Annotated in this window: 56 protein-coding genes and 1 other annotated feature (2 of these 57 cut by a window edge); of the genes, 46 read left to right on the top strand and 10 right to left on the bottom strand. The window is 34.9% G+C overall.

Annotation, left to right across the window (positions count from 1 at the left end; translation table 11 throughout):
• The 4 genes from ATZ35_RS00525 to ATZ35_RS00510 form a co-directional block, all read right to left on the bottom strand.
• Positions 1 to 1436, bottom strand: the 5' portion of a protein-coding gene (locus tag ATZ35_RS00525; RefSeq protein ID WP_208928409.1) for an ATP-dependent Clp protease ATP-binding subunit. Its footprint begins 820 nt before the window's first position; only the first 1436 of its 2256 coding nucleotides appear in the window; the start codon lies at positions 1434 to 1436; its stop codon lies off the left edge, out of view.
• 291 nt (positions 1437 to 1727) lie between these two features.
• Entirely contained in the window at positions 1728 to 2483 is a 756-nt protein-coding gene (locus ATZ35_RS00520) for a formate/nitrite transporter family protein (protein ID WP_208928406.1), read from the bottom strand.
• Positions 2484 to 2502: 19 nt separating this feature from the next.
• The gene (locus tag ATZ35_RS00515) at positions 2503 to 3921 is read right to left on the bottom strand and encodes a 6-phospho-beta-glucosidase (RefSeq protein WP_208928404.1); all 1419 of its coding nucleotides are present in this window, start codon (positions 3919 to 3921) and stop codon (positions 2503 to 2505) included.
• 20 nt (positions 3922 to 3941) lie between these two features.
• Complete coding sequence (locus ATZ35_RS00510) at positions 3942 to 5759, bottom strand: beta-glucoside-specific PTS transporter subunit IIABC (protein WP_208928401.1); 1818 nt, start codon at positions 5757 to 5759, stop codon at positions 3942 to 3944.
• Positions 5760 to 5922: 163 nt separating this feature from the next.
• On the opposite strand from ATZ35_RS00510, the gene ATZ35_RS00505 reads away from it, so the two are divergent.
• The 4 genes from ATZ35_RS00505 to ptsP all read left to right on the top strand — a co-directional run bounded on the left by ATZ35_RS00505 (position 5923) and on the right by ptsP (position 9348).
• On the top strand, positions 5923 to 6795 hold the full coding sequence (locus ATZ35_RS00505) for a MurR/RpiR family transcriptional regulator (RefSeq protein WP_208928398.1): 873 nt from the start codon (positions 5923 to 5925) through the stop codon (positions 6793 to 6795).
• 194 nt (positions 6796 to 6989) lie between these two features.
• Positions 6990 to 7181 carry a protein YkzS gene (gene ykzS, locus ATZ35_RS00500; protein WP_208928395.1) on the top strand — a complete coding sequence of 64 codons (192 nt, stop codon included), beginning with the start codon at positions 6990 to 6992 and terminating at the stop codon, positions 7179 to 7181.
• A 173-nt stretch (positions 7182 to 7354) separates the two neighbouring features.
• Positions 7355 to 7621 carry a phosphocarrier protein HPr gene (locus ATZ35_RS00495; protein ID WP_010765749.1) on the top strand — a complete coding sequence of 89 codons (267 nt, stop codon included), beginning with the start codon at positions 7355 to 7357 and terminating at the stop codon, positions 7619 to 7621.
• Entirely contained in the window at positions 7621 to 9348 is a 1728-nt protein-coding gene (ptsP, locus tag ATZ35_RS00490; protein WP_208928392.1) for a phosphoenolpyruvate--protein phosphotransferase, read from the top strand. Before ATZ35_RS00495 ends, ptsP begins: the two co-directional genes overlap by 1 nt.
• A gap of 316 nt (positions 9349 to 9664) precedes the next feature.
• On the opposite strand, the gene ATZ35_RS00485 is transcribed toward ptsP, so the two are convergent.
• From ATZ35_RS00485 to ATZ35_RS00475, 3 genes are read right to left on the bottom strand one after another with little or no spacing between them, the layout of a single operon-like run.
• The gene (locus ATZ35_RS00485; RefSeq protein WP_208928390.1) at positions 9665 to 10423 is read right to left on the bottom strand and encodes a nucleotidyltransferase domain-containing protein; all 759 of its coding nucleotides are present in this window, start codon (positions 10421 to 10423) and stop codon (positions 9665 to 9667) included.
• A 23-nt stretch (positions 10424 to 10446) separates the two neighbouring features.
• Complete coding sequence (locus ATZ35_RS00480; protein ID WP_208928387.1) at positions 10447 to 12990, bottom strand: metallophosphoesterase; 2544 nt, start codon at positions 12988 to 12990, stop codon at positions 10447 to 10449.
• On the bottom strand, positions 12990 to 14264 hold the full coding sequence (locus ATZ35_RS00475; RefSeq protein WP_208928384.1) for a class I SAM-dependent methyltransferase: 1275 nt from the start codon (positions 14262 to 14264) through the stop codon (positions 12990 to 12992). Before ATZ35_RS00475 ends, ATZ35_RS00480 begins: the two co-directional genes overlap by 1 nt.
• A 244-nt stretch (positions 14265 to 14508) precedes the next feature.
• Between ATZ35_RS00475 and ATZ35_RS00470 the strand changes: the two genes are divergently transcribed.
• The 5 genes from ATZ35_RS00470 (at position 14509) to ATZ35_RS00450 (ending at position 18547) form a co-directional block, all read left to right on the top strand.
• Entirely contained in the window at positions 14509 to 15654 is a 1146-nt protein-coding gene (locus tag ATZ35_RS00470) for a hypothetical protein (protein ID WP_208928381.1), read from the top strand.
• The gene (locus ATZ35_RS00465) at positions 15654 to 16625 is read left to right on the top strand and encodes a WYL domain-containing protein (RefSeq protein ID WP_208928378.1); all 972 of its coding nucleotides are present in this window, start codon (positions 15654 to 15656) and stop codon (positions 16623 to 16625) included. Before ATZ35_RS00470 ends, ATZ35_RS00465 begins: the two co-directional genes overlap by 1 nt.
• Positions 16626 to 16741: 116 nt before the next feature.
• A complete protein-coding gene (locus ATZ35_RS00460; RefSeq protein ID WP_208928369.1) occupies positions 16742 to 17698 on the top strand; it encodes a DUF1002 domain-containing protein in 957 nt (318 codons plus the stop codon).
• Positions 17699 to 17835: 137 nt separating this feature from the next.
• Positions 17836 to 18255, top strand: a complete 420-nt coding sequence (locus tag ATZ35_RS00455) for a GNAT family N-acetyltransferase (protein ID WP_208928367.1) — start codon at positions 17836 to 17838, stop codon at positions 18253 to 18255.
• A gap of 31 nt (positions 18256 to 18286) precedes the next feature.
• Positions 18287 to 18547 carry an AbrB/MazE/SpoVT family DNA-binding domain-containing protein gene (locus ATZ35_RS00450; RefSeq protein ID WP_208928365.1) on the top strand — a complete coding sequence of 87 codons (261 nt, stop codon included), beginning with the start codon at positions 18287 to 18289 and terminating at the stop codon, positions 18545 to 18547.
• Positions 18548 to 18597: 50 nt separating this feature from the next.
• On the opposite strand, the gene ATZ35_RS00445 is transcribed toward ATZ35_RS00450, so the two are convergent.
• Positions 18598 to 18870: a hypothetical protein gene (locus ATZ35_RS00445; protein ID WP_208928363.1), complete on the bottom strand. Its 273-nt coding sequence runs from the start codon at positions 18868 to 18870 to the stop codon at positions 18598 to 18600.
• Between the two features lie 946 nt (positions 18871 to 19816).
• Here ATZ35_RS00445 and ATZ35_RS00440 point away from each other — a divergent pair.
• The 25 genes from ATZ35_RS00440 (at position 19817) to tig (ending at position 40157) form a co-directional block, all read left to right on the top strand.
• Complete coding sequence (locus tag ATZ35_RS00440; protein ID WP_208928361.1) at positions 19817 to 20098, top strand: TIGR04197 family type VII secretion effector; 282 nt, start codon at positions 19817 to 19819, stop codon at positions 20096 to 20098.
• Positions 20095 to 20469, top strand: a complete 375-nt coding sequence (locus tag ATZ35_RS00435) for a DUF3958 family protein (protein WP_208928359.1) — start codon at positions 20095 to 20097, stop codon at positions 20467 to 20469. The genes ATZ35_RS00440 and ATZ35_RS00435 overlap by 4 nt, the downstream gene beginning before the upstream one ends.
• Complete coding sequence (locus ATZ35_RS00430; protein WP_208928357.1) at positions 20459 to 22231, top strand: polymorphic toxin-type HINT domain-containing protein; 1773 nt, start codon at positions 20459 to 20461, stop codon at positions 22229 to 22231. Before ATZ35_RS00435 ends, ATZ35_RS00430 begins: the two co-directional genes overlap by 11 nt.
• Before the next feature lie 15 nt (positions 22232 to 22246).
• The gene (locus ATZ35_RS00425) at positions 22247 to 22588 is read left to right on the top strand and encodes a hypothetical protein (RefSeq protein ID WP_208928355.1); all 342 of its coding nucleotides are present in this window, start codon (positions 22247 to 22249) and stop codon (positions 22586 to 22588) included.
• A gap of 116 nt (positions 22589 to 22704) precedes the next feature.
• Positions 22705 to 23415 (top strand): barstar family protein, encoded by a 711-nt coding sequence (locus ATZ35_RS16740; protein ID WP_244148190.1) that lies wholly within the window; start codon positions 22705 to 22707, stop codon positions 23413 to 23415.
• Between the two features lie 198 nt (positions 23416 to 23613).
• Positions 23614 to 24525: a hypothetical protein gene (locus ATZ35_RS00415; RefSeq protein ID WP_208928353.1), complete on the top strand. Its 912-nt coding sequence runs from the start codon at positions 23614 to 23616 to the stop codon at positions 24523 to 24525.
• Positions 24526 to 24529: 4 nt separating this feature from the next.
• Positions 24530 to 24979 carry a hypothetical protein gene (locus tag ATZ35_RS00410; protein WP_206835618.1) on the top strand — a complete coding sequence of 150 codons (450 nt, stop codon included), beginning with the start codon at positions 24530 to 24532 and terminating at the stop codon, positions 24977 to 24979.
• Positions 24980 to 25391: 412 nt separating this feature from the next.
• On the top strand, positions 25392 to 25925 hold the full coding sequence (locus ATZ35_RS00405) for an HNH/ENDO VII family nuclease (RefSeq protein ID WP_208928351.1): 534 nt from the start codon (positions 25392 to 25394) through the stop codon (positions 25923 to 25925).
• Positions 25926 to 25938: 13 nt separating this feature from the next.
• Positions 25939 to 26412: an SMI1/KNR4 family protein gene (locus tag ATZ35_RS00400; protein ID WP_208928349.1), complete on the top strand. Its 474-nt coding sequence runs from the start codon at positions 25939 to 25941 to the stop codon at positions 26410 to 26412.
• 165 nt (positions 26413 to 26577) lie between these two features.
• Positions 26578 to 27264, top strand: coding sequence for a hypothetical protein (locus ATZ35_RS00395; protein ID WP_208928347.1), 687 nt, complete (start codon positions 26578 to 26580; stop codon positions 27262 to 27264).
• 19 nt (positions 27265 to 27283) lie between these two features.
• On the top strand, positions 27284 to 27643 hold the full coding sequence (locus ATZ35_RS00390; protein ID WP_010769429.1) for a hypothetical protein: 360 nt from the start codon (positions 27284 to 27286) through the stop codon (positions 27641 to 27643).
• Positions 27644 to 27662: 19 nt separating this feature from the next.
• Positions 27663 to 28193 carry an RNA 2'-phosphotransferase gene (locus ATZ35_RS00385; RefSeq protein WP_341843828.1) on the top strand — a complete coding sequence of 177 codons (531 nt, stop codon included), beginning with the start codon at positions 27663 to 27665 and terminating at the stop codon, positions 28191 to 28193.
• Positions 28194 to 28452: 259 nt separating this feature from the next.
• Positions 28453 to 29130 carry an EndoU domain-containing protein gene (locus ATZ35_RS00380; protein ID WP_244148189.1) on the top strand — a complete coding sequence of 226 codons (678 nt, stop codon included), beginning with the start codon at positions 28453 to 28455 and terminating at the stop codon, positions 29128 to 29130.
• A gap of 25 nt (positions 29131 to 29155) precedes the next feature.
• Complete coding sequence (locus ATZ35_RS00375; RefSeq protein WP_208928339.1) at positions 29156 to 29467, top strand: hypothetical protein; 312 nt, start codon at positions 29156 to 29158, stop codon at positions 29465 to 29467.
• A 218-nt stretch (positions 29468 to 29685) separates the two neighbouring features.
• Positions 29686 to 29941, top strand: a binding site (T-box leader).
• A 64-nt stretch (positions 29942 to 30005) separates the two neighbouring features.
• Positions 30006 to 31121 (top strand): 5-methyltetrahydropteroyltriglutamate--homocysteine S-methyltransferase, encoded by a 1116-nt coding sequence (locus ATZ35_RS00370; protein WP_208928337.1) that lies wholly within the window; start codon positions 30006 to 30008, stop codon positions 31119 to 31121.
• 25 nt (positions 31122 to 31146) lie between these two features.
• Positions 31147 to 31620: an S-ribosylhomocysteine lyase gene (locus ATZ35_RS00365; RefSeq protein ID WP_208928335.1), complete on the top strand. Its 474-nt coding sequence runs from the start codon at positions 31147 to 31149 to the stop codon at positions 31618 to 31620.
• 34 nt (positions 31621 to 31654) lie between these two features.
• On the top strand, positions 31655 to 32521 hold the full coding sequence (locus tag ATZ35_RS00360; RefSeq protein ID WP_208928332.1) for a MetQ/NlpA family ABC transporter substrate-binding protein: 867 nt from the start codon (positions 31655 to 31657) through the stop codon (positions 32519 to 32521).
• Positions 32518 to 33222 carry a 5'-methylthioadenosine/adenosylhomocysteine nucleosidase gene (locus tag ATZ35_RS00355; RefSeq protein WP_208928330.1) on the top strand — a complete coding sequence of 235 codons (705 nt, stop codon included), beginning with the start codon at positions 32518 to 32520 and terminating at the stop codon, positions 33220 to 33222. Before ATZ35_RS00360 ends, ATZ35_RS00355 begins: the two co-directional genes overlap by 4 nt.
• 367 nt (positions 33223 to 33589) lie before the next feature.
• Positions 33590 to 34321: a LytR/AlgR family response regulator transcription factor gene (locus ATZ35_RS00350; RefSeq protein ID WP_208928328.1), complete on the top strand. Its 732-nt coding sequence runs from the start codon at positions 33590 to 33592 to the stop codon at positions 34319 to 34321.
• Between the two features lie 310 nt (positions 34322 to 34631).
• Complete coding sequence (locus ATZ35_RS00345; RefSeq protein WP_208928326.1) at positions 34632 to 35582, top strand: GHKL domain-containing protein; 951 nt, start codon at positions 34632 to 34634, stop codon at positions 35580 to 35582.
• Positions 35583 to 35780: 198 nt separating this feature from the next.
• Entirely contained in the window at positions 35781 to 36380 is a 600-nt protein-coding gene (locus tag ATZ35_RS00340; protein WP_208928324.1) for a CPBP family intramembrane glutamic endopeptidase, read from the top strand.
• Positions 36381 to 36396: 16 nt separating this feature from the next.
• Entirely contained in the window at positions 36397 to 36858 is a 462-nt protein-coding gene (locus ATZ35_RS00335) for a hypothetical protein (protein WP_208928322.1), read from the top strand.
• Positions 36859 to 36912: 54 nt separating this feature from the next.
• Complete coding sequence (locus ATZ35_RS00330; RefSeq protein WP_208928320.1) at positions 36913 to 37791, top strand: ABC transporter ATP-binding protein; 879 nt, start codon at positions 36913 to 36915, stop codon at positions 37789 to 37791.
• Positions 37792 to 38544, top strand: coding sequence for a hypothetical protein (locus ATZ35_RS00325; protein WP_208928318.1), 753 nt, complete (start codon positions 37792 to 37794; stop codon positions 38542 to 38544).
• A 329-nt stretch (positions 38545 to 38873) separates the two neighbouring features.
• Positions 38874 to 40157 carry a trigger factor gene (gene tig / locus ATZ35_RS00320; RefSeq protein WP_208928316.1) on the top strand — a complete coding sequence of 428 codons (1284 nt, stop codon included), beginning with the start codon at positions 38874 to 38876 and terminating at the stop codon, positions 40155 to 40157.
• Between the two features lie 79 nt (positions 40158 to 40236).
• Here tig and ATZ35_RS00315 read toward each other — a convergent pair whose 3' ends face one another.
• A complete protein-coding gene (locus ATZ35_RS00315) occupies positions 40237 to 41100 on the bottom strand; it encodes an alpha/beta hydrolase (protein ID WP_208928314.1) in 864 nt (287 codons plus the stop codon).
• A gap of 377 nt (positions 41101 to 41477) precedes the next feature.
• Here ATZ35_RS00315 and allC point away from each other — a divergent pair, with 377 nt between their 5' ends.
• The 8 genes from allC to arcC all read left to right on the top strand — a co-directional run bounded on the left by allC (position 41478) and on the right by arcC (position 50624).
• Entirely contained in the window at positions 41478 to 42704 is a 1227-nt protein-coding gene (allC, locus tag ATZ35_RS00310) for an allantoate deiminase (RefSeq protein WP_208928312.1), read from the top strand.
• 21 nt (positions 42705 to 42725) lie between these two features.
• Complete coding sequence (allE, locus tag ATZ35_RS00305) at positions 42726 to 43511, top strand: (S)-ureidoglycine aminohydrolase (protein ID WP_208928310.1); 786 nt, start codon at positions 42726 to 42728, stop codon at positions 43509 to 43511.
• Between the two features lie 24 nt (positions 43512 to 43535).
• On the top strand, positions 43536 to 44603 hold the full coding sequence (gene allD, locus ATZ35_RS00300; protein WP_208928308.1) for an ureidoglycolate dehydrogenase: 1068 nt from the start codon (positions 43536 to 43538) through the stop codon (positions 44601 to 44603).
• Positions 44604 to 44689: 86 nt separating this feature from the next.
• A complete protein-coding gene (gene allD, locus ATZ35_RS00295; RefSeq protein WP_208928305.1) occupies positions 44690 to 45739 on the top strand; it encodes an ureidoglycolate dehydrogenase in 1050 nt (349 codons plus the stop codon).
• Between the two features lie 37 nt (positions 45740 to 45776).
• Positions 45777 to 47534, top strand: a complete 1758-nt coding sequence (gene fdrA / locus ATZ35_RS00290; RefSeq protein ID WP_208928303.1) for an acyl-CoA synthetase FdrA — start codon at positions 45777 to 45779, stop codon at positions 47532 to 47534.
• Positions 47535 to 47549: 15 nt separating this feature from the next.
• Positions 47550 to 48818, top strand: coding sequence for a YlbE family protein (locus tag ATZ35_RS00285; protein ID WP_208928301.1), 1269 nt, complete (start codon positions 47550 to 47552; stop codon positions 48816 to 48818).
• Positions 48819 to 48821: 3 nt separating this feature from the next.
• Positions 48822 to 49673 (top strand): oxamate carbamoyltransferase subunit AllH family protein, encoded by an 852-nt coding sequence (locus tag ATZ35_RS00280; protein WP_244148188.1) that lies wholly within the window; start codon positions 48822 to 48824, stop codon positions 49671 to 49673.
• Between the two features lie 12 nt (positions 49674 to 49685).
• Entirely contained in the window at positions 49686 to 50624 is a 939-nt protein-coding gene (arcC, locus tag ATZ35_RS00275; RefSeq protein WP_208928299.1) for a carbamate kinase, read from the top strand.
• A gap of 76 nt (positions 50625 to 50700) precedes the next feature.
• On the opposite strand, the gene ATZ35_RS00270 is transcribed toward arcC, so the two are convergent.
• Entirely contained in the window at positions 50701 to 52341 is a 1641-nt protein-coding gene (locus ATZ35_RS00270; RefSeq protein WP_208928297.1) for a PucR family transcriptional regulator, read from the bottom strand.
• Positions 52342 to 53100: 759 nt separating this feature from the next.
• Between ATZ35_RS00270 and ATZ35_RS00265 the strand changes: the two genes are divergently transcribed.
• The 4 genes from ATZ35_RS00265 to allW all read left to right on the top strand — a co-directional run.
• Positions 53101 to 54309, top strand: coding sequence for a pyridoxal-phosphate-dependent aminotransferase family protein (locus ATZ35_RS00265; RefSeq protein ID WP_208928295.1), 1209 nt, complete (start codon positions 53101 to 53103; stop codon positions 54307 to 54309).
• A 213-nt stretch (positions 54310 to 54522) separates the two neighbouring features.
• Positions 54523 to 55797, top strand: coding sequence for an MFS transporter (locus tag ATZ35_RS00260; RefSeq protein ID WP_208928293.1), 1275 nt, complete (start codon positions 54523 to 54525; stop codon positions 55795 to 55797).
• Positions 55798 to 55870: 73 nt separating this feature from the next.
• A complete protein-coding gene (locus ATZ35_RS00255; RefSeq protein WP_208928291.1) occupies positions 55871 to 57091 on the top strand; it encodes a dicarboxylate/amino acid:cation symporter in 1221 nt (406 codons plus the stop codon).
• A gap of 177 nt (positions 57092 to 57268) precedes the next feature.
• Positions 57269 to 57671, top strand: the beginning of a protein-coding gene (gene allW / locus ATZ35_RS00250) for an allantoin permease (protein ID WP_208928289.1). Its footprint extends 1058 nt past the window's final position; the window shows 403 of its 1461 coding nt (coding positions 1–403); its start codon is at positions 57269 to 57271; its stop codon lies off the right edge, out of view.

Below are 57671 nucleotides of genomic sequence, written 5' to 3'. Positions count from 1 at the left end.
AGGAACGAACCGATCGGACGATTTTGTTTTCCTAAACCAACACGATTTCGACGAATGGCTTTGGATACTTTATCAACTGCATCGTCTTGTCCAACGACATGAGCTTTTAGGTCGACAGCTAGGTTTTTCAGTTGTGTTTGTTCTTTTTCTTTCAAATCACCGACAGGAATTCCTGTTTTTTGTTCAACGATGGCTTCGATATTTTTCTCACCAATTACTGGCGTTTCTTCGTCGCTGATTTGTTTTTCTTTCATTGCTTGTAATTTGTTGATTTGATCACGATAATAAGCTGCTTTTTCGAAGTCTTCTTCAGCAGATGCTTGTTGTTTTTGCGCTTCTGCATCTACGAGTTTCTTTTCGATTGTTTTAGGATCAACGATTTGAATCGTCAAGTTCATTTTAGAACCAGATTCATCTAATAAATCGATGGCTTTATCTGGTAAGAAACGATCTTGAATATAACGATTTGATAGCGTTGCAGCAGCTTTGATGGCTTCATCTGTATATTTTACATGATGGTAATCTTCATAGCGTTTTTGCAAGCCTTTAAGGATCGCAATCGTTTCGTCCACCGTTGGCTCATCCACACGGACAGGCTGCATCCGACGTTCTAGGGCAGCATCTTTTTCGATAATCCGATATTCATTTAAAGTTGTGGCGCCTACCATTTGTAGCTCACCGCGAGCGAGTGCTGGCTTTAAAATATTACCAGCATCCATGTTTCCGTCACCTGCAGCACCTGCGCCAACGATTTCATGAACTTCGTCAATGAATAAAATGACATTTTCAGCTTGTTTGATTTCTTCGATTAATTTTTGCATCCGTTCTTCAAACTGTCCGCGAATACCTGTACCTTGAACTAAAGAGACGACATCTAAACGAATGACTTCTTTGTCCAATAATTTTTGCGGTACATCGCCATCCACGATTTTTTGTGCTAAACCTTCGACAACGGCTGTTTTACCAACACCAGGTTCGCCGATCAAAACTGGGTTATTTTTGGTACGGCGATTTAAAATTTCAATCACACGTTTGATTTCTTCATCACGACCGACAACTGGGTCAACATCTCCATTTCTGGCAGCTTGGGTGATATTGATACCATACTCACCAAGTAAGCCGTTCGATTGACCAGCACCACCTCTTGGAGGCTGACCGCCGTTAAAGCCATTGCCGTCACCAAATTGGGTAGGTGGGGTTTGACCATTAGGATTCCCTTGTTGTTCCTGCATTTGACGAGATAAAGAGCGATATAGATCATCTAAGCTTCCAAAACCAAATGGATCTTGTTGAGACATTGTTGGTTGATTATCGTTTGCTTGTGCTTTTAATTTTTGATAGCAACTTTGGCAATAGTCTAATTGCTTTCTTTGACCATTAACATTTGCATATAAGTGGATCGTTGCTGGATTTTGTTGACAATTTTGACAAACCATAGGATAAAACACGTCCTTTCAAAATAAGACTAATGATAGTTCAAAGTCATTTAAATAGGTCGAATAGTCTGCTGACCATTTTTGACCTTTGAGATTATTATAGCATCTTTTGGACAAGAATCAAGCAATTGAACTCGTTTTAAAATGTTATAATTTAGTTTTATAAATAAAGTGACTTAAAAAAATCCTGGGTTCAAAAGACAAAAAAATAACCGTCAGCTATAGCTAGTTCGGTTATTTTTTGATAATTGAAATGTGACATCGTCTTAGAGGCTAAATTATTCTCAAACATCATTTCTTTTTTAGAATCAAGTAGAGTGGAATGCCTAACATTAGGGAACCACCAATAATATTTCCTACGATCGATATAAAAATATTATTTAACATTAATAGAGAAATATCTACTTGTCCTAATGTTATTCCCATCACATATAAACCAATGTTTGCAATACAGTGATCGAAACCTGCAATTACAAATGTTGAAATTACCAAGAGCATGATACTAGTTTTTGCCATTTCGTTGTCTATTTTTAAAGCAATGTAGGTGGCAATGCACACTATAAAGTTACAGAGAATTGAACGAATAAACAGCGTATCAAAACTAAAATTCAATTTTGTTTCTAGCAGTGTATTTATATATGGATTCACTATATGAGTGAAAGATTGGCTTTTAACAAACAACCACAAAAACCATGAAACTCCTACAATATTACCAATTAAGCAGATAAACCACATTTTCCCCATCTCTGTAATGCTTCTTGTTCTATTGAAAATCGGAAAACTAGTTGTTAAACAATTACCAGTAAACAGTTCTCCATTTAAAAAAACAATTAAAACGAAGGTTAAACCGAAAAACATAGAGTAACCTATTTTCGCTATATTTGCATCAAAAGTATTTAATATACTTCCTAAAAAAAGCGATAAAACCATTGCAATGCCTAAATAGCAACCTGCCATAAATGATTTTAAAAAGAACTTAAAGCTATTTTCAAAAAAATAAGTAAACTTTTTTTCCCCGGATTCTAAAATTAAATCAAAATCTTCCATAAGGAAGGGCTCCTTTCAATTATTTTACATAATTCCCGTTGGTTTCAATGACCTTTTTATACCAATCAAATGATTTTTTCTTAGAGCGATTTAGCGTTCCGTGTCCTTGGTCATCTTTATCAACATAGATAAAGCCGTAGCGCTTTCTCATTTCGCCAGTTCCTGCTGAAACAATATCGATGGGCCCCCACACTGTATAACCAATTAAATCGACGAAATCTTTTTCTACTGCGTCAACCATCGCAGAAATATGTTGTCTTAGATAATCGATTCGATAATCGTCTTCGATTGAACCATCATTTTTCACTTCGTCAAGTGCACCAATGCCATTTTCGACAATAAATAAGGGGACTTGGTAACGATCATACAAACTATTTAAAGAATTGCGTAGACCGATTGGATCGATTTGCCAACCCCATTCTGTCATATCAAGGTAAGGGTTTTTACCTCCACTAGACAGATTTCCTTCAGCCATCTCAATATCTTCTCCAACCCCTTCGATCCCTGAAAAGTAATAACTAAATGAGATGTAATCAACAGTCCCTTTAGCCAGAATTGCCTCATCACCGAGTTCAAAATCGATAGATCCGTCTAAAGAGTCAATATAGGATGAGCAAGTATTTGTATACTTTCCTCTGACTTGGACATCACCAAAATAATAAGTTGATAGGAGCTTATTGCGAACTGTAATTTGATCTTCTGGATTACATGTTGCGGCATAGGTACAAGGGTATAGCAGCATACATCCAAACTGAAAATCAGGATTAATTTTTTTCCCTTCTATCACGGTTAAAGCACTAGCAATTAATTGATGGTGAGCGGCTTGTAACATTGTATTATGTCTATTTTCGTCTTCCTTATATAAAATTCCAGCCATATGCCAAGGAGCTGATGAAATAAATAGTGCATTGATTTCATTAAAAGTAATCCAATACTTTACTTTGTTTTTATACCGTTCCATTACAGTTTTGGCATAACGAACTGATAGTTCAACAAGTTGTCTATTTCTCCAAGCTCCGTATTTTGTCACGAGATTTAAAGGCAGCTCAAAATGATGCAAGGTTACGATAGGTTCAATTCCATATTTCAAGAGTTCATCAAATACATCATCATAAAATTGTAAACCTGCTTCATTTGGAATTAAATCATCACCATTAGGGAAAATGCGTGCCCATGAAATGGATAAACGAAAACTTTTAAAGCCCATCTCCGCAAACATAGAAATATCTTCTTTGTATCGATGATAAAAATCAGTACCTTCATGGCTTGGATAATAAGCATCATTTTGAATGGAATCATGGATTTCTCGTTTTTTACCGTGTTCTGCGCCCATTTCGACATCATTGATCGTTAGACCTTTTCCGCCTTCTAAATAGCCGCCTTCATATTGATTGGCAGCAGTAGCGCCACCCCAAAGAAAGTTTTTTCTTAAATTCATTGGAACTATCTCCTTTATGTTTAATTAATTGTTACTGGACGTTTATTTGCAATGTTTACTTCTAGAGTTGGAATATCTAGACTGTTAGTAATGACCATAATGACTGTAGGATTGTATCCAGCTTCTTTAATTTTCGTACGATCAAACTGAACTAATTCTTGACCAAGCGTAATTTCTTGGCCTTCTTTAACTAACACATCAAAATATTGTCCTTTTAAATTAACGGTATCAAGACCTATATGAAGTAAGACTTCAACGTTATTTTTACTTGTTAAACCAATGGCATGCTTAGTTTCAAAAATCGTAGTTACAGTTCCTTGGATCGGAGAACGAACTGTATTATCAGTTGGAATAACAGCTAGCCCTTTGCCCATTGCTCCTGAAGCGAATACTTCGTCATTTACATCAGATAAATGAATAAGGTCTCCTTTTACAGGTAAAACACTAAAATTATCAGAATTACTGTTATTGAGGTCAACCACATTATCTTCAATAGTGCTATTCACATCACCAAAAAAATACGTCAAGATTGTTGCTAGTCCAATGGCAACGAGTAAACCTATGACCTCAAAGATAAATCCATCACCTAAATAAGTTGGAATAGCTAAAATTCCTGGAAAAGTAAATGTTGTAGCTTTTACTTCTCCAAAACCAGCAATAGCACCACCAATCGCACTTGAAGCTAAAGCAAAATACATTGGTTTTTTCAATTTTAAGTTAACGCCATAAATCGCAGGTTCTGTGATACTAAAAATGGCAGTTACAAAAGCTGAACCTGAAAGTGACTTCATTTTTTTATCTCTCGTTTTCAAAAATACGCCTAATGCAGCACCAGCTTGAGCAAAAACTGCAATACAAACAATTGGTAACCATGGATCTTGCCCGTATTCTGAAATATTATTAATCATTAACGTAATCAAGGCCCAATGAACGCCGAAGATTACGATAACTTGATGAATACCACCTAAAATAAACCCAGCAATCATTGGCGAGAAATTATATAAAGAAGCTAAGATAGTGGCCAATACTTTACTGACCACATTTCCGATAGGTCCAACAACTAATAAAGTCAGTGGTACCATAATCATGATTGATAACAAAGGTGTAAAAATATTTCTGACAGATTCAGGGAATAGCTTATCAAAGAACGGTTCAATGTATGATAATACCCAGACTGTTAGTAAAATCGGAATAACCGAAGCAGAGTATGTTGCTGCTTGGATTGGTAAGCTAAAGAAATCAATACCGCCTGTTTCAGATAATAAAGAAACTAGATTAGGATAAACTAAAGCGCCAGCAATGGTAACTGCTACAAATTGATTCACTTTTAATTGCTTTGCAGCAGTAAAACCGATAAAGAGTGGTAAAAAATAGAAAATTGCGTCAGAGGCTGCATTCCAAACTTGATAAGCGCCATCTGTTTCTGAAAAAATGTTAAAAGTTGTTGTTAAAACTAATAAGCCTTTTAAAATTCCTGAGGCTGCTAAGGCGCCTAAAAATGGTGTAAATACACTTGAAACAAAAGCAAGTAGTCTGTTGACAAGGCTTTGCTTTTCTTCTACATTTTTGTTATTCCTTTCATCATTTCCTAAATTTGAGTCTAGTGATGTAATGGCATCATAGACTTTTGTAACCGAATTGCCGATCACAACTTGATATTGACCAGCACTTTGAACCACTGTAACGACGCCATCCAAATGTTCAATTATTTTTGTGTTGGCTTTTGTTTCATCTTTTAAGTTGAAACGTAGTCTAGTCGCGCAATGCCACACGGCTAGAATATTTTGACTTCCTCCAACATTCTCCAGTATGTTTTCAGCCAACTTTACATAATCCATTTTGAAAACCCCTTTCTATATTTGCCTGTTTACAAGTCAAATTATACTTCCTATAATAATTACTTAGAATAACTTAAAGAGAAATAGAAAAAACGTTTCCATTTATTTGAGTTTTCATATGTTATTATTGAAATGACGTTTCAATGAAGGAAGGAGAGAATAAATGTCTATTATTGATTTAATCGAGGCCGCAACATTTTCGAGTGCTGAACAAGAAGCTGTTAAGTACATACTTAGACAAGGGTACGATATTAACAACTTGACTTTAAAAGAACTTTCCAAGCAAAGCTTTACCTCGCCAGCAACATTTGTTCGAGTGGCACAAAGAATAGGATTCAAGGGCTGGAACGAATTTAAAGAGAGCTTCTTAAGAGAAATAGCTTATTTTGATAGACAGGTTAATAACATTGATTTAAATATTCCTTTTGATAACAAAGATACGATCATTAGTATTGCCAATAAAGTTACGGAAATAAAGAAAGAATCGTTAGAAGATACCGTTGAATTACTATCGTATAAAACACTCAGCTCAGCAGTTGATGTTTTAGATAGTGCAGGTGAGATAAAAATATTTGCAAGCAATATCAATCTGCTGCTTGCAAGTGAATTCCAATTTAAAATGAAAAGAATCTTAAAAAATGTAACATTGAGTTCATTGGAAGGTGAACATATCTATGATGTGTTAAATATGAAAGAAGATTCTGTTGCCTTGGTGATTTCTTATAGTGGAAGTAGCAAAAAAATGGACGAAATTATGCAAACCCTTAAATCTAAGCATTTGTCAATTATTGCAATTACTAGTTTAACTGAAAATTTATTGACTCTAAATTCAGATATCGTTCTCCATATGACGACTAGAGAAAAATTGTATTCAAAAATAGGTCAATATTCAACGAATACTTCTATACTTCATATTCTTGATATTCTATATTCCGCCATATTTGCTAAGAATTTTGAATCGAATATGGCACATATTATAGAAACGTCTAAACTTGCTAATTACCGAAGAGCAACTGCCAAACCAATGGAGGAATAAAAGAAAATAGTTAAGCACGAGAAAACTAGGTATTTTTTGATTGCTCAGCTTTTATTTACAGAATTGAGAAGAACGTTTATCTTGCTTGAGGAACTAAGCGAAGAATGATTCTATTCAATTATTTATCTTGTTAGACAATTCAGTCGTTTTATCTTAAAATAGCAACAAGCCAAAAAAAGAGAGTGGTGTGAATAATGATCGAAAATCCATTTGAAGAACAAATCAATGCCTTAAAAGAAGGGACTATTTCTGAACTTATCGTAGAACCAAAAGATTTTACCACCTTTAGAGAAGTTTGGAAAAATTTACCAGATCGAATGTTATTTGTCGGGGAAGCTGGATTAAATGGACGAATTATATATCATTATATGAAGGAAGAAAATTAATTGATCATTTCAATCGATAAAAAATAGGTGAAAAGTGTTGTATCTACTCACAAAAAATGGTAATCTTAAAAATTGAAAGGGTATTTTCTCGATTCTAGTTTCACTTGAAACGTGTCAAGAAAGGAAAACCCTAACATAAAAAATTATTTTACTTACGAAGGAGACCGATTCATATGGAAAAGAAAGATTTTCACATCGTAGCAGAAACAGGGATTCACGCTCGTCCAGCTACATTATTAGTACAAACTGCAAGTAAATTCAACTCAGATATCAACTTAGAATACAAAGGTAAATCTGTTAACCTTAAATCAATCATGGGCGTTATGTCTCTAGGCGTTGGCCAAGGTTCAGACGTAACTATCTCAGTTGACGGTGTTGACGAAGCTGATGCATTAGCAGCAATCGTAGACACAATGAAAAAAGAAGGATTGTCAGAATAATGTCTGAAATGCTAAAAGGAATTGCCGCAAGTGATGGTGTCGCTATTGCTAAAGCTTACCTGTTAGTTCAACCTGATTTATCTTTCGACAAAAAATCTGTAGAAGATACATCTGCCGAAGAAAGCCGTTTAGATGCTGCTTTGGCAAAATCTACGACTGAGTTGCAAGCAATCAGAGAAAAAGCAGCGCAAAGCCTTGGTGAAGAAGAAGCACAAGTATTTGACGCACATTTAATGGTTTTAGCTGACCCAGAAATGATCGGTCAAATCAAACAAAACATTCAAGATAACAAAGTAAATGCTGAATCAGCGTTAAAAGAAGTGACTGATATGTATATCGGTATGTTCGAAGCGATGGATGATAATGCCTACATGCAAGAACGTGCGGCTGATATTCGTGATGTTGCAAAACGTATTTTAGCTCATTTATTAGGTGTTACTCTTCCTAATCCTTCAATGATTAACGAAGAAGTAGTCGTGGTTGCCCATGACTTAACACCAAGTGATACTGCTCAATTAGACCGCACGTATGTAAAAGCATTCGTAACGGATATTGGCGGACGTACATCACATTCAGCGATCATGGCTCGCTCTCTTGAAATTCCTGCAATCGTAGGGACAAAAGAAATCACTGCCAAAGTCAAAGAAGGCGATATTTTAGCGGTTAACGGAATCGATGGCGATGTTATCGTTCACCCAACTGATGCTGAAAAAGCTGAATTTGAAGCAAAAGGCAAAGAGTATGCTGATCTTAAAGTTGAATGGGAAAAACTAAAAAATGCTGAAACAGTAACTGCTGATGGTAAACACATCGAGCTCGCTGCTAACATTGGTACTCCTAAAGATTTAGAAGGCGTACACAACAATGGTGCTGAAGCTGTTGGTTTATATCGTACAGAATTCCTTTACATGGATTCTCCAGATTTCCCAACAGAAGATGAACAATATACAGCTTATACTGCAGTACTTGAAGGCATGAACGGCAAACCTGTCGTGGTTCGTACAATGGATATCGGTGGAGATAAAGAATTACCTTATCTTCAATTACCGCATGAAATGAACCCATTCTTAGGGTACCGTGCATTACGTATCAGCTTATCTGAACGTGGCGACGAAATGTTCCGTACACAAATGCGCGCATTATTACGTGCTTCTGTTCACGGTAACTTACGTATCATGTTCCCAATGGTTGCAACGTTAAAAGAATTCAGAGCAGCGAAGAAAATCTTTGAAGAAGAAAAAGCAAAATTAGTTTCTGAAGGAACAAAAGTTTCTGATACGATTCAAGTTGGTATCATGATCGAAATTCCTGCAGCAGCTGTAATTGCTGACAAATTCGCCAAAGAAGTTGATTTCTTCAGTATTGGAACAAATGACTTGATTCAATACACAATGGCAGCAGACCGTATGAACGAACGCGTTTCTTACTTGTACCAACCATATAACCCATCAATTCTACGTTTGATTAAAAACGTGATTGACGCATCTCATGCAGAAGGTAAATGGACTGGTATGTGTGGAGAAATGGGCGGTGATCAAATGGCTGTACCATTATTGGTAGGAATGGGCTTAGATGAGTTCTCAATGAGTGCGACATCTATTCTTCAAACTCGTAGCTTGATGAAACGTCTAGACACTAAGAAAATGGCTGAACTTGCGGATCGTGCGTTGAATGACTGCGATACAATGGAAGAAGTTATTGACTTGGTTAAGGATTATACGAAGTAAATAGTAATTAGAAGCTTTCGTTCTTCAGAATTTATTCTGAATTGCGAAAGTTTTTTTGTCAGCTCTTTTTGTTTATTTGGACCTCAAGGAAAAGTTGAAAACAAAAGATAGAATAATTTTTGCCTGTATTGTTATAATTTATTCTCTGTTCATTATACTAAAATTGCGTACATAACCATATCGATCCTCACAACTGGACTAGGTCAGTAAGTTGTAAAATCCATGCTAATAAATAGGCGGGTATATTGTTTAAATAATGGATATTAATAGAGAAACTAGAAGCTTGAGATAATGGCCTCAAGCTTCTAGTTTTTTACTATTCAATCCATTTAAAAAAGAAGTCATTCAATTCGTCATAGGAAATCGAAGGGAGCGTTTCTAATGTTAGAACATAGGACTCAAAATAAGTGATTTTTTCTTTGATAAATGCTTGGATTTCCGGAATTTGTTCTTCTAATGCTAATTCTTCGCCCGCTTTTTTCCTGATTAGTAATTGTGCTACAGCATCTAAAAAGTCAGTGGATAAACTAGGAATTGTTAATAGTTGTTCGAAAGGAACTGGTGGTTTTTCGTGATAATACTCGATCCACATACAAGCAAGTAAGGGACGCAAAACATAAAAATATTTTTTGCTTTTCACTTGTTCCTGCTTCAAATAATCTCTAAAATTCCCTTTAGCCATATGCAAATAATGATAAATCAGTCCTTTAGGCTGTTGAATTTTGTCAGAAAGTAAGCAAAGTTCGCGATAGAATGAGGTGTTTTTCTTATAAATAATGGGAGAAGCTAGCCATTCTAAAAGTGCAGGATTATTTTTCCTCAGTAATTTTAATGTTTTATCTAAATCCCAACCGCTAATATCTAAATCGCCAGATATCGGGTATTCCAGCACATCTTTTGTAGGTTGTAACTGTAAATACGATTTTTTAGGACGAGTGTAGATAAAACGAACATCGTAATCACTGTCTTTAGAAGGAAATCCCCAAGCACGGCTGCCGGATTCTACAGCATATAAAATTTGAATCTGTTCTTTTTCAGCTATTCTATCGAGTTCTTGTTTTATTGTTTGGTCCATATGGGTACCTCCTTTTAAAAATATTATAGTCGAGGATCAAGTTCTTTTTCTTTAGCTAATTCAAATAGTAAATCTGCTAAAATAGTGAGGTAAGTTTCATTGTGTTCATTAATTTCCTGAATAGGAATAGCTAAAAGCTCTTTTGCAAGTTCATGTTCTTTTAAAGAGGTTTTTAGTTTGCCACCAATTTTTTTATTTGCGATCAATTTTTTATAACGTGGCCCCCATTGATAATCATAGCCATAAATTAAAGTTAAGTAATCTTTGTTACGGACTTTAATGAAAGGTACGGTGTTTTCAGTTAAATAATTGGGTTTTAATACGATACCTTCCATTTGTTGATCCACTGTAATTGAATCGAAAAATTGTGTTGCCAGTGCTAAAGCTTCGGGTTGTTGTAAATCGATGACTTGAAATAGATCATCTGAAACAAAGTTGTAACGTTCTATGCTTGACCAATTTGGCAATTCTTCAATTCCACTCTTATAAATAATCTTTAGCAAATCAAACGGTTTGTATGATAGTTCAGATTCAACGCCGTACAATGTAAGCTGATTTTCATAGATTTTTGAGAACTGCTCTTTCTCATAAACCGGTACATAATACGGTGCAACTTCTAATAAATAGTTGTATTGACTAGCCTTAAATTCACCATATTTCTTTTTCAATTCTTTTTTACTATTGTGTTTTACATCGTAGGAATAGGTCGTGTTTAACATCCCTTTTTGTAAGTTTTCAAAGGCTTGATCAAAGTCATTTTCTTTTAGAAAGGTATTTTCTATTTCTAAACTTTTTGCAATTGGTCGATATTCTTTCTTTATTAAACCGTCACCTAAGGCAGACCATGGCAATAATTCTCCGTCTAATAATAACATGTCGATTTTGTGCTTTTGCATATAAGAGCCAAACTTTGTCAATAATTGTTGGTAGATACCAGTTAAATCTAAATGTTGGATTCTGTTACCATTTCGAGTGATAGCGTAACATTGATCAATGGTATCAAAAAGATAGATATTACAGCGAGAGCCCATGTATTTAGGCTGCAAAATCAACTCTTTAACCCCTTTTTGTTTGAAGTATTGAAGTCCTTGCTCCAGAGATTCCAAATCATTATTCTCTTGTTCTGCTGCAGCAGGTGCCATCGTTCCTGAGACAAACTGTATTTTGTTTTTGACCATGTAACGAAGTTTCCGTTTTTGTTCATCGAAAAGTAATGTCCAAGATGCTCGTTTGGGTTTCGAGAATAAAAGAGGAAGTGTTTCTTTTACTCCTTCGTTAGATGAAACTGAGTATAACATTGTTTTGTATGGGAGGATTCGAATGGCTGTTAAATGATTTTTTGAAACAGCTCCAGTATCGATACTCCGTTTGTTTTTCAAGCGGAAAGCTTCTTGATTCGCAACGTGTCCAAAAATGTGTAGTGGTAAGTTAAAATAACTTTCATCTTCAAGAAATGCTAATTGTTCTTGAAGATCAGCCTCACGATTTATACGGAAATTCCGCTGTTTCTTTTGGGAAAGAGCATCCAATTTACCTAAATATTTAGCTTTACATGGAGCGTGAGTGACAATAAACGATTGATTGTTCGTACCGATTCTACGGAAAAAGGGCTTACTTTGTTCTACTAGCTGGAAAAATTTTTCAGCCAATTCTTGGTCTTGTTGCAAGACAGGAATCGAATCAAAATAGGTTTCTAGTATCTCTTTTTGAGTGCCCTTGATCGTTTCTTTTAAGTACTTATAAACAAAGTTTTCATGATTACCCATGGTAAACAAAAACTTCTCTTGGTTATCATAGAGGAATTCAATGATTTTTCTGGTATTATTACCCTTATCGATCCAGTCGCCGCCAAGAATCGTTTTAGTTGAATCGATTGACGCATTTTTGCTTGCTGACATCTCTAATTTAGTTAATAGTTCTTTAAGTGTATCTAAACACTCATGAACATCGCCAATAACATCATAGGTTTGATTGGCTGGTAAGAGGCAAGAACAATAGTCTTCTTTGTCTGTAATTGTCACAGAAATATCTGAAAAATCATTTTTTGGCAATCGGTGAATCATATGATAATTTTCTTTTGCTAATTGGGGCAAGACTTCTCGTTTTAAACGTTGAATGTGATCACTGATTAAGCGACGTGAACGTTCACTTTGATAGTAATCGTCACGATTTTTATAGTCAAAGACAATCGTTTCAATGCGATAGTTTTGCTCTCTGGCAAGTTTGACCATTTCTTCACGGAATTCTTTAGCTAATCCAGTCGTATCCACAATGACGAATTCTGCGCTAATTGGATAGGTGGTAACTGCTTTTAGTTTTTCTTTTAAAAATGGAAAGGCAATGTTACTAGCCTCCAACATTACTCGATCGTATTTATCAAATGAATGTCCAAGCAACTCTTGGCGAATATCATCGGAAGATAAATATTGTACATTGCTGGTAAAGTTTTTTTCTGGATCTGTAATAGTTAATTGTTTCATTAAAATATCCTTTGAAAAAGTTGTTTTACCGCATTCAGTTGGTCCAACTAGTAAAAAGATAGTATGCATTTTTGTTTCAATAATCATTATGATAGTTCCTTTCTTTGGATCAAGACACCTTGTGTTGTGCTAACTTGATCAACTTGATCCCCAATCGCTAAAAATTCTATTGTGTATTGGGTTAAGTCTACTAATTCATTTATCCAAGTTCTAAATTCAGCTTCATCCATTTCCCAGTGATGGTCGTCATGACGCTTTTGTTCGTCGGTTAAATAATAGTGTTTATTAAATGAATGATTGGGTGTTGAGAGTATAAGTTTGTGAATGTTTTGTTGTAAGATTTTTTGAACAAACGTCGTAGCAATAGCTTTTTCCATATGTTCAACGACTTCCATTAATAAAACGTCGACTGCTTCTTTGGTATGCGACTGTGCTATCCATTCCTCAAGTGAAGAATAAAATTGGACATTTTCCAGTTCTTTTTTTGCAACTTTTTCTTTTGCAACAGCTAAAACTTCAGGATTACTATCAATTGCTGAGTAAGTTTTTTCGTTTATCTTTTGTGAAAAATGTGAAATATAATAGCCTTCACCACAGCCAATATCAACGATATTACGATCAAAATCGAGCAAGGATTCTGCCAGATTACGTCGTTGTAAATTGGTTTGTCCAAAAGCAAACTGGATTGTATAGCGTTCTGTTTCTTCAATTTCTTCTTTAAAACGATTAAAAAGATTTCGACGATTTAAAAAATGTCGTACAAAAAGATTTCGTAAGTAAAAGGGTGCATCGATTGCTTTTAAAGAAGTGATTTGCTTGCTGATGGATGACTCTGTTTCGTCTAAAAACTCAGGTGCAAACAATGCTTGGAAAAATAAAAAGAGTTGCGCGTAATGAAGTAAGTCATGTAAAGATCCCTCAGTTTGGATAGTTAACTTACCAATATTTTCCAATTCTTCTTCATAAGTTAGAGAAATTGAAGGGAATTGTTGTTGGAAAAAACGTAAAAAATGCATACGTCGAACGGCAATGGAAGCAAAAATCAATGTGTATGTATAGCCCTTTTCATCAAGGTCTTGCTCCTTCATGGGATAGCTAAAATATTCAGTTAATAACGATAGGTAAGCTAAAGGTGCCTGGTATTGAGAGACATTTAAATAATGTTTTTCTTCTTCTCTTGTTGGGCGAAAAGAAATGGTTGAGTCTGAATCTGAGAAATAAGCACAATAGGTGAGCTCATTCGGGTACCAGCCATATCCAAAGCCCTTTCTGATTTTTCTTAGCTGCATACCACTAGCTGGATTTTTGTATAAGAGATAGGATAATTTTGGGTTAGTAGAGTGTAATTTGATAAAAGCCATAAGAACTTCCTCCTAGAATTAAAAGTGTGATGAGCTTGGTTTGTCTCAATGAAAAATAAGAAAAATGAGTGTGTTGTTTTTATGTCACTGTCACTTTTTATTTTTTTTAGACTAGCTCAGGAAACTAGATATATTTAAGTTGCTTTTATCATAATTGATAATACATAACTTATCTTTTAAAAAAAGTTGCGCATAAGTCTTTCCTTTGTTTAAATAGGATAAAAGGGAGAAAAAAGGAGAACATATGGCAAAGAAGTTTCAGGAATTAGTCAAAAATAGTGAAATCTTGCGTAGATACGCAAGAGATTTTTATATCTACGGTTTTAAGGATCGGGAAGAATTTACATATGGGAGTAAGCGAAGCTATGATAATGAACGCCGAAGGATCGAGAGCTTTTTTTCAGAGTTTATTGAAATTGATTATAACAATGGGAAAAAAACACTGCGTCTAGCGATTGACGGTCATCGAAAAAGCGAAAATCCATTTCAGCGATTATGGAAGAGTAAATCATTTACAAAAAATGATATTTTTTTACACTTTGTTTTATTGGATATTTTTATTGATCAACAAAAATTTACGATTGCTGAATTAGTTGAACTGATTGATACGGATTATTTGAGTGTTTTTCAAGATGATTATATGCTAGATCCTTTGACCATTAGAAAAAAAGTGAAAGAATATGTTGCATTAGGTATTTTACAAGAAAGTAAGCAAGGGAAAACGCTATACTATCAACAGCAACCAAGGATGGTATTGTCAGAAAATGTATTACAAGCAATTCAATTTTATAAAGAAGTGTTTCCTGTTGGAATTATCGGAGAGCATCTTTTAGCTCGTGAGACAAAGATTCAAAGATCGCCTTATGTTTTTAAGCATACATTTTTCCACCAAACCTTTGATGCTGAGGTCACTTTATTACTGTTACAAGCCATTCATCAACATCTTGTTGGCAAATTGAAAGGCAAAAAACGCTTATACTCTATACGTTTACACACGATCAGTCATGTAAAATTAAAAGCTGTAAATCCCCAAACTGCTCTCTATCAAGAACAACTTTTAAAGCAAAAAGAGGTTGTATGGAACGCAGCAATAGCGAACCGACCGACCCAAGTGCTAAAAGTATTCTTTTCAATTGATGAAGAGAAGGAAGTATATTTGATTCGACGGTTGGAAAAAGAAAAACGTCAAGGTGACGTTACAAGGTTAGAAAAAAATCGCTATCTTTTTCAAATAAAGTTAGCTGATATGGTAGCTATTACGCCATTTTTAAGAACCTTTTTTGGACGTATCGAAAAAATTCAATGTACGAATCGCTTGTGGGAAAAACAGTTTTGGGTGGATTACCAAAAAATGTACTCACTCTATTTTGAAGAGGAGGTACAAAGATAATGCCGTTATTTCACGAAATTTATGGGCAATATTTTGCGATTGCAGAAAAAGTGCTGCAGCAATTACCAATGAATAAAAATGAAATTCAGCAAGTCATTGAGGAAAATGGCTATGGTGAGACACTCTTTCATTTTGCAGATGCTTTTTTTAATGAAGAAGATGCGTGGCATTTAGTCAAGCAAGACAAAGAGTGCTATCACTCTATTTTACATCAGTTACCGCAACGTCCAGTGACCTTATTGGAAAAGCAGTGGCTAAAAACAATGCTACAAGACGACAAAATCTCGTTATTTTTAACTGAAGCTGAACAGTTACATTTATTGAATCAATTGCAGGAAGTTTCAGTTTTATTTGGACCAGAAGATATCGATTATTATGATCAATTTCAAACTGATGATCGATTTCATAATACTGAATATCAACGAAATATTCATTTATTAGTTGCAGGCATCCAAAAGCAGCTGTATCTTGAAATAGAGTATCAAGGCTTAGATAACCAAGTGAATGTCACACATCGAATAAAACCAGATAAAATCGAGTATTCGCATAAAAATAATAAGTTTCGCTTAAAGGGAAAACGCCAAACAAAAAAAGGCAAGTGGGAAAATTGTCTGTTGAATGTATCTGAGATACAAACTGTTCGTTTATTAAAGCAGCACTTTGAAAACAACAGCGTACAGCGTATAACAGAAAAATCAATTACTTGTCTACTAAAAGATCAGCGTGATACTTTGGAGAGAGCGACATTTCATTTTTCCAATTATCGAAAAGTCACACAAAAATTAGAAGATGAGGCAATGTATCAGTTGACGATCTTTTACTTAGCTCAAGATGAAACAGAGTTATTGATTCAAGTATTGTCGTTTGGTCCCTTTTTAAAAGTGACTGCTCCGAACCGTTTTATTCAGCAAATTCAGTATCGATTGAGAAAACAGCGAGAAATGTTTTATCCTAAATATCTAGATCAATGAGAGAAAAGAAGTTAAAATACAGTAAAAATTTATAAAAATGGGATCGTCCTTAAGGAATAACTAAAAAAAGTGTTGTATAGTATGAAACAAATAGAAGTTATTTTAGGAGGATTTTTATGAAACAAAAACAAAAAAAACTAGCAGTAGCGATGAGCTTACTTTTGATTTCAACAAGTATCTATAGTGGTACGACAGCATTTGCGACAGAGCAAAGCACAACAACAAGCTCAACGAATACTGAGACAAGCAGTAGCGTTGAAGAAAATCTACAAATCAATGCGGTTGCCTTAGGTAATGCACTGACCCAAGAGCAAAAGGATTTTACGTTAAAAGAATTAGGAATTAAAGGTGAAACACCTCAATACACAACAACTGGGAAAGATTTGATGAGCTTTATCCCTGATGGTGGCTTCACATCAGAATGGGCGGTGTATAGTTCTGTTCGGATGGAAACGCAGAAAAAAGGGGATGGAATCTCTGTAGATATCGCTACACCTAAAAATATCACGAAAATCACAGAAGCTCAGTATCAAAATGCAGCGTTAACTGCTGGGATAACAGATGCCAAATTAACTGTTGCATCCGCTGTGCCAATCGATGGTTCAGGCGCTTTAGCAGGTGTCTATAAGATTGTCGAAGAATCTGGTGGGATCATCAATCGAGACCGTGTAGGTGTTGCACAGGACGAAATGGACGTACTATCTAAGATCACAGAAGAAAATAAAGACAAAGATGGGTATTCCGATGAAGCCTTGAATGCAGCACAAGAACAAGCGAAAAAAGAATTGGCAGCAAAAACGGCTGATGGTAAAAATCTGACGCAAGCAGATATTCAAAAAACTGTTGAAAATGCCTTGCAAAGTCAAGGAATCAAAGATGTAATGTCATCAGATCAGGTGAAAGAATTAACGACTTTGATGAGTGATATGAAAGACAAAAATATTTTTGAAGATTTTGTTAATCAACTAGATTTGTCTAAAACGAAAGAGCAAATTCAGGAGAAATCTAAAGGACTTTGGGAGAATATTAAAGGCTTCTTTAGCGGACTTTGGGATTCGATTACTGGGAAATAAGATAAGCAAAGATTGATGGGTTAAAACTATTGAATAGTTTTGGCTCATTTTTTTGTAAGTGTGAATAATTAAGAAATGAAACATACTTTTTATTGTATAATCAATCTATAAAGCTGTATGAAAGAAGGTTATCAAGGATGATACGGAATGCAACATTAATGGATCTAGATTTATTAGCGATACATGATACTCACATACCTCAAGAGAGACTTCGCTTAGCTATTGAGGAAAATAGAATTCTGATTATTGAAGAAAATGAAATGATCGGTTGGCTTAGATTTAGTTTCTTTTGGGAGTCTATTCCATTTGTGGATATGTTGTTTATCTTGGAACCTTTTAGACGTAAACAATATGGGACAGATTTAATGCATTTTTTTGAGCGTGAAATGATCGTTCAAGGGTTTAAAGAACTTATGCTGTCAACTTCCAGTGAAGAGTATTCTCAGCATTTATATCTTAAATTGGGTTTTAAAACAGTTGGGGGATTTTTCCCGACAAATGAGCCTTATGAAATAATGATGGTAAAAAACTTGATTGGGAAAGTTGAAAAAAGCTAATTTTAATAAATAAAATCATGGAGAAACTAAAATGACTAAAAGAATAAGAAAATCTGAGCGAATAAGAAAGCATGGTGGTACATATATCATATCTTTGCCTAATGAAGTAATTCAAGCATTATCCTTAAATGAAAGTGATCAACTAGATTTTATTGTTCGTGATGGACAAGTCTCATTAGAAAAATCTTTAGTGATTAAATCGGAAAATCTATTAGGAACATTTTCATCTGATATAGATTTTTTTATGGATAAGCATGATCAAGTTTTTAAAAAAATGGCAGAGAATAAGTAATTATATAATTTAGGGGCTGATTTATAGAGCCCCTTTTATTGTATAAGTAATTATTTTGCATTTACTTCTTGAATTTTTGATACTTGTTTTGCAGCAATTAAGTTGAGGTTTTTAAACTCTGTATTAAAAGTTTGGAAAAGTTTTGAACAAGCATAATAATCTTTCACAACCTGTTTCTTATTAATCGGCGTATTTGGATTCGTAAAATACTTCTCCAAAACCGCCAACGGTTCTTGCCATGATTGTAACCGTTCAACTGTATCTCTAAGATCAATAATTTCCTGATAAGGAACAGCTTTAATACAAAGTGCAGAATTTTTCATAAGTAAGTTCTCCTTTTTATTGTTTATTTAAGCACCAATCAACAATTGAGAAAAAGAAAAAACGATAGAGATTGCCGCCTCTATCGTTGGGATGACTAACAGACTATAGCGCGTTTCTTAGCCCAATTTGAAGAAATTTCAAAAACTGTCTAGAAATTCTTACAAAAATTAGGTACAATAAAGAAGCTAGTGCTACGGTACTAGTAATCAGGCAACTTGGATAGATAGGTTACGCTGTCTATTCAGGGCTTCATTTACTGGGTGGTACTGGTAGGTGAAGTGCCTATTTATTTTGCTCTTTTTCTCAAATTTTATAAGATAGCAACAAAAAACGACTACAGTTACACCTGCAATCGTTGACAATAGGCATATCAAAAAACAATTATTTTTACTCGTTTGTACTTGGAAGGAGAAGATTTGCGGTCTTCTAGTAAACAAAAGAATGTAAAAATAAGAATTTGACGTACACTATTGGCGATTTGTTTAAGCAGGTTACGCTGTTCAATCAAAACTTCACTAGTTTGGTTGGTAGCCAGATCAGGAAGTGCCAATTATTTAGTTTTATCGTTAGGAGAAATTACATCTAATTCACTCATTTCGTGCTAAGTGAATGATTGCTATTCCTCTTGTTAATTATTTCTATCCTATGGCTATTAGTATACCGAAAAAAACAGCTGTTCGCAATGAAAAATCTTACATTTCATGATTAAATAACACCCAAAACCCTCTCTCTTATATATAAGGAAAAATAACAAAACTTTTTTTTCTAAACCCTCCGACTTTAACTTATGTTGAAACATCATTTCGCATTATTTGTTATATAATAAATCCTAAAAGAAATTCAAGTTGTTTAAAAAGTTTTTTTAATTACCTAAAAAGTTATTTATTTTTTAATTTCTGTTCGCTATAATTGTAATATAATCACAAAAATGAAGGGTGTGTATATATGGCAATTTCAAGTAACACAAGCATTGCAGCAGGAATTTCAGCTTCTTTTAGTCAATCAGCTAGTGCATTAAATAGTATCAATGCATCAACCGTTTCATCAGGAACTAACGTCTTGGGCAACGCAAATGCCAAACAAGCAATGAATAAATATGAGCAAGGACTAAAGCTGTTATCTTCTAGTGTTGTTTCTGCGGGGAATAATATTCATTCTGTTGCGAAAGAATTTGAAAAAGTTGATCAGAATATTGCTCAACTAACCAATTTGGGAGGTTTTCGATGAATGATATAGATTACGACCAAAAAAATTACCAGTTCCGCATGCGTATCGAACAATTACAAGAGGATCAACTAGGTATCAAGAAAGAACAACGCCAAGTAGAAGAACAACAAGAAGCTTTTTTCTACTTACAGCAAAAAGAGCAACAAGCGTATGAGTTTGTTTTGAACAGTTGTGAAGCAGAAGAACGAGCTTTTTATCAAGATCGTGGAGATGAAAGTCTTCATCTAGCTAAAAAAGCGCAACGAGAACTTGAAGAGCAACAAGTTGAGCTAGAAAAAGAATATCGATTGTTGTTAGATCAGGAAGAATCAGTAAGTGCAGAACAAACTTCTTTTGGGAAGCAAAAGGAGGGAGAGTCAAATGGGACTTAATTTTTATATCGGTGAAGTTCAAGCACAAGCTAATCAAGCTTCTCAAATGAATAATCAAGCAAGTCAAGCCATTGCTTCACTGCAAACGAGTATTCAGTCATTTTTATCAGCGCCTTTATCCAGTAAGGCGTACGATTCAGCTAAAAGCTATTTTATGGTGGCATACACACCGTTGTGTCAATCTGCTATAATGACAGGAGAAGCGCTAGAAAGCGCGAATAAACGCTTGCTTAGCGACTATCAAAGCATGGTTTGTGGCATTGATACGATCGAAGATGAAATTTTAGAACAAATCGCCCGTTTTGAAGAAGTAAAACGAGATGTTGAGCAACAGATGAGTACCGCCAAAACGATGCGCCCTGATTTAGAGCGGCGTTATATCAATGCGTGTGAGACTATTGAGAAGCGTCAAGAAAAATTGAGGAAGTTTCATGAATATAATACACATTCAGCAACTATTTTTTCTGATTTCGAAGCGAGTGAAGCAGAATTTAGTACTGGCTTGAATGAAGTAGCAAACTGCAAAGCATGGAATCCAGCAACGGGAACGTTTGATATGACTCGTTTAAATATGAGTTGGGCCAAACCAATCAATGAACGCTGGCAAGCTCGAGCAAAAGAGATAGAAAATCGAGCAAAAGCTAAGAGAGACAATTGGGAAAAACAAGTAAAAGCGGACGGCTTGAAATTACAAGGCGAATTGGATAAACGCAAGTATATGCTTGTTGATATTAATGGGACGAAAAGATGGATGTGGGTCATTGATCCAACTCGTATTACACAAGAAGACTTCCAAGTGAATGAAGCCTATGATTTATGGATCAAAAACCAAATCGAACTTTATGGCAGAGAGGCGGTTTTTGGCAAAGAAGAACCAGATTATTTAACGAAATTAGCGATTGAATTACGTGATGGGAAAAATTTTGATACAGGAAAACCCTTAACAGATCTTGAAAAAGCGCAACGCTGGGCAACTATTGCAAGTATGATTGCGGCGATGGGGATTGCGGGCTATTATGCGAAACATCCGTTGACTGCAGGACAAGTTACACCTAAGAGTAAGAAAGCCAGTGGGGCTAAGTGTTTTGTTTCAGGAACACTTATTTTAACAGAACAAGGACATAAACCAATTGAATCTATTCAAATAGGTGAAAAAGTTTTTGCAAAGCATGAAAACTCTAATATTCAGTCTTATGAAAAAGTTGTTCAATTATTTGTTAGTGACACTAGCGGACTTGTTCGAATTATTGTTGGTAATGAAATAATTGAAACCACTGAAGAGCATCCGTTCTATTTGCTAAACAAAGGATGGGTAAAGGCCAAAGAATTAACGTGTAATGACAATTTGATTGATAGTTTAGGAAATACATTGCCAATCACCGATATTCAAATTATCTGTCTTAATAAACCTATTAAGGTATATAATTTTGAAGTAGAGAATGCTCATACTTATTTTGTTTCTAATTTGAGTATATTAGTTCATAACATATGTGATGATGCTCTAAATAAATGGCATAAGGGGACTTTTGCTGACTCGGAAGCTTCTTTGACAAAGCATTTTGAGAAGCATGGAGCAGAAGTTAAAGCTAACTCTCTAGAGCAATATTTGAATAAAGCGGAAGATTTTAGTCGTAAACTAAAAGGAGCACGAACAAAAAAAATAGATTATCCTACACCTAATGTAGTAAGATATTACAAAAATGGGAAGTACATTGATATTCATAAGCCAACAGGAAAAATAATATCATTTGGAAAACAATAAAAGGAGAATAAAGTTATGTGGAAAAATTTATCTTTAAAAAATGTTTCAAAAATCGAGAGATGTGTTGGTGAATATAATATATGGATGGTAGGAATTCTTCCATATGGTAAAATGAAAGTGAAAATTTATGAAGATAATTCAGGCGCTTTCTCTGGTTATACAGATATTAATATAAAATTGAGGTCTGATGATAATTATCCAGAATCTGCTGTTGGTTTTGGTAAAACTCAGCAGGAAGCGTTGAGTGAAACGATAAAGAATTTTAATGAGCTTTTAGAAAGAGAATATCCAGAAGAACAGTTTCCAGAAGGCTTATCAGGAGATTATATTGAATATACAGAACCATCAGACTTCTAGCAACATAAAAATAAGGCACTTTACTATCTGATTAGTGTTGGATAGTAAATGCAATTGCTGAATAATTTTCATGATAGCTGTATAAGAGGTTTAAAGTATACAAAAGGAATTATTTTATGAATTTATCTGATAGAGTAAATCAAGTTTTGAAAGAAAGAAGAGAAATAAGTTTAAATTATGATTATGGAGTAGAAAATAGTTGGGAAAAATTGACAGCAATATTGTCAGAAAATGAAGTAAAGACAATAAATTATTTAATGGGCTGCTCAAAAGATAATGTTTATTGGACTAGTGAAGTTTTTGAAGATATATCTGAAAGACTACAGAGTAAAATATTTATCGAATGCTTGAGAGTGTTAGACCAAAAGTTTTCTGATTTGAATTTAACGTATCATATTGATTTTGCGGAAGATTGTATAAAATATGATAAGCTAACATCTAACACGATTATTGAATTATCAAAAGAAAAATTAGTTTTGTTAAGTAAAGAAATTAGAAAGGGAAATTGCTATACTATTGAGTTAGATGGTGAGCAGATACAAAGTAAAGAACAGTTTTTTCAAAGCATGAAAGAAAAATTCGATCTTTCGGACGTTTCAGGATGGGATTCGCTTACTGACTGGATGACGGATTTAAGCTGGATCGATAGCAATTGTTTTAAACTGGTTATATACAACTATTCCGAATTTCTAAAAGATGATCTGCCTGCAAAGGAACTATTTATTGAAACCTTTCGAGAGGATATTATATTATTTTGGGAAAAAGAGGTATTGGATACTGTAGTGGATGGTAAAACGAAGAGTTTCAACGTATACTTAATTGATTAGGAATAATAAAAAAATATTAACTCTCCTATGAGATTTCTTTGATGTTAGAGTGAACATTACGAAAATGAAAATGGTTTGTCACATCAATTAAGAGAGAGCTGACCTAAAATAATAAGTGCAGTGACATAAAAAGTATATTAGGCTACTGATAATTGGTAGCCTAATTTTTGTGAATTCATTTTTTATCATAATCAATGTATGGAAAACCGAGCCAAAGCCAAACGAGATAATTGGGAAAAACAAGTAAAAGCGGACGGCTTGAAATTACAAGGCGAATTGGATAAACGCAAGTATATGCTTGTTGATATTAATGGGACGAAAAGATGGATGTGGGTCATTGATCCAACACGTATCACGCAAGAAGACTTCCAAGTGAATGAAGCCTATGATTTATGGATCAAAAACCAAATCGAACTTTATGGCAGAGAGGCGGTTTTTGGCAAAGAAGAACCTGATTATTTGACGAAATTAGCGATTGAATTACGTGATGGGAAAAATTTTGATACAGGTAAGTCATTAACAGGTCTTGAAAAAGCGCAACGCTGGGCAACTGTTGCAAGTATGATTGCGGCGATGGGGATTGTGGGCTATTATGCGAAGCATCCGTTGACTGCAGGACAAGTTACGCCTAAGGGAACACCTGTTACTGGGAATAAGAATGGAAAAAATTACACTTTAGATAGGAGTAAAAGTAAGGGGAATAGTAGTTATAAGAAGGCCAACGGGACTGGAACTGAGATTGGAAAACACTCTGTAGAAACTTTAAATAGAGATCAAACTCGATTAGTAGTTGAAAATCTTTTGGAAAATGGAGAAATAAGTTTAAAAGATTTGCAAAATATGATTCCAGAAGGCACTCCAAACACATTTAAGCCTACAGACACTATGAAAAATGGTGGGAAATATGAATTCCAATTATCTGATGGTCAGAAAGTCATTATTAGATGGCATGAACCAGACCCTGTTGCAGCAGCCAAGTTTCCAGATTCAGCATCAGGTTCAAGATGGACTGCTCAAATTAAGATAGGAAATAAACAAGTAACTGTTGATGGATTATGGACGAAAAAGCAAAACTTAAATGAAGTTCATGTTCCAATTCAAGGGAGGTAATAGAATGGAAAAAGTTATGAAAAAAGAAGATTATTCTGAAATGCCATGGCTGTCTGCAGATAAATTATACTTATTATTTGAACAAGCTATCATGGACTTTAAAAATAAAAAATTAACCAAGAAAGAATTTTTTGATATTTTAGACGAATTGATGATGAGGCAAGGAGATACTTACGAAAATTTGAAAGAACCTTTGAGAAGTGAATTAGATGATGTTTTATGTAGCTTATGGAATACAGAAAATTATGATGATGTAGATATAATTACGTCACTACTAATAAATTTAGGATTGAAAAAGACTTATGATAAAATGAAAGAATCTATTGAAGATACTACAAATATATCTTCAGAAATACTTGAAGAAATAGAGGATGCCATTGAAGATGTTGGGGATAATATTGAAGACCCTTATAATGATTACATGAAGAAAACAACAGAACCAGATTCCAAATAATAAGGCACTTTACTATCTGATTAGCGTCAGATAGTAAAGCCTTGACTAGTAAGGGATAAACTCACTAATCAAGTTGCCAATAGCTAACAAAAGCTAGCAGTATCTATTTTATAAAACTTCAAAGGACTTTTCTAGTCTTTTTGAATGTTTCTTTAAAGTATAGTCAGCTAATTGTAGACTATTTAAACGGTATTAGTGAGTAAACAATCACTGATACCGTTTTTTATGTACAACTTCACGATTTATGGATAAAAAATCAGATAGAACTTTATGGCAGAGATGCAGTTTTAGGCAAAGAAGAACCTGATTATTTGACGAAATTAGCGATTGAATTACGTGATGGAAAAATTATGATACAGGGAAACCATTAACAGATCTTGAAAAGACGCAACGCTGGGCAACTGTTGCAAGTATGATTGCGGCGATGGGGATTGTGGGCTATTATGTGAAGCATCCGTTGACTGCAGGACAAGTTACACCTGAAAGAACGCCTATTACCGGGAATAAAGATGGGAAAAATTACACTTTAGATAGGAATAAGAGTAAGGGGAATAGTAGCTATAAAAAAGCTGATGGGAGTGATATTTCTAATAATTATTCACAAATTAGGGAATATTGGAAAAAGGATATTGACTTTAAAGGAACCAAAGTTTATCAAAGAGATGGTATAATTGATGTTAATAAAGTAGATGTTAAGGGGCGTTCTAATCTTCAAAGAATGGAACAGGGGTTAGCTCCTTTAGGTCCAGATGGTAACCCAATAAACTTACATCATATGACACAAAGAGATATAAGTTCTATTGCAGAGGTGGAACAATCTTTCCATCAGAGCAACTCAAAAACAATTCATATCAATCCTAATTCAGTCCCATCTGGAATAGATAGGAAATCTTTTAATAAATGGCGTTCCGACTATTGGAAAAACAGAGCAAAAGATTTTAAATAAAGGAGATTTTGTAATGAGCACTGAGAAGTATAATCAAGCAAAAAAAATAATTGTAGAAAATGATGACTTAGTAGACGATTTTGGAGGAGCATCAGAAGAAATTATAAAAAAAGCTCAATTGGTTCTTGGTATACAATTTTCTGAAGACTATAAACTTTTTTTATCTTGTTTTGGAGCTTTAACTTTTGGTTCTATAGAAATTTACGGAGTGTTTAGAGAAGACTTTGAAAATTCTGGTGTTCCAGACGCTGTTTGGGCTACTTTAAACGAACGGAAATTGGTAAACATGCCAAAACATCTAGTTATTATATATAATAGTGGAATGGGAGAAATGTACTGTATGAACTATAAAGATTTGAATAGTAACAACGAACCTAAAATTACATCTTATTTTCCTGGTTTTTCTGAAGATGCACAAAAAAATGAAGTTTTATATGATAGTTTTGGGGAATTTCTTTTAGATATGGTAAATGAAGAAATAAACTAATTTTGAAATAAAATGGCGCTTTACTAGTAAGAATGTTCTCGCTGATTAAGTTATTATTAGCTAACGAAGGGTGGTTGTGAGAAACTCATCAAGAAAATGTGAAGTATTAAAAGCGGTATTAGTGAGTAAAAAATCACTAATGCCGTTTTTTTAGAGCTTTATATAATGGCTCAAGAAGACTTCCTAATAAATGAAGCGTATGATTTATGGATCAAAAATCAGATCGAACTTTATGGCAGAGAGGCGTTTTTTGGCAAAGAAGAACCAGATTATTTAACGAAATTAGCGATTGAATTACGTGATGGGAAAAATTTTGATACAGGTAAGTCATTAACAGATCTTGAAAAAACACAACGTTGGGCAACTGTTGCAAGTATGATTGCGGCGATGGGGATTGCGGGCTATTATGCGAAACATCCGTTGACTGCAGGGCAAGTTACGCCTAAGAGTAAGAAAGCCAGCGGACTTGGAAAGAATATTGAAAATGTTAACCCTTCGGAAATTAGGTTCAGTCAAACTTCTGTAAATGGTTCTGATGAAATTATTGCTAGTGTGAAAGCAAATGGTTGGAAAGGTGACCCAATTGATGTTGTGAGAATGCCTGATGGTAGTTTGACGACTCTTGATAACACAAGGGTTGCAGCAGCTAGAGAGGTTGGAATAGACGTTCAAGCCAATGTTAGAAGCTTTGATACACCTTTACCTGATCAAGCCACAATAGATAGATTTACGACAAAAAAAGGAGTTCCAAAAACATGGGGAGAAGCTATAGAGTTACGAGTTGGAAAACAGAAAGCTGATTTTAGAAATAACAATCCAATGGGGTCGTTTGATTTAGAAAAAATGAAATAGAAAGAATGTGCTTATAGTTATGAAAAAATTTTATATTGAAGAAGACGTATTTATATACCCTGAAGCCTATAACAAATTAATTGAATTAAACTTGGTAGATTTTGATGTGTGGTATTTAATTGAGTCAGGTCAAGCAACTAGAAGGTACCATGATTTGAAAGAAAGGTATCCTAATAGAAAGTTAATACCCTTTGCAAGAAGAGACGATAATGATGATATAGCTTGTTTTGAGATTGGAAAAGAAAATAGAGTTCAATTAATTCATGATTTTACTACAGAAGGTTTTGAACAAAGAGGTGAATTTGAGGATTTATGGGAATGGGTAGAATCTGCTGTTAAAACAATGGTCGAATATAATCGGGAGGAAGAAATTGTCTAAGGGGATAAACTATACAAAATTGAGTAAAGAAGTTTCTTATGCATTACGTCATGCTCCATGGGAATATGAGTTAGAACTAGATAAAAATGGTTGGGTGCCAATTGACCAATTATTACAAGCCATTCATCAGTCTGATGAATGGCAAAATGTAGAACTCGATGATTTAAAAATAATGATTGAGAAATCAGAAAAAAAGAGACATGAGATTAAAGAGAATAGTATTCGAGCATTGTATGGACACTCTATTCCAATGAAAATAGTAAAAGAAGAAGCTATTCCTCCTAAATTCCTTTATCATGGGACTGCACATGATTTTTTATCTGAAATTGAAAAAAATGGTTTATCTCCTATGTCTCGACAATATGTTCATTTATCCGAAGATATAGAGACAGCTATTTTAGTAGGGAAAAGAAAAGAGAAGAATCCGATTATTTTAGTGATTAACACAGAAAATGCTAGAGCGAAAGGGATAAAGTTCTATTTGGGAAATGAAAAAGTTTGGCTAGCAGATAGTATTCCCTCAGAATTTCTTGAATTATTAAAAAAGTAAAGCTATTTTTTTAATTCTGTTTTTAGATGATTAAAATAATGAAAAAAACTCCATGCTATTTTGCTAGATTCTAAGGGTGAAGTAGAGAAGGTTTGAAAGAACAAATTCAAATGCTAAAGTAAACGGTGGGCATGTTATGCTGAAAAGGTTAGAGGGATAAGCGAAGGTACTAGCTATTTTGTGAGTTCCTCGGGCACTATCAAAAACACATGCCCAATAAAGAAAGTCAATAGCGACGTTAGGAGAGCCTAGCGGTCTATTGACTTTCTTTATAGTGTTTTACGGATTAGAAGAGTTATTTTTCTCATTTTCTTTCTGTTTCCTTGAACTACTTGATGGAAAAAATTATGATACGTGTAAACTATTAACAGATCTTGAAAAAGCGCAACGCTGGGCAAATGTTGCAAGTATGATTCCGGCGATGGGGATTGCGGGCTATTATGCGAAGCATCCGTTGACTGCAGGGCAAGTTACGCCTAAGAGTAAGAAAGCCAGTGGGGCTAAGGTACCTAAAGTTGAAATTCCTGAACAAAGTTTGAAGCATGCAGATGTTGGAGATTTTACTATAAATCCTTCTACAGGAAAAGTGTCTAAAATGAAAGGTGGCGGGCATGGTCAATCTAATATTGATTTCTTAAAAGAAAATGGGTTTGAAGTGAATATTGAAAAAACTTACCCTAATGGTGTTAGAACTGGAAATGTACCACATCATAAGACACCATCTAAACGTACTGGAATAGGCCAATCATGGTTTCCTGAAAATTGGACAAGTAAAGATATAGAGACTGCAGGACAACATATTGCTAGCCAACCAAACTTTGCAAGTGCTAAAAATGGTGAAGTTATTTTTGGAGACTATAATGGTGTACGAGTTGGTGTAATAAAAACAGATGGAAAAATTGGAACCATTTTTCCAGATGGTACAAAACAACCATAAATAATTATTTAGTTGGGAGAAAAATATGAATATATCTAATCAAATTAAAGAAAATTTAGAGGAACGAAGAAGTATAAATGATGAAGATGATTTTGGACTTGAAAAAAGTTGGGTAAATTTGACTAATATTTTATCAATAAGTGAAGATGAAACTATCAATTATTTGAAGAACTGTTCTAAAGAAGATGCATTATTAATTAGTTCGGTTTTTGATGATGTTTCTGAAAAATTACAAAGTGGAAAATTTATTTCTTGTTTAAGAGAACTTGATAAAAAGTATCCTGATTTGAAATTAACATTTTTTATTGATGATGCTGAAAGTTATATTGAAAACTAAATAGTAAAGCCCTGGCTAGTAAGCATGAACTTACTAATCAAGTTTCCAATAGCTAACAAAAAAATATGAGAATAACTAACCCATCAAGCGATTAATATTCTCATATCTTTTTTAGTTGACTGCATTCATCTTAAAATTAGAATATTTATTTTTGTAATATTCAATTTATCCATTTGACACCCACCACCTCATCTGCTATCATAATGAAAAATAAATAAAAAAACACGTAGAAAAAGAAAGTAAAATTCTGTGGAATTTCTAAAAGAGAGCCTTGGTAGCTGAAAAGAGGTGGAAGAAAACGAATTTGAAAATGGCTTTTGAGTGGGCATTTCGAGAAATGATTTTAGAGATGCACGGTTGTTCCCGTTACCAAGAATCCTAATATCAAGTGTATGCGGCGTATTAGAGTAGAGGCAAAAATCTCTGATTTTTGTAAATTAAGGTGGTACCATGTAAGTTTATTACATCCTTAGAAGAGTCTTTGACTTTTCTAGGGATTTTTTTGTTTTCTATTTAAAAAATGAGGGGGAATTTAGTTATGTGTCAACATTCAGTACAGCGGTATGAAATCGTAGGGAGTTTTTTACGTCCTGAATCGTTGAAAAAGGCGCGGGAAGAGTTTGCGTCTGGCGGGATTTCAGGAGATGAATTAAAAGTAGTTGAGGATCAGGCGATACGGGATTTAGTTGCAAAACAAAAAGAAATCGGGTTGAACGTTATCAGTGATGGAGAATTTCGTCGTAGTTACTGGCATCTTGATTTTTTCTGGGGATTTAAAGGAATCGAGCATAATGTGATGGATCAAGGGTATTTATTTCACGGAGAAGAAACACGAGCAGATTCCGCACGACTAACAGGAAAAATAAGCTTCAATCCAGAACATCCAGTGTTTGAGGAGTACGAATTTTTAACAGAAATTGCTGATGGGACACCTGTTCGCCAAAGTATTCCAGCGCCAGCCCAGTTATTAGCGGAATTGGTTCGCAGTTCAAATGAAGAAAAGGTCAATGAATTTTATCCAGATCGGGAACGACTCTATCAAGATATTGCTAAGGCATATCGGGAAACGATTCTAGCTTTATATGACTTAGGTTGTCGAGATATTAAGTTGGACGATTGCACTTGGGGTATGTTAGTGGACAAGAATTTTTGGACGACGATGACCAATGGTGAATATGATACCCAAGCGTTGCAAGAGTTATATTTGCGTTTAAATAATGATGCAATCGTTGATCTACCTGAAGATTTACATGTAACAACACATGTTTGCCGGGGGAATTACCATTCAACTTGGGCAACATCTGGTGGTTATGAGCCTGTTGCAGATACGTTGTTAGGCAATCAAAATGTCGAGGCCTTTTTCTTAGAGTTTGACGATGAGCGTTCAGGAGATTTTGAGCCATTGCGTTTTGTTCCAGAAGATAAACAAGTGGTTTTAGGCTTAGTTACAAGTAAAGACGGTAAATTAGAAGAGAAGGAAACCTTAGTGAAGCGAATTAAAGAAGCAAGTAAATTTGTCCCATTGGAGCGTTTAAGTTTAAGTCCTCAATGTGGGTTTGCGTCGACAGAAGAAGGTAACATTTTGACGGAGGAAGATCAGTGGAAAAAACTATCGTTAGTGATTGATGTGGCAAATGAGGTTTGGGGCAACTAAATAATTTATTGAAAGGATGAGTTTCATGGCAGAGGTGGAAAGTTTTACATTAGATCATAATAAAGTGATTGCGCCATATGTACGAGTAATTACAACAGAGGTTGGGAAAAAAGGAGACGAAATTACGAATTACGATTTACGTTTTGCTCAACCAAATCAGGCAGAAATTCCGACGGCAGCGATTCATACGTTAGAGCATTTACTAGCTGATTTATTGCGTGATCGTTTGGCAGGGATTATCGACATTTCTCCTTTTGGCTGTCGTACAGGGTTTCATTTAATTGTTTGGGGCAACTATCCAACCAAAGAAGTTGGGCAAGCATTAAAAAACACATTGGCTCAAATCGTAGCAGAAATTCAATGGTCTGACGTTCAAGGGACGGATGCAAAAAGTTGTGGGAATTATAAAGATCATTCTCTTTTTTCAGCAAAAGAATGGGCTCAATTAGTATTAGATCAAGGAATCAGTATCTCAGCATTTGAGCGAGAAATAATCTAGGGTGAATCATAGTAAGGACTTGAAGGAGGCTGTTATGAAAAAGTGGATTGGATTTAGTATTTTAGCGGCTTTATTTTTGGTGACAGGTTGTAATAGTCAAAATAAAAAAGAGACAACCAAAGAGAAGGATCAAACGACAAAAATCATTTTAGGATCAGTAGACAGTGATGCTGATATTTGGCGCTTTATTGCAGAGTCAGATTTAGCTAAGAAAGCTGGTTTAACGATAGAAGTTAAAGAAATCAACGGTGGTCCTCAACTAAATAATGCAACGGTTGAAGAACAGGTAGATGTAAATGCTTTTCAATCGTTAGGCTATTTAAACAGTTTTAATCAAGACAGCGATCAAAAATTAGTACCAATCGCAACAACTTATATGGAGCCAATGGGCATTTATTCAGATAAATACAAATCTGTTACAGATATCAAAAACGGGGCTATCGTTGCAATCGCAGATAATCCAGCGAATACGGCACGTGGATTACGATTGATGGAAACAGCTGGTTTGATCAAATTAGCCAAGGATTTTGATAATGGAACAGGCACGCCATCGGATATCATTGAAAATCCTAAACAATTAGAGTTTAAAATGATTGATGATACAACAGGCCCAAGGGTGTTGCAAGATGTTGATCTAGCACTGATTAGTAATACAATTGCGTTTGAAGGTGGTTTGAATGTGTTGAAGGATGCTTTGTTTAAAGAAGAAATCGATGAAAATACTCAGCAAAGTATCAATGTTTTAGTCACAAAAGAAGAGCGCCAACAGGATCAAACGTTAAAAAAACTAGCAGCACTTTATCATAGTCAAGCAGTCACAGACTACATCCAAGAGCATTTTGGTGGTACGAAAGTTGATGTTCAAGAAGAGATTGGGAAGTTGTGGGAGGCAGAGAAATGAAAATCGTCATAGCAGCAGCGATGGAAGAAGAATTAGAACCATTTCGTGGTTCCTATCGATTACAATCAATTGTCAAACGTGGTAAAACTGTGATCGAGGAAGTTTTAGATCAGCCAAGTTATTCTTTGTTTTTAGTAGAAACGGGGATTGGCAAAGCCAATGCATCAGCTTCAGCAAGTTTGCTTTGTGAAACAATTCAACCAGATGTGATCATTAATACAGGATCGGCAGGTGGATTTTTAGGTGAGGTTGAAATTGGCGATGTTGTATACGGAACCAAACTTACCTATAGTGATGTGGATGCAACAGGCTTTGAGTATAAGCTTGGACAAGTACCGCAAATGCCAAGTGATTACGTATTAAATCAAAAATGGGTGGAAATTTTTGATTCTCTAGAAAAACCTAAAGGGTATAGTTTACACAAGGGCTTGATTGTAACTGCTGATTCTTTTATGAGTGAGCCGAGCTTTGTGACAAAGGTTAAGGAAGCTTTTCCAAAAGCGAGAGCCTCTGATATGGAAAGTACTGCCATCGCACAGATTGCTAATTTTTATGATATTCCCGTCGTAAATATTCGCGGAATTTCCGACATTGCAGGAATTAAAGCGGCCGAGTCTTTTGACAATCATTTAGATACCGCTGCGCTTCATGCTTTTCAAGAAACAAACCGTTTAATTCAGCTATTGGTGAAAGAGAATTAATCGATTAAAAAGATGTTTGAGCTTTAACTAGCTGAACATCTTTTTTGTTGCCGATGTAAGAAAGCTGTACGAATGATTTGTGCAAGGCAAAGGTAAAGAATTTAACGATTTAAAATGAAATGGCTATATTTTTGAGTATATTAATCTGTCGCCTATTCTGCAAATTGGCAGGTTTTTTTATCATATAAAGGGATACAGAGCCGAATAAATACTAATCACACCCATATGATCTAGTAAAAATGTACGGGGAATTCTCAGTATATATGTTTATCGGACAAAAACATTTAGAAAATATAAAAATTAATATGGTATACTATTGTAGTCTTTAAGTTTGTTTTTAATTTATTGTAAAAGGAGCTTAATAATTATGATAAAGGTTGCTCTTTGTGATGATGACAGAATGCAAGCAACATATTTAGAAGAAAATTTATTGAACATAATTAGCAAACATACAGAACTTAATATAGATATAGATATTTTTGAATCAGGTGAATCCTTGCTTAAAAATATTATTGCACAAGGAGACTATCAGATTCTGTTTTTAGATATTGAAATGCCAGGACGTAATGGAATAGAAATTGCCAAAGAAATACGTAAGTTAAGCAGAAAAGGATTAATTGTATATGTTACTAGTTACGATTTTTATACGTTACAAAGTTTTGAAGTTACACCGTTTAGATACCTTTTAAAACCTGTAGAGAGTGAGGTTATTGAGCAAGTGTTTTTAGCTGCTATAGATGATATTTTTATGAATCATTCGTATCTTTTTTTTAAATATAAAAATTCGCAGTATCAGGTTGATACAGAAGAGATTCTGTGTTTGTGTTCTGAAAACGGAAGACAGATTAATGTGAAATTATCTTATGAACCCGATAGTGTTCTATATTATGGCAAAATAAAAGATCTAGAAAAGCAGTTGAATCCATTAATTTTTGTGAAAATAAATAGAGGTGTATTAGTCAATTTTAAATATGTAAAAATTATTCATAAGGATGAAGTTCACATGATCAACGGGGAGCGATTTACAATTAGTCGAAGTCGAAGAAAAAAGGTGAAAGAAAGCTATAGGCAATTTGTAGAAAGGACTATGGGAATATGATCGTTACTTTACTGATGGGAATTATTCTTATTTTAATAGGGTTGCAGAGCATTTCTACTTCTATTTACTTATTGAATTTTCTCACTTGTAGAATGAAATCTAACCTATTTTTTGTTGTTAATTTTTTATTATTTCTCTTAACTAAGGTAAACATTACAGTTGGAAATGTACTGTATGAGTCTAAGTATTTATTGTTTCTAGTAATTTTATTGGAGATACTTTTATTGTTTAAAGGGAAATTTGCAAAAAAAATATTTCACTATATATATATATATCTTTTATTATTTTACTTCAAAATGACATTCTGAGCATGTACGTAGATAAATATGGAGTGTTAAATAATGAGACATCATTTTCATTTCTATTTCTGTTTCTCTTAATTATAGTTGTTACTGTGATAATAGTTACTTCTCTAAATTATTTTAAGGCAGAGAATCAGTTAGAATTAGTCGGCAATGATTACATACTGCTTTCAATTACGCCATTTGCTTCAATTATTCTGCTTCTTTTTCCATTTGAGACTTCTTTAATAAGTAGAGTTGTATTTAGCACAATGATACTAACTATTAATTTGAGTATAATATTTATTTATAATAAGTTATCTGAAAGAAAGTATGATTATTTGAAAGAGTTCTCAACAGGCATTGAAAGTCAGCGATATAAAGAGCACTCAGAAGAGTATGAAGAGATTCAATTGATAAAACATGATCTTAAAAATTTACTTATTAGCGTGGATTACTTATTATCTGAAGAAAAAATTGATTTAGCGAGAGAAAAGTTAGAGGAGATATTATCTTTTTCCAATCATTTTTATGAAAGATTAACAGGTTGCTGGGTGATTGATTCACTGTTGAATTTAAAGGTTAATCAGATGAAACAGGAACATATCCATTATAAAATGGAGTTGCAGATACCATCTGATATTAAAATCGATGACATAACATTACCCCTATTTTCTATATTGGGTAACATTCTAGACAATGCTATAGAGGAATATAAAAATCTTGATGTAGATGGATTGATAGAAATTTATTTGAAATATCATGAAGAAAAATTAATTATAAAGGTTGTAAACACTTCCCGAGAAAAAAAGATGGATTTCACTAAAAAAATTATTCAATCAGAGAAAAAAAGAGGAAGACTAGGCCTTGGAATTAATAGCATTAAAGAACATTGCGAAAAGCTTAAAGGGTACCATAACTTTTCGTATTTAGAGGGGAAATTTAGTGTATTAGTTATTATTCCTGTTACTAATTCGTAAGTGATTATCATTTGCTTAGACTAAAATTTAGAAAAAACTGTAGATAAAGTTTGAAAAACTTTACTCTACAGTTTTTTTGTAGATATAGAAAACGGTTTGTTTAATACATTAAAGTATACAGAATAGAACATACCTGGATAAAATATCTCTGGTTTTTGTTAGGATTTAGCTAACAGATTAAAGATGGGAGTGGATAATATGGAAAAAGAAATTAGATTGAATCCTTTGATTTTTTGTTTCTTGTTATCAGTCTTAAGCCTATTATTGCTGTTAATTTTAATTTTAGCCTGTAGTATTCTACCTTTTAATGTAGGAATTTTAACTTATCTAACTCTGCCTACTTTTATTGCGTTATTTTTGGTACCCAAACTTATTGAATTATTTTACAAAAGAAAAATTGAAATAGTGAAACAAAAAAAATATACGGTTAGACCAATCTTTTCAATTGGAATATTTTTATTGTTACTAACGTGTTATTGGTTTTTTCTTCAAGATAAATTTGAAAATGGTGATGATTTTTTATTATTAGTATTCCATTATTTGATTGTTAGCTTAGGAGAAGAATACATGTATAGAGATTTGATGCTCAATTCGTTAAGATCATCCTATAGTGTTTATGTAAGTGTAATCCTTAGTTCGATTTTATTTGCTTTTATTGGTCATTTAAATGAAAGTATTATGATCAATTTAGTTGTTAGATTTCCCCTAGGACTTATTTTAGGATGGATTGCAAGTAAGACAAATAGCATCACTTATCCAATTATAATACATACTCTCTATAATTTGATTGTTAGTTAAAAAGGAGGAGTCAATTATGAAAAAACGTATATGTATATTGATAGTATTACTCTTGTTATTTGCGGGTGATTTAATCTGGTTTGTTAAAAACATTGAGAATCATAATGTTTTCACAGTGTTGATAACTTTATGCGTTGTTCCTTCAGTACTGATTGGAACATCTATTGCGATAACCATCAATATGTTAAATATAAGGAGAAATTTAAAATTTTTATGTTGTAGTGTTATTTCGTTGGTTTATTCTGCGCTGTTCTATTTTTTTATCAACTCACATTTAACAGCAGATGTAGCTAAGAATATAGTAGAAAATACAAAAAAGCTAGCGGCTAATTCTAAAAATATTTCTATTACAAATATATCTATAGATAATGATTCTTCATCGAGTATTTTAAATTTTCTTATTGTTTTTGCAGTATCAGTAATTGTAACAATCATTTTTGAATCTAGGAGGAAAAATAAGGAACGGTTGAAGAGCTAATAAAAGCTAAAGGCTATTTTTATGAATTATACCATTCAGTAACGGAGGTTTAATATGAATACTTTGTTAGAAGTAAATCATCTGGAGAAAAGCTATGATGGGACAACAATACTACATGATCTTTCATTTAAAATTCAGAAAGGTGAAATAGTCGGTTTGATTGGCAAAAATGGTTCTGGAAAAACGACATTAATGAAAGCAATTTTAGGGTTGATTACTGTAGATTCTGGTGAGATTTATTATCAGAAAAAAGGGAACTATACTGAAGAAAAAGAAATAATGAATGAGATTGGTTATCTGCTTGATTGTGAATTATTTGAGTACATGAATGCCTATGACAATTTATTTATTCAAGAGAAATATAAAAACAGTGAGAAGAATAAAGATGAGATAACAAAACTGATTATAGAGAGTTTAGATTTTGTTGGCTTAGAAAATAATAAGAAAAAAGTGAAAGGTTATTCTTTTGGAATGAAGCAGCGTTTGGGATTAGCACTAGCATTAATGGGAACACCCAAACTTTTGATTTTGGATGAACCGTTTGTTGGTTTAGATCCAGTTGGGGTTGAAAAATTCAAACAATTTATTTATGAGCTTAATCAAAATAAAAATGTCACTGTTCTTATTTCTTCTCATCAATTGTCTGAAATAGAACAGATGTGTGATCGCTATTTGTTTATTTCAGATAAAAATGTAGTAGAAGTTAATCCCCAATTTAAAAACCAAGTTACTATAGTAATTAGTAAGGAAACCGCTGTACTAAAAACTAATTTAATAAATAATGTTGAATTAGAGGGGAAAACGATTAAATTTAGCTATGACATAATATTAATCAATCAAATTTTGTCTTTAATATATGAAAATGGTCTTTCGATAGAGAGTATTCAAATAGGTGATAATTATATTGAAAAACTTTTTAGGGAGGGGTTGTAAATGCTGAGTTTGTTAGAGGTAGAAATTTTTAAACTGAATAAAAAGGGAATTACACTCTTTATTATTATTTTTAACTGTTTATCACTTGTATATGCTCTGGGACTAAAATTTAATTGGTCGTTTATCTCGATTACAGGAACATTTGACTTGATAAAATTTGTTGGTGCAATGTGGCAGTTACTTTTAATGATTGGTATTCCTACAGCTCTCTTAACGTTTATTGGGGCATCCTTAATCGGGACAGAAATTGCAGAAGGGCAAATAGTATTAGAAATAACTAGAGTAGCCGATGTTTCTAAATTATTGACAGCTAAATTTATTTCATTGGCCATTATGATTGTCTTCTATTTTTTGTCTAATATTAGTTTATCTTCACTCTTTTACTTACTATTGGTAAAAGATACTAAGTACGCAACCAATAGATTAATCATTTTTGATAATGATGCAAAAGAGATGATTATAACTTGTATTGCAGGAATGCTGTTTGTTATACTTTTGGTTTTTATTTCAATGGCTGTTTCGGTAAACAAAAGTGCGATATTTTCAATGGTTATTTCGTTACTAGTAATGATATTTTTTACGTTTCTGTCACATATTGAAGCAATTGCTAAGTGGTTACCAGGGTATCTTTCTTTGAGTAAAGAAGTATCGATTAATATTATTACGGTTTTATATCATATTTTTCTGTTCGGAGTTTTATTTTGTGGATTGATTTACTTTGCAATTAAAAGGTTTCGAATGAAAGATTTCTAGTTTTGAAAAAATCTTTTATCAAGTTTGTAAACTCTCATGCACCTGAAAAATAGAGTGGTAGCTGAGTGAACCTATCTGAAAAATTTGGGACATCGTTTAAAACAAAATGGAGTCTACTCCTATTATTGTGAAATATGCCCCTATGTAAATCGATTTTATAGAAATGAATAGTAAAAAAAGACTCTTTTAAACTCTCAGGGTCATAAATTCCTTTTTATTTTCCCTTCTTCTCACCTAAAATGTTTACATTTATCCAGTGATAGTGTACTATTTAAAGGTATGCATAACATAAATTCATGTATAAAATTAAGTTATTCGGAGGGAAACAAATGTCTGCGAAATTTGAAAAAAAAGGCACCAATGATGGTGTGTTAACTTTTTCAGTTGATCAAACTCTAATTGAAAAAGGCTTGAAACAAGCGTTTGATAAAGTTAAAAAAAATCTTAACGTACCTGGATTCCGTAAAGGGAAAGTGTCACGTCAAGTATTTAACCGTATGTACGGCGAAGAAGCATTGTATGAAGATGCTTTGAACGCAGTATTACCAGAAGTATACGAAGCAGCTGTGAAAGAAGCTGGAATCGATCCTGTATCTCAACCTAAAATTGATGTTGAAAGCATGAACAAAGGTGAGGATTGGGTTGTAACTGCTGAAGTGACTGTAAAACCTGAAGTTAAATTAGGCGAATACAAAAACTTAACAGTTGAAAAACAAGACCGTGAAGTAACAGACGAAGACTTAGATGCACGCATCCAACGTGAATTAGATGCACAAGCTGAATTAGTAATCAAAGAAGACGAAGCAGCTGTTGAAGGCGACACTGTCGTAATCGATTTTGAAGGATTTAAAGATGGCGAAGCTTTTGAAGGTGGAAAAGGCGAAAACTATTCTCTTGAATTAGGTTCTAACTCTTTCATCCCAGGCTTTGAAGAGCAATTAGTTGGCAAAAAAGCTGGCGAAGAAGTTGAAGTAAAAGTAACATTCCCAGAAGATTACCAAGCAGAAGATTTAGCTGGTAAAGAAGCTGTTTTCCAAGTGAAAGTTCACGAAGTGAAAGCAAAAGAATTACCAACATTGGATGATGAATTTGCGAAAGACGTTGACGATTCAGTAGAATCATTAGACGAATTAAAAGAAAAATACCGTAAAGAATTAACAGAATCTAAAGAAGCTGCTGCAACAGAAGCAAAAGACGAAGCTGCTATCCGTCAAGCTGTTGATAATGCTGAAATCGTTGACCTTCCACATGTAATGGTGCATGACGAAGTTCACCGTTCAATGGATGAATTCTTAAACAACATGCAACGTCAAGGGATCGCTCCAGATATGTACTATCAATTAACTGGAACAACTGAAGCTGACTTGCACAAACAATTTGAAGCAGAAGCAGAAGTTCGTACGAAAACAAACCTTGTGATCGAAGCGATCGCTAAAGCAGAAGATATCGAAGTATCTCAAGAAGATATGGACAAAGAAATCAACGAATTAGCAGAACAATACAATATGCCGATCGATCAAGTGAAAAAAGTCTTAACAGAAGACATGTTAAAACACGACATCCGCATGAAACGTGCAGTAGAAGTGATTACTGAAACTGCAACTGAAAAATAAAAAGCAATTTTAAAAGACATTCCTGAGTAATTGGGAATGTCTTTTTTACTATATTTAGAAAAGAATACTTATGTTAAAATCAAATAGTATTTATTGTTTTATCAAGCCATTCAATCAGGTTTTGGTAAACTTGAAGCCCTTCAGGTTTTGAGATATCGCCATCAAAATCATGAGGTAAATTTTCAATTTCCTCATAAGTAACATTGACTAACTTAGTGCGGGCAATACGCGATGTTTCCACAGGGACATCTTGATCAGCTGAGCTGTGAGCTAAAAATGCAGGTGGAAGTTTAGCAAGCTCTGTATCTGTTAAACTAAAGGTCTCTTTTTCACTAGGAGAGTTCACAAGATAACTTAGCCAATTACCAAATTGTCGACCAGACAAATAAAGTGAAAAACGTTCATTAATAGAAACTTCTGTGATTGGTTTAGGATATATTAGTGCTTGTGCAGTTAAAGGAGCAATCTTAGGAAACTGATTATAATAGCTACTTGGCTGACTGAAAGCTGAATTTGTTAAATCATAATAACCATAAAAACTAATCAAACCTTTTTGTTCTGGTTGCGGATAACGAGCAGATAATAAATAAGTAAGAAAAGCACCAGCAGACCGTCCAAATAAGAAATAAGTCGAATTTTTCAACCCTAACGTTGTTTGATAATTTTGCAAGAACCAATCAATTGCTTCTTTTAAACAAGTAACAATAGTGGGAAGCTTGACCTCAGGGGCTAATGGATAGTCAACAGTCAACAAGTTGTAACCACTCTCAACTAAAAGCTCGCAGTATAATTCTGGCAAATCATCTCTAGTGCCGTATAAAAGTCCACCGCCATGAAAGTAGAGGAGTGTAGCTTTAGCCGAAGAGTCATTTGGGTCTGAGTAAAAGGTCATAGATAAATCTAAATCTTCTAGTGTGCTGTAAAGAAATGTTTGTTTTCTCATTAATGGTCCTCCTTGAATTATAGGTAACAACGTTCCGCTAGGCTACACCTTGTACCAATCAATATCAACTCATAACTTCGTTGTATTTCTTGGCATGTTTCAAGGCAAAAGCGTAGCGAGCTTGTTTAGCTCTGGCAGAAAAATAGAAAAAAATGGTCGAGATATTTTTTACACCATCTGCATTCTATCATTTTTCAGAGTAATCAGCCTATAAATTTAAATAATTTCACTAACTTATTTCTATTTTAACCCAAATAGCGCTAGTCTTTATGTTTAATGCGCACAAAGATAGGAGTTAATTTGTGAAATGTGGATAGTGTATGAAAACGGGCAACCGCTTACAATGGTTATGATAATAAAAGAGGGAGATGTATCAAATGGATTTAAAAAAAGTTTTACAAGAAAATATCGATCATTTATCTAGTATTGGCAACGACCCAACCGGTGGGATGACACGTTTATTGTATTCTGATTCTTGGTTGAAAGCACAAAAATCTGTAAAAGAAAAATTAGAAGCAATCGGCATGACTGCTTCATTTGATGAGATCGGTAACCTCTTTGGTAGAGTAGAAGGAACAGAACATCCAGAAGAAACTGTTCTATCAGGTTCTCATATCGATACGGTTGTGAATGGTGGGAACTTAGATGGTCAATTTGGTGTCATTGCAGCGTATGTTGCGATCCAATATTTATTAGAAACACACGGCAAACCAAAACGTTCATTAGAAGTTATTTCAATGGCCGAAGAGGAAGGTAGCCGTTTTCCTACAGTATTCTGGGGTAGTAAAAACTTTGTTGGTGAAGCGAAGAAAGAAGATGTTCTTGAGATCGCTGACTTTGAAGGATTGAAATTTGTCGAAGAAATGCGACGCCATGGCTTTGACTTTAGAGACGAAAGTAAAGCAGCTAGAGATGATATCAAAGCGTTTGTAGAAATCCATATCGAGCAAGGGACTGTGCTTGAAAAAGAGCAATTGCAAATCGGTGTGGTCAACAATATTGCAGGACAAAGACGTTATACAATTGTATTGAAAGGCGAAGCAAACCATGCTGGAACAACTCCAATGGGCTATCGTAAAGATGCGGTTTACGGATTTGCTAAAATTTGTTCACAAGCAATCGATCGTGCTTTAGAAGTAGGCGATCCACTAGTATTAACGTTTGGTAAAGTTGAACCTAAACCAAATACAGTAAACGTTGTTCCAGGAGAAGTGCTATTTACAATGGATTGCCGTCATACAGACAGCGGTGAGTTACATGCATTTACAAAAGAAATCGAGCAATTGATGAGAGATATCGCAGCAGAACATGGCTTAGAAATCGATATCGATTTATGGATGGATGAAGCGCCAGTTCCAATGAATGAAGAAATTGTAACAGCGATTGAAACAGCGGCTAAAGCTGAAAATATGAAATATAAAGTAATGCATAGTGGAGCAGGTCATGATTCTCAAATCATTGCGCCAAACTTCCCAACAGCGATGATTTTTGTTCCAAGTATTAACGGTATCAGCCATAATCCTGCAGAAGCAACAGATATTGACGATTTAGTGAATGGGGTAAAAGTACTAGCTAGCACATTATATGAATTAGCTTATAAATAAAAGAAAGTAGGAGAAATAAAAATGGGTTATAAAAATAATCAAACAGGCTATCTTGATGGTTTATTATCATCTAGAGCTGTAATCAAAAAAAATAATTACGCGTTGATCCCGCATGATGGATTAGTTAATAATGTAATTCCTGGTTTTGAAAACTGTGATTGCTCTATTTTAGGGTCAAAACAATTAGGTGCAAATTTTGTCGATTATATCATTACTATGCATAAAGATGGTAAAAATCAACGTGGTTTTGGTGGTGAAGGTGTTGAAACGATCGTTTATGTGATTGATGGAGTGTTAAACGTAAATGACGGTACTGAAACACACAAACTAACAAAAGGCGGTTATGCTTATTTACCAGCTAGTACATTGATGTATTTAGAAAATGGTCAAGAAGCTGATACTGAAATCTTCTTATACAAAAAACGTTATCAACCATTAGAAGGCTATGAAGCACACAAAGTAATTGGGAATGTAAATGATATGGAACCGATTGAATATGAAGGCATGAAAGATGTTCTTCTGTGGGACTTTTTACCTAAGGATTTAGGTTTTGATATGAACTTCCACATTCTTTCATTTGAACCTGGGGCAAGTCATGGTTATATCGAAACACACTATCAAGAACATGGTGCTTACTTACTTTCTGGACAAGGTATGTATAACTTAGATAATGAATGGATGCCTGTTGAAAAAGGGGATTATATTTTTATGAGTTCATATGTCCAACAAGCAGCGTATGCTGTCGGACGTGACGAGCCGTTAATGTATGTTTACTCAAAAGATTGCAACCGTGATCCAGAAATTTAATTTAAACGAAGAGGAAGTTTAAGAATGAATGAAACTGTTGTAGTGAAACCAGAAGAATTGCATGATTTGATCGAAAAAAAATTAACGACAGCTGGTTTAAAGCCAGAACATGCAGATGAAGTGGCGACACATTTGGTATTTGCAGATGCGTGCGGTATCCACTCACATGGAGCCGTTAGAGTAGAATATTATGCAGAACAAATCGATAAAGGCGGTGTGACGCTTGATCCAGTAATTGAATTTGAAGAAACTGGTCCAAGTTCTGGGATCGTCCACGGTAAGAACGGTGCAGGTCAATTTGTTGCTGACGTTGGCCTTGGTTATGCTATTGATATGGCAAAAAAATCAGGCGTTGCGGCTGTTGGAATCTCTAAAATCAGCCATAGCGGAGCCTTATCTTATTACGTGAAAAAAGCAGCTCAGCAAGATTTGATTGCAATCGCAATGTGTCAATCAGATCCGATGGTGGTGCCTTTTGGCGGAAAAGAAAATTATTTTGGGACTAATCCGATTGCTTTTGCAGCTCCTAGAAAAGGGCACGAGCCTGTTGTCTTTGATATGGCAACAACCGTTCAAGCTTGGGGCAAAGTCTTGGATGCTCGTTCTAAGAATAAGGATATCCCAGACACTTGGGCAGTTGATAAAGAAGGTAAACCAACAACTGATCCTCACAAAGTCAATGGCTTATTACCGATTGCTGGACCAAAAGGCTATGGTTTGATGATGATGGTAGATATTTTATCAGGTATGCTGTTAGGCTTACCATTTGGCAAACACGTTTCTTCAATGTATGACGATATAAGCAAAGGACGTAATGTTGGTCAAATGTATATTTTGATCGATCCAAAACGTTTTACTGACTTAGATATGTTCAAAGAATCAGTGGACGGCATGGTGGAAGAGCTACATGCCATTCCAGCAGCTGATGGGTTTGAGCAAGTATATTATCCTGGAGAAATCAATCAAATCAATTATGAAAAATCAATGACAGATGGTATCGACATCGTTAAAGATATTTATGATTATTTAAAGAGCGATACACTTCATTTTGATCGATATGAAAATACGAATGCTTTTGGTGAAAAAAAATAAATACAACTTAGATACTTAAAAACAGAAGGTTGCTTATTATATGTGTGTTGATTCGGGAAACATTTAAATAAAAGGAGGCGTTTTAAATGAGAGTAAAAAAAGCGGATTTACATCAACTAATCAAAGATAAAATACAAAAAGCTGGTTTATCAGAAGAACATGCAGGAATCGTAAGCGATGTTTTGACATTTGCAGATGCACGAGGAATTCATTCTCATGGTGCGATGCGCGTAGAATATTATTCAGAACGAATTGCCAAAGGTGGTATCACCAATGATCCTACTTTTTCTTTTAACCAAACAGCTCCTAGCTGTGGTATGTTTGAAGGCGATAACGGTTCTGGTTTTGTAGCAGCAGAAAAAGCAATGGATCTCGCAATCGAAATGGCGAAGAAAAATGGTGTAGCCGTTGTTGGAGTCCGCAATATCTCTCATAGTGGAGCGCTTGCCTATTATGTAGAAAGAGCTGCAGAACAAGATATGGTAGCCCTTTCTGTTTGCCAATCTGATCCAATGGTTGTACCATTTGGAGGAAGTGAACCTTACTTCGGGACGAATCCAATTGCCTTTGCTGCACCTAGTAATGACGATCGTGTGATTACATTTGATATGGCAACAACCGTTCAAGCGTGGGGGAAAATCTTGCATGCTCGTTCTAAAAAAGAAGCTATACCAGATTCTTGGGCAGTAGATGCCAAAGGGAACCCGACAACCGATTCAACAGCAGTCAATGCATTGTTGCCGATTGCTGGACCAAAAGGCTATGGTTTGATGATGATGGTAGATATTTTATCTGGTATTTTACTAGGCGTGCCATTTGGCAAACACGTTTCTTCCATGTATCATGATTTATCTAAAGGCCGCGAATTAGGTCAGCTTCACATTGTGATCAATCCAGATTTCTTCATTGGTTTAGACGTCTTTAAAAAGAATATTTCAACAATGTTGGATGAATTAAAAGAAATCAGTCCAAGCCCTGGTTTTACTGAAGTGAACTACCCAGGGGAACGAGGACGTGCCCGTGAAAAAAATTATGAAGAAAATGGAATTGAAATCGTAGATGATATTTACGAATATTTGATCAGCGATGATATTCATTATGATCGTTATGATCACAAAAATAAGTTTGCGGAATAAATTTTGCAAAGCAAAATAAATAAATGGAGGAATTTCAATGCTGCACACAATTATCAAAGCAAATAGCTATCAAGATTCAATCGTCTTGATGTTATTAACCAACAAATTAAATACAATCGATGGCGTTCATAATGTTTCTGTTATGATGGGAACACCTGCTAACAAAGATATTTTCAAAACGGGTGGTTTATACACCGATGAATTAGAAAAAGCTTCTTCCAATGACATGGTAATCGTGTTAGACATTGAAGATGACTCATTGATCGATCAAGTTTTAACGGAAATCGATGTATTTTTAGAAGAACAAACAAAAGGTGGCGGCGACGCATCAGGTGAAGAAGTCGTAAAAACGTGGGATAAAGCCTTTGAGCTTGGTAAAGATGCTGGCGTAGTTGTTTTCTCTATTCCTGGTACCCATGCAGCACTTGAAATTGAAAAAGCTTTAGATGAAGGCAAACATGTCTTCTGTTTTAGTGATAATGTTGCGATTGAAGATGAAAAACGCTTAAAAGAAAAAGCACATGATGCTGGGTTGCTATTGATGGGACCAGACTGCGGAACGGGCATTATCAACGGGATTCCTGTGGCATTCACAAATGCTGTTCGTAAAGGTAAAATCGGTGTTGTTGGGGCTTCTGGTACAGGTATTCAAGAAGTAACAACGATCATCCACAAATTAGGTGGCGGTGTAACGAACGCAATTGGAACTGGCGGGCGTGATTTAAAAGCTGAAATTGGCGGAATCACTTTAAAAGATAGCATCATGACATTAGAGAAAGACCCTAACACAGAAGTGGTGGTTGTAATCTCTAAACCACCTGCACCAGAAGTTCGTGATGAAGTCTTAAATCTTTTAAGAAGCATCTCAAAACCAGCTGTAACGATTTTCCTAGGCGAAAAACCAACGTCTCATGAAGAAAATCTATATCGTGCTTATACTTTAGAAGAAGCAGCTCAAACGGCTGTTCAATTATTGAATAAAAAAAACGTTCAAGCTGTGAAAGAAACATTAACAGTTCCTGCTCATTCTTTCAAACCTGAACAAAAATATGTTAAAGGCTTATACTCCGGCGGAACTCTTGCTTATGAAGCGGCAATGCTGATTAAAGAAGGTCTTGCTTTGACGGCTGACGAACATGCGCCAGAAGGCTTTATCTTAAAAAATCAAGGACATGAGATCATTGACTTAGGAGATGACGTTTATACGCAAGGTAAACCTCATCCAATGATCGATCCATCAAAACGTAAAGAAATGTTAGAAGAAGCTGGAAAAGACCCTGAAACAGCGATTATTTTATTAGATGTTGTATTAGGCTACGGTTCTCATGCAAATATGGCACAAGAATTAGCGCCAACCATCAAAGAAATCAAAGCAAATGCAAAGGCTGAAGGCAGAGAATTATTTGTGATCAGTACGATTGTAGGAACGGACGAAGATCCTCAAAATATTCATGAGCAAGAAACAATCATGAAAGATGCTGGCGTAATTCTTTGTGACAGTAATGCACAAGCAGTTCGTTTAGCTCTAGCGATCCTAGATCATCCACTAACTCAAACGGATAAAGCAATCGAAGCAGCACCAGCAGTAACGCCAGTTGCAATTGAGCCAACAGAAGCAATGTTAGCGTTGTTGACAAATCAAGGCTTTATCAACGTTGGTTTACGTAGTTTCTCAGAGGCCATCATCAATCATGGTGGTAAAGTCGTTCAGTATGACTGGCAACCAGTTGCAGGTGGAAATATCACCTTGCAAAAAGCACTACAGTTTTTAAATAAAGTAGAATTAGGTAAATAAGAAGGGATGACAAACATGGTATACAAAACAATCGATGAAGCAAACCAAGCAGTAGCAGCAAAAATCGTTGCTGGTTCACCTTTCTTATTAGATGTAGTTCCAGCAAAATCAGTAATCCAAGAATTAAATGAAGGGAAAGTCCTACTTCATGCAGGACCTCCAATCACTTACGATAAAATGGTTGACCCAATTCAAGGCGCTTGTGTAGGAGCAGCATTATTTGAAGAATGGTGTGAAACCGAAGAAGAAGCTAGAAAAATGCTAGAATCTGGTGAAGTGAAATTAATTCCATGTCATCATGTTAACGCTGTAGGACCAATGGGCGGAATCACTTCTGCGAACATGGCGGTTTTAGTCGTTGAAAATAAAACAGACGGTAATCGTGCTTTTTGTACAATGAACGAAGGAATTGGTGCGGTATTACGTTTTGGTGCTTATTCTGATGAAGTAATTACTCGTTTAAGATGGATGAGAGACACGTTGGCACCTGTTTTAAGTGCAGCATTAAAAACAAAAGAAGACGGCTTAAACATCAATGTGTTGGTTGCTAAAGCGATTGCTATGGGGGATGAATTCCATCAACGTAATATTGCAGCATCATTAGCTTTCTTGAAAGAAATGGCACCGATCATTGTTGGATTGACTGAAATCGATCAAACGAAACGTGAAGAAGTGGTTCAATTCTTAGCAGACACGGATCAATTTTTCTTGAACATCATGATGGCATCAGCGAAAGCTGTTATGGATGGGGCAAGACAAATTCAAGAAGGTACGATCGTTACAGCTATGTGTAGAAATGGACATGAATTTGGGATCCGTATTGCAGGGATGGGTGACGAATGGTTTACCGGTCCTGTTAACACACCTCAAGGATTATATTTCTCTGGCTTCAGTGAAGCAGATGCAGCACCAGATATGGGTGACAGCGCGATTACAGAGACATTTGGTGTTGGGGGTATGGCAATGATTGCAGCACCTGCGGTTACTCGTTTTGTGGGTTCAGGTGGCTTCTACGATGCGTTGAATACAAGTAATGAAATGACGGAGATTTGTATTGACACTAATCCAAATTTCCCAGTTCCAACATGGGACTTTAAAGGAATTTGTCTTGGAATCGATGCACGAAAAGTTGTTGAAACAGGAATTCTTCCAGTGATTAATACAGGAATCGCGAATAAGAAAGCTGGTTTAGGTCAAATTGGTGCCGGAACGGTAACACCGCCAATCGACTGTTTTGAAAAAGCCGTTTTAGCTTATGCAAAAAAATTAGGTTTTACAGAATAAAAGGTGAAGACATTGTTTGTTAATGCTCGTTTTATCGATGAAAATCTGTTAACCAATGACATTGGGGTACAAAAATGGTACGTTCACAGCAAATATAAAAGTAGTTTCAATCTTCAAGATGAGAGGAAACAACAGTTAGTGGTCATTACGACCACTAACTATCCTTTTATGCCGAATGGAATTTATTTAGATGCAACTGATTTTACCAATTTACTAGACACGGTTGAGATCAATGAACAGATAATCTGGCAGCAAAATAGTCTCCATTTTTCTAACGAACATCTATTTCTGATGCATGGGAAACCCTACTCGTCTAAAATAGAGCGAACTGAAGAAGTGTTGACAATTAGTTTAGAAAAACTGCTTTCATATACAAATACAGTAGAAAAAGAAACTGGCAGTCAAAACACATTGGCTGATTTTGTAAAAGTTGGAAATCTATTTAGTGAAGCCATTCAGTGTTTATGTTTAGAAGAGCAATCGCAGCAAGAAGCAGGTCTTGATTTTCTTATAGGTAGAGGTCCAGGCTTGACGCCATCTGGTGATGATATGGTCGTCGGTCATCTAGCTGCAAGAATTCTATTAAAAGAAGAAAATTCCACATTAATAAATTTACTTACTGAACTGTTAACAGAACAGGTTCTAACAACAGATATCAGCAAGCATTATTTGTTATGCGCATTATCAGGCCGTTTTAGTGAACCAGTAATGAATTTAGTAACGGCATTAACAACAAATAGTAATGAAGAACAAATAGAACAGGTCGTAGAAGCAGTCATGAGCGTAGGTCACACATCAGGTGTTGATTTACTGGCAGGCTTAATTAGTACAATCAAATTTTTTAGGAGCAAATGAAGGAGGATTTTTATGGCAAATCGTGTCGTAATCGCATTGGGAGGCAATGCGATTTTAAAACCAAACCAAGAAGCAACACTTGAGGTACAACTAGATAATGTTAAGGTAAGTGCTGAACTAGTTGCAAAGATAGAAGAAATCGATTATGAAATCGTTTTAACACATGGAAACGGTCCACAAGTTGGGAATATTCTGAGACAAAATGAGGAAGCAAAAGATGTAGTTCCGCCGTTTCCATTAGATGTATGTAATGCAGAATCTCAAGGGTTTATTGGCTATATGTTAGAGCAAAGTTTGAAAAATTCGTTGGAAACAAAAGGTTTGACGAGCAATGTGATCACATTATTAACTCAAACTGAAGTGTCAGCGGATGATGAAGCATTTCAAAATCCAAACAAACCGATCGGAATTTTTTATTCGGAAGAAGAAGCCAAACAAATGGAGCAAGAGAAAAATTGGGTGATGATGGAAGATGCTGGTCGTGGCTACCGTCGTGTCGTACCTTCACCACAACCAAAAGCTATCCATGGTGTAGATGCAATCGTTAATTTATTAAATCGCAACACGATTGTTATTGCAGGTGGCGGCGGAGGGATTCCTGTTGTTCGTGATCAAGATGGCTTGTTAAGAGGAATCGAAGCTGTTATCGATAAAGATCGTACAGGTAAAAAACTAGCTGAGCAAATCGATGCCAATGTCTTTATGATGTTGACAGACGTAAGTAATGTCTACATCAATTATGGTAAAGAGAATCAAGAAAAATTAGAAACGATTTCTGTAAAACAAGCGCAACAATATATGGATGAAGGTCATTTTGCAGACGGAAGTATGGGACCAAAAATGGAAGCTGCAATTGGTTTTGCTGCACAAGGTAAAACTGCTATCATCTGTTCCTTAGAAGAAGCCGACCAAGCTTTACTAGGAAGAGCTGGCACAAGAATCACAGGTTAGATAAAATTAAAATAGAAGTTGAAAGAGGAATGGCTAAACGCTTCCGTCCCAGCCTACTCTTTCAACTTCTATTTTTTTATTGATGTTGATTAGATCGTTCAGATAGCTCTAAAGCCAAACGTAAATTCAAACTATTATTTGGGTCTTGAATGCTTTTTCCAAGCAACTTTGCACAATGATCGATTCTATATTTAATCGTATTACGATGTAAATACATCTCTTTAGCAGTTTTTGAAATTTCACATTGAAAACTTAAATAGCACTGTAATGTTTTTCGAAGCTCAATGAATGAGTCTTCAATAGGATAAGCAAGCTCTTTTAAAGTTGTTTCACAGAAATAATGAATATCTTCCAGACTCATTTTCTCAAATAAACTCTTCATTCCTTTAGGATGGTAACGATGAGTTAGTGAGCCATCTGTCATCGTCAGCATTTCTTCATAAGCTGTTTTAGCCTCAATAAAAGAACTAGCAATTTGCTCGATTGTTTCATACAGATTACCTAAAGCGAATGTCAAAGTGATTGGCAGCTTTTCAGAGAGAGCCAGCGATAGTTCAGTTAAGATTTTTTCTAGATCTTCTACTCTGCTTTGAATTAAAATCGCTAAGTGATTCGTATTTTTTACTTTAAAAATACTGACATGTTTGATCCGTGGTGGTAATGTTTCTTGTAGCCATTGAAAGGCGACATCACTTTCTTCTTGTTGGTATTTAATCTTTGTAGCAGTAGCAGTAGTTTGACTACATGCAGCATAAACAACCTGATACTGTGTACTTTTCTTTAATCCATAATTGGTACCAAGATCGAGCCAATCACGTCTGGACTGATGAGGTGTTTGTTGGTATTCAACGAGTTGACCTAAAAAATCACTTTTAAGAAAATCTAGTGATTCCTGAACTTTTTGATTCTTATACAACATAAAAGACAAGACTAAACAGGCCTGTTCAACTGCAAACTCCGACATTGGATAAGGAACTTGCTGTGGGTTTAAAATCAGTAAGTGATGTGGAAAATAGCTATTTACCGTAACTGAAAATCCGGCAATCTGTAATGGTTCTTGATTTAGATCTTTGATCATAAAGGAGGCATGATTATCTTCATTCCAGTTGTCATATTTACTAACGAGTTGTTCAACATAATATTCAGCAGGCTTTGACGTCTGGGTAAAATGTTTTGAATGAGCAATCACTTTACGATAAGGACTTAATAAAATCACAGGTGTATTGATCATTTTACCAAAATCTGCGATAAAACGAGCAATACTTACATCATGAATCAGCAAATCAGAAAAGCGCTTTTGAATATCTAACGCATAACTTAACTGCTCTGTTTTAGTATCCCACAAGTAATTTAGCAATTGGTGCAACAAAGCCCCTAAAGGCTGAGTGCTAGGCACTTGAACGACAGGAAAATTGATCTCATTGGCATAATCGATAATAGCAGGATCAATTGTTTCAATAAAACGCCCAACCTTGATACCGATCCCAGCTGCTTCTTGTTCTTTTAAAGAATCAATCAAGGTAAAAAGTTCTATTTGATTATTTTTGTAAACCATCGCGGTCGTTAAAAGAAAAATTTTCTTCGGAATAAAATTGGCCACATCAGGTGTCTCAGAAATTTCAATACTTTCAACGATGGTATTGGCATTTGTAGGGTTAGTTAATAATTTTAGATCAGAAAATCTTGGTATTTTTAACAAATCTTCTAAAGTGGTCAATGGATTCCCTCCTAATATTAAAAGCGAAGCGGGCTCGCTCAGCTCCGACAGAAAAATAGGAAAATATGAGGGTGGCGCTCTTTGCCACAATCAGATTTTATCTTTTTTCCGAGGAGCTAGTCCGCGTAGCTAGATAAATTTAAAAGCATAATGTGCTCGTTCAGCTCCGACAGAAATATAGGAAAATATAACTGAGGTGCTTTTTGCCACAATCAGATTTTATCTTTTTTCCGAGGAGCTAGCCCGCATAACTAGATAAATTTAAAAGCATAATGTGCTCGTTCAGCTCCGACAGAAATATAGGAAAATATAACTGAGGTGCTTTTTGCCACAATCAGATTTTATCTTTTTTCCGAGGAGCTAGCCCGAGTAGCTAGATAACATTTAAAGCTGAAAGAGCTCATTTAGCCTTGACAGGAAAATAGGAAAAAATGCCTGAGGTGCTTTTTATCTCATCTATTTTTTATCTTTTTCCCGAAAGGCTAGCTCTTGAAGCTAGATAATAAATTATTTTAGTATGTATCTTAATCAAGTTACACCAATCATTTCAGCATGATGCTTGGGGGTAAAAATAATCAAGATTACTAATTTAAATAGCTGTATTTCTCATCATATCTCCTATTCTAAATGATAGCGCATGCAGATTCAAGAAGGGTTTGTACATAATAACCGAAAATTCATATTTTTTATTCAAAAGTGACAATGACTTTTTCAGATATAAGGGTAGGATGAAACTAAAACGGAAAAGAGGGAATCGTTATGTTTTCAGAAATATCAGTACCAAGTAGAACTATTATGACGCCAGGACCTGTTGAGGCTCATCCTGTAGCATTGAGAGCAATGTCTGCTTCAATTTTAGGTCAATTTGATCCAGCCTTTTTACAAATTATGGATGAAGTAAAAGAAATGATCAAGATTCCTTTTGGAACAAAGAATGAGCAAGCTTTTGCTGTCGATGGAACATCTCGTTCTGGCTTAGAAGCTGCTTTGATTGCTTTGATTGAACCTGGTGATAAAGTTTTGATTCCAGTCTATGGTCGTTTTGCTTATCTTTTAGGCGAAATCTGTGAGCGTGCACAAGCTGAAATTCATTATCTTGAAAAAGAATGGGATGCGCCATTTGAACAAGAAACAGTCATTGAGGAAATCAAAAAATATCAACCAAAAATCGTTGCTATGGTCCATGGTGAAACTGCTAATGGACAAATGCAAGCAATGGAAAAAATTGGGCAACATTGTCAAGCTAACGATATTTTCTTCGTTGTAGATATGGTTGCAACATATGGTGGTGTGCCGCTTGAAGTCGATGCTTGGGGCGTAGATATCGCGATTGCAGGAACACAAAAATGTGTGAGTGTACCATCAGGTTTATCATTGATTACTTATAATGACCGAGTAGAAAAAGTGTTAACAAGTCGTTATCAAAAAGAATTGGGTTTAAGTAAAGATATCCGTAATGACAATCACATCAGTAGTAATTATCTTGATTTAAGCCAGTTACAGCGTTATTGGAGTGAAGAGCGAATCAATCATCATACAGAAGCTACAAGCATGATCTACGGCCTGCATGAGGGCTTACGCATGATGATTAAAGAAGGTATGGACAATGTTTATGCTCGCCATGCTCAAAATGATCAAGCAATCGTTGCTGGGATAAAAGCAATGGGCTTAGGTTTTTATGGAGATCTATCAACTAAGATGCCCACTGTTACACCAATTATGATTCCAGATGGCATTGATGGCGAACAAGTCCGAGCATTAATGTTAGACGAATTTGGCGTAGAAATTGCCTCTTCTTTTGGTGCGCTTCAAGGAAAAGTCTGGCGTATTGGCAATATGGGTTACAGCAGTAGAAAATCAAATGTACTGCATGTATTATCAGCTTTGGAAGGTGCACTTAATTATTATGGTGCCCAAATCAACAAAGGTGAAGCTGTCAAAGCGGCATTAAATATCTATAAAAAATAGAATTGATGTTAAATTGTTTGTGTGAAAGAACAAGTGATTGTTCGCTTTGCACAAACTTTTTGACAAGTTTGTGAAAAATAATGATGCGTGAAAGTTTGCTACCGCTTACAATTATTAGTGAATAAGAAGTTATTCTTTTATAAGTTTGAAGTGAAATTGCACAAACATTTTTATTATCAGACATATAAAAAAATAACATATGGAGGAAAAGACATGGATGCAAAAAGTAAGGGTTCAGGAATGGATTATTGGAAAAAAATTGTTATTTTGTTATGTGCTGGTTGGGTAACAATCTGGGTTTATCGTTCAGCTTTATCACCTGCATATCCGCAGATTAATGCATCATTAGGCGGAAATATCACGGATACAGCGTTAGGCTTTATCTCTACTTGTTACTTTTTTGGATATGTAGCAATGCAGATTCCAGCAGGTTTTTTAGTAGATAAAATTGGAAAGAAAAAAGTATTGATTCCAGGTTTTATTGTTTTCGGTTTAGCAGCGTTACTGATTTCTCAAGCAACAAGCATTTCAATGATTTATATCGGAAGTGTTTTAGCTGGTTTAGGTTGTGGATCATTTTATGGTTCAGCGTATTCTCTAACATCTCAAAATATTCCTAAAGAAAAAAGAAGTTTCTCTACTGCTATCGTGAATAGTGGATCAGCCGTTGGTTCAGGTTTAGGGTTGATTTTATCAAGTTTCTTAGTTGTTCAGTTACAATTCCCATGGCAAACAATGATGTATATTTCTGTAGCATTGATTGTTGTAATGTTAATCGCATTTGTAGCAATTATTCGTAATAATAAAGAAGATGCTGAATTTTTAGCACAATCAGAAGTTGCAGAAGCAGAAGCGGCAGCTGTTGCGAAAGACGCTCCAGTTGTAGAAAAAGAACATGTATCAGTTAAAAAATTATTTGCACCAAAAATGTTATTCGCTTATATTTTATACTTTGCAACATGTTACGGCTATTATATGACAGTTACTTGGTTACCAAACTTCTTGGGTACTGAAAGAGGTTTTGAAGGTGCAGCAATTGGTTTCTCTGCATCATTGGTTGCATTTGCTTCAATTCCAGGAGCGTTGTTCTTTAGTCGTTTAGCAGATAAATATATGCATAAAAAAGTTCAATTTATCGTGATTTTAGAACTTCTAGCTGCGGCAATGCTGTTGTTTACAGTTCAAGCAACTAATTCAACATTTTTATTGATTAGCTTGATCATGTATGGATTTTTAGGAAAACTTGCAGTGGAGCCAATCATTATTTCATGGCTTGGCGAAAATGCGCCTAAAGTTGGAATTGGTACAACACTTGGTGTATTTAACTTTTTCGGAATGATGTCTTCAGTTATCGCTCCAACATTAACAGGATCGATTTCAGATGCTACTGGTTCAAAAGTAATGGGCTTTTATATTTCAGTTATTCTATTAGTGGTTGGAACCATTTTATTCTTGTTAGCGAATCTTAACAAAAAACAAAAAGCTTAATAAAGACTAGATTTCTAATAACTTGTGATTATATAAATCATCCAATGATATCTTAAAAGTGAGGAAACCAGTCATGAAAAAAATTCGTAACATGAGTATGACCAATCAGGTAATGTTAGCCACTATATTAGGCGTCCTAGTGGGAATCATTTTCCAAGACAAAGTGGAATCATTTAAAGTCATAGGAGATTTATTCTTACGACTGATTCAGATGTCTGTAGTCGTATTGATTATGGGGGCAGTCATCGAAGCAGTCGGAAGTTTAGAAGCAAAAGAACTTGGAAAAATCGGCTTAAAAGTTTTTGTATGGTTCATGGGTTCAACCATTTTAGCTGCTATTATTGGTGTTGTGTTTGGTTTATTGATTCAACCGGGGAAAGGGTTAGAAACTTCTAACATTGAAATGGGGACAATAAGTGCCAGCACAGAAAGTTTACAAGAAATCATCATTGATTTTATTCCTAAAAATATTATTGAAGCAATGGCACAAGCTAATATGATTCAAGTTATCATCTTTTCGTTATTGTTTGGTTTAGCGTTAAGCTTGATCAAAGACAAAGATAAAAACTCGATTTTACTAGATGTTGTGTCAGCGTTTAATAACGTGATCTTAAAAATGGTAACATTGATCATGAAACTTGCGCCAATCGGTATATTTTGTCTAATTGCTCCTGTTATAGGAACAATCGGTACAGGTGTTTTACTAACATTAATGAAGTTTTTACTCACACTTGCAATCAGCGCCTTACTATTTTTAGTTGTTTGGTTATTGATAACTGCGTTGTACTGTAAAGTAAGTGTAAAAAAACTAGCTCAAAATATGTGGAGAATGTCCATTGTTGCATTTACTACGACATCTTCAGCTATTACGTTACCAATTCAGATAGAAGATGGTCGTGATAAATTAGGAATCAGCGACCGTATTTCAAAATTGGTGATGCCACTAGGAATGACATTAAACAGTAATGGCTTAGCGATGTTTTTATCGCTAGCGATCGTAACATTTGCCCAGTTTTACAATATTCAGATGGGTGTTGGCGAGTTGATCAAAGCTGTTTTATTATCAACATTAGCTTGTTTAGGGACAGTTGTTGTGCCAGGCGGTGGTTTAGTAGCACTTGCGACAGTTATGCCTATGTTAGGTTTACCAACAGAAAGTATTGCATTATTGGCTGGAATCGATTGGTTTTCTGGGATGTTCAGAACCTTACTGAATGTTGATGCAGATACAACCGTAGCGTTAATTATTGCAGCTGATGAAAAAGAGTTAAATTATGATGTGTTTAATTCATAAATATTAATAATAATGGAATAAACCCTTGAAAATTGGATTTACTTGCTAATTTTCAAGGGTTATTTTATAGTAAAATTATTTTAGTCAAGTTTTTCTTTAGGATTTTTTTAGATAGGCTTACTATTATTTAGCGAAAAAAATTTTCGTAATAAAAACATTTAAAAAGGAGGCGAATTAATGGAAAACCAAGATTATCAAATCACGGAAGAAGAACTTCAATGTTATCGAGAGCGTGGCTATAATGAAGATCTACTTCCCAAGTCGTTATCAAAGAGAATGATGGGGAAATTGAATTATTTTACCTTATGGATGGGATCCGTTCATAATATCCCCAACTACACAGCGGTCGGAGGATTTTTATTTTTAGGCCTTTCTCCTATCAACATTATGCTGGCTTTGATAATTAGTGCGCTAGCAGTTGCTTTGTTTATGACATTAAATGGTCGAGCAGGATCAAAGTATGGCATTCCTTTTGCCATTCACTTGCGGTCAACTTATGGAGATGTAGGAGCGAAGCTTCCAGGATTTCTTAGAGGTTGTGTGGCAGCAATCGCTTGGTTTGGATTACAGAATTATACAG

Origin of the sequence: Enterococcus rotai, from assembly GCF_001465345.1 — a bacterium.
GTDB classification, from domain to species: domain Bacteria; phylum Bacillota; class Bacilli; order Lactobacillales; family Enterococcaceae; genus Enterococcus_L; species Enterococcus_L rotai.
This window is presented reverse-complemented; position numbering and strand designations above follow the sequence as displayed.

What these genes read in the sequence shown, in the direction of transcription:
- ATZ35_RS00520 (WP_208928406.1), bottom strand. Translation starts at nt 2,483, where the DNA reads ATGGAAGATTTTGATTTAATTTTAGAATCCGGGGAAAAAAAGTTTACT.
- ATZ35_RS00515 (WP_208928404.1), bottom strand. Translation starts at nt 3,921, where the DNA reads ATGAATTTAAGAAAAAACTTTCTTTGGGGTGGCGCTACTGCTGCCAAT.
- ATZ35_RS00510 (WP_208928401.1), bottom strand. Translation starts at nt 5,759, where the DNA reads ATGGATTATGTAAAGTTGGCTGAAAACATACTGGAGAATGTTGGAGGA.
- ATZ35_RS00505 (WP_208928398.1), top strand. Translation starts at nt 5,923, where the DNA reads ATGTCTATTATTGATTTAATCGAGGCCGCAACATTTTCGAGTGCTGAA.
- ykzS (WP_208928395.1), top strand. Translation starts at nt 6,990, where the DNA reads ATGATCGAAAATCCATTTGAAGAACAAATCAATGCCTTAAAAGAAGGG.
- ATZ35_RS00495 (WP_010765749.1), top strand. Translation starts at nt 7,355, where the DNA reads ATGGAAAAGAAAGATTTTCACATCGTAGCAGAAACAGGGATTCACGCT.
- ptsP (WP_208928392.1), top strand. Translation starts at nt 7,621, where the DNA reads ATGTCTGAAATGCTAAAAGGAATTGCCGCAAGTGATGGTGTCGCTATT.
- ATZ35_RS00485 (WP_208928390.1), bottom strand. Translation starts at nt 10,423, where the DNA reads ATGGACCAAACAATAAAACAAGAACTCGATAGAATAGCTGAAAAAGAA.
- ATZ35_RS00480 (WP_208928387.1), bottom strand. Translation starts at nt 12,990, where the DNA reads ATGATTATTGAAACAAAAATGCATACTATCTTTTTACTAGTTGGACCA.
- ATZ35_RS00475 (WP_208928384.1), bottom strand. Translation starts at nt 14,264, where the DNA reads ATGGCTTTTATCAAATTACACTCTACTAACCCAAAATTATCCTATCTC.
- ATZ35_RS00470 (WP_208928381.1), top strand. Translation starts at nt 14,509, where the DNA reads ATGGCAAAGAAGTTTCAGGAATTAGTCAAAAATAGTGAAATCTTGCGT.
- ATZ35_RS00465 (WP_208928378.1), top strand. Translation starts at nt 15,654, where the DNA reads ATGCCGTTATTTCACGAAATTTATGGGCAATATTTTGCGATTGCAGAA.
- ATZ35_RS00460 (WP_208928369.1), top strand. Translation starts at nt 16,742, where the DNA reads ATGAAACAAAAACAAAAAAAACTAGCAGTAGCGATGAGCTTACTTTTG.
- ATZ35_RS00455 (WP_208928367.1), top strand. Translation starts at nt 17,836, where the DNA reads ATGATACGGAATGCAACATTAATGGATCTAGATTTATTAGCGATACAT.
- ATZ35_RS00450 (WP_208928365.1), top strand. Translation starts at nt 18,287, where the DNA reads ATGACTAAAAGAATAAGAAAATCTGAGCGAATAAGAAAGCATGGTGGT.
- ATZ35_RS00445 (WP_208928363.1), bottom strand. Translation starts at nt 18,870, where the DNA reads ATGAAAAATTCTGCACTTTGTATTAAAGCTGTTCCTTATCAGGAAATT.
- ATZ35_RS00440 (WP_208928361.1), top strand. Translation starts at nt 19,817, where the DNA reads ATGGCAATTTCAAGTAACACAAGCATTGCAGCAGGAATTTCAGCTTCT.
- ATZ35_RS00435 (WP_208928359.1), top strand. Translation starts at nt 20,095, where the DNA reads ATGAATGATATAGATTACGACCAAAAAAATTACCAGTTCCGCATGCGT.
- ATZ35_RS00430 (WP_208928357.1), top strand. Translation starts at nt 20,459, where the DNA reads ATGGGACTTAATTTTTATATCGGTGAAGTTCAAGCACAAGCTAATCAA.
- ATZ35_RS00425 (WP_208928355.1), top strand. Translation starts at nt 22,247, where the DNA reads ATGTGGAAAAATTTATCTTTAAAAAATGTTTCAAAAATCGAGAGATGT.
- ATZ35_RS16740 (WP_244148190.1), top strand. Translation starts at nt 22,705, where the DNA reads ATGAATTTATCTGATAGAGTAAATCAAGTTTTGAAAGAAAGAAGAGAA.
- ATZ35_RS00415 (WP_208928353.1), top strand. Translation starts at nt 23,614, where the DNA reads ATGGAAAACCGAGCCAAAGCCAAACGAGATAATTGGGAAAAACAAGTA.
- ATZ35_RS00410 (WP_206835618.1), top strand. Translation starts at nt 24,530, where the DNA reads ATGGAAAAAGTTATGAAAAAAGAAGATTATTCTGAAATGCCATGGCTG.
- ATZ35_RS00405 (WP_208928351.1), top strand. Translation starts at nt 25,392, where the DNA reads ATGATTGCGGCGATGGGGATTGTGGGCTATTATGTGAAGCATCCGTTG.
- ATZ35_RS00400 (WP_208928349.1), top strand. Translation starts at nt 25,939, where the DNA reads ATGAGCACTGAGAAGTATAATCAAGCAAAAAAAATAATTGTAGAAAAT.
- ATZ35_RS00395 (WP_208928347.1), top strand. Translation starts at nt 26,578, where the DNA reads ATGGCTCAAGAAGACTTCCTAATAAATGAAGCGTATGATTTATGGATC.
- ATZ35_RS00390 (WP_010769429.1), top strand. Translation starts at nt 27,284, where the DNA reads ATGAAAAAATTTTATATTGAAGAAGACGTATTTATATACCCTGAAGCC.
- ATZ35_RS00375 (WP_208928339.1), top strand. Translation starts at nt 29,156, where the DNA reads ATGAATATATCTAATCAAATTAAAGAAAATTTAGAGGAACGAAGAAGT.
- ATZ35_RS00370 (WP_208928337.1), top strand. Translation starts at nt 30,006, where the DNA reads ATGTGTCAACATTCAGTACAGCGGTATGAAATCGTAGGGAGTTTTTTA.
- ATZ35_RS00365 (WP_208928335.1), top strand. Translation starts at nt 31,147, where the DNA reads ATGGCAGAGGTGGAAAGTTTTACATTAGATCATAATAAAGTGATTGCG.
- ATZ35_RS00360 (WP_208928332.1), top strand. Translation starts at nt 31,655, where the DNA reads ATGAAAAAGTGGATTGGATTTAGTATTTTAGCGGCTTTATTTTTGGTG.
- ATZ35_RS00355 (WP_208928330.1), top strand. Translation starts at nt 32,518, where the DNA reads ATGAAAATCGTCATAGCAGCAGCGATGGAAGAAGAATTAGAACCATTT.
- ATZ35_RS00350 (WP_208928328.1), top strand. Translation starts at nt 33,590, where the DNA reads ATGATAAAGGTTGCTCTTTGTGATGATGACAGAATGCAAGCAACATAT.
- ATZ35_RS00345 (WP_208928326.1), top strand. Translation starts at nt 34,632, where the DNA reads ATGTACGTAGATAAATATGGAGTGTTAAATAATGAGACATCATTTTCA.
- ATZ35_RS00340 (WP_208928324.1), top strand. Translation starts at nt 35,781, where the DNA reads ATGGAAAAAGAAATTAGATTGAATCCTTTGATTTTTTGTTTCTTGTTA.
- ATZ35_RS00335 (WP_208928322.1), top strand. Translation starts at nt 36,397, where the DNA reads ATGAAAAAACGTATATGTATATTGATAGTATTACTCTTGTTATTTGCG.
- ATZ35_RS00330 (WP_208928320.1), top strand. Translation starts at nt 36,913, where the DNA reads ATGAATACTTTGTTAGAAGTAAATCATCTGGAGAAAAGCTATGATGGG.
- ATZ35_RS00325 (WP_208928318.1), top strand. Translation starts at nt 37,792, where the DNA reads ATGCTGAGTTTGTTAGAGGTAGAAATTTTTAAACTGAATAAAAAGGGA.
- tig (WP_208928316.1), top strand. Translation starts at nt 38,874, where the DNA reads ATGTCTGCGAAATTTGAAAAAAAAGGCACCAATGATGGTGTGTTAACT.
- ATZ35_RS00315 (WP_208928314.1), bottom strand. Translation starts at nt 41,100, where the DNA reads ATGAGAAAACAAACATTTCTTTACAGCACACTAGAAGATTTAGATTTA.
- allC (WP_208928312.1), top strand. Translation starts at nt 41,478, where the DNA reads ATGGATTTAAAAAAAGTTTTACAAGAAAATATCGATCATTTATCTAGT.
- allE (WP_208928310.1), top strand. Translation starts at nt 42,726, where the DNA reads ATGGGTTATAAAAATAATCAAACAGGCTATCTTGATGGTTTATTATCA.
- allD (WP_208928308.1), top strand. Translation starts at nt 43,536, where the DNA reads ATGAATGAAACTGTTGTAGTGAAACCAGAAGAATTGCATGATTTGATC.
- allD (WP_208928305.1), top strand. Translation starts at nt 44,690, where the DNA reads ATGAGAGTAAAAAAAGCGGATTTACATCAACTAATCAAAGATAAAATA.
- fdrA (WP_208928303.1), top strand. Translation starts at nt 45,777, where the DNA reads ATGCTGCACACAATTATCAAAGCAAATAGCTATCAAGATTCAATCGTC.
- ATZ35_RS00285 (WP_208928301.1), top strand. Translation starts at nt 47,550, where the DNA reads ATGGTATACAAAACAATCGATGAAGCAAACCAAGCAGTAGCAGCAAAA.
- arcC (WP_208928299.1), top strand. Translation starts at nt 49,686, where the DNA reads ATGGCAAATCGTGTCGTAATCGCATTGGGAGGCAATGCGATTTTAAAA.
- ATZ35_RS00265 (WP_208928295.1), top strand. Translation starts at nt 53,101, where the DNA reads ATGTTTTCAGAAATATCAGTACCAAGTAGAACTATTATGACGCCAGGA.
- ATZ35_RS00260 (WP_208928293.1), top strand. Translation starts at nt 54,523, where the DNA reads ATGGATGCAAAAAGTAAGGGTTCAGGAATGGATTATTGGAAAAAAATT.
- ATZ35_RS00255 (WP_208928291.1), top strand. Translation starts at nt 55,871, where the DNA reads ATGAAAAAAATTCGTAACATGAGTATGACCAATCAGGTAATGTTAGCC.